The organism is bacterium (genome assembly GCA_004299235.1).
Lineage (GTDB): Bacteria > Chloroflexota > Dormibacteria > Dormibacterales > Dormibacteraceae > SCQL01.
Map to the genome: position 1 here is coordinate 1 of SCQL01000005.1, position 46091 is coordinate 46091.

Sequence of the window (46091 nt, forward strand, 5' to 3'; positions counted from 1 at the left end):
CTGCCTTAAGAGATACGTGGCCCGGGAGGTCTACAGGGCCTTGGTCGGCCCGCGCGAGGAGGCCATTCGCAGCGCCGCATGAGCCCCTCAAATCGCCCCTTGACATCTATAGGAGGATCGGAGTACACGCTCCCAGCCGAGACGCGCCCATGGCAGGACGGAGCTTGAGCATTCTGGGTAATCGGGTACTGCGCACCGAGGACGCGAAGTTCCTGACCGTCGGCGGCAACTACGTCGCCGACATCGTCCTGGAGGGCGCCGCTCACGTGACGTATGTGCGTTCCAACATGGCCCATGCCCGCCTCACGCAGCTGGACCTGGCCGAGGTGCGCTCCGCCCCCGGCGTGATCGACGTGGTCACCGCGGAGGACATCGACATGGACTGGGTGGAGCCCGCGGACCCCATGCTCAACCAGGCCATGATGCGGCCCTGGCTGGCGCAGGGAGTCGTCCGCTATGTGGGCGAGCCGCTGGCGGCCATCATCACGGAGCAGGCAGACCAGGGTGAGGACGCGGCCCAGCTCGCGTTCGTGGACTATGAAGCGCTGCCGGTGGTGATCGACCCGCTGGCGTCCAGCAGCGACGAGACGCTGCTCTTCCCCGAGGCCGGCACCAACGTCAGCTTCGCGTGCGGATCGAGCTCAGGCGACGCTCTCTTCGAGGGCTGTGACGTCGTCGTGCGTCAGCGCCTGCACAACTCCCGTGTCGCCCCCTGCCCGCTCGAGGTCCGGGCGGTGGCCGCACGCTGGGACGCGGACGGCCGCCTGACCTATTGGGCTTCCACCCAGACGCCGCACACGGTGCGCGACGACCTGATGCGCTATCTGCGACTGGACCAAGAGCACGTGCGGGTCATCGCGCCCGACGTCGGCGGCGGATTCGGCGCCAAGATCGGCGATTACCCCGACGAGCTGCTGGTGGCCTGGCTCGCCAGGCGGGCGGGCCGGCCTCTGCGCTGGGTCGAGACGCGATCCGAAAGCATGCTCTCGCTCGGTCACGGGCGGGCTCAGATCCAGGACGTGGAGATCGGCGGCTTCCGAGACGGCAGCATCCAGGCCTATCGCCTGACGGCGCTGCAGGACGGTGGCGCCTACCCACGGGTCGGGTCGGTGCTGCCGCTGTGGACCGGGGTCATGACGGCCGGCGTCTATCAGATCCCAAAGGTGGAGTTCGTGGCCCGCACCGTGATGACGAACACGACGCCGATCGGCGCCTACCGGGGCGCGGGGCGGCCGGAGGCCGCCGCCGCCATCGAGCGGGCGATCGACCTCTTCGCGGCCGAGATCCAGGCCGACCCGGCGGAGGTTCGCCGCCGCAACTTCATTCCGAAGGACGCATTCCCGTTCACCACCCCGGTGGGCGCGACCTATGACTGCGGTGACTATGTGGCCGCCCTGGACCGGGTGCTCGAGGCGGCGGGCTACGACGAGCTGAGATCGGAGCAGCGCCGGCGCCGCCAGGCCGGTGGTGAGCGCCTGCTCGGCATCGGGGTGTCCACCTACGTGGAGATAACCGGAGGCACCCTCCAGGGCGACTACGGGTCGGTGGAGGTGCAGCCGGACGGCCGCGCCGTCGTCAGCACGGGCACGTCCCCGCATGGGCAGGGCCACGTGACCTCATGGGCCATGTTGGTGAGCGACCAGCTGGGCATTCCCTTCGACGACGTGTCGGTTCAACACGGCGACACGGCGCTCGTCCCGCGCGGAGTCGGGACCTACGGATCCCGCTCTCTGCAGACCGGGGGGATCGCCGCCAGGGAAGCAGCCGCTCTGCTCGTCGAGCGGGCGCGCCAGCTCGCCGCCGACGAGTTCGAGGTCGAGCCCTCCGACGTCGTCTTCGACAAGGCCGGAGGCCGCTTCCACGTGGCGGGCATGCCCTCCGCCGGTCGCACCTGGGCTCAGCTGGCGGTGGCCGCGGGCCGGCACGGCGGCCTGCGCGCGGAGTCTGACTCCAAGCCCAGCGCCGCGACCTTTCCGTTCGGTGCCCACGTGGCGGTGGTCGAGGTCGACAGCGCCACCGGCAAGGTGACCCTGAAGCGCATGGTCGCGGTCGACGACGCCGGCCGGATCATCAATCCGCTGATCGCGGAGGGCCAGGTCCACGGCGGTCTCGCCCAGGGCGTGGCGCAGGCGCTCATGGAAGAGGTCCGGTACGACGAATCGGGCAATCTCAAGACCTCCAACCTGGCCGACTACGCGTTCATCTCGGCGGCCGAGCTGCCCAGCTTCGAGGCCATCATTCAAGAGACGCCCACCCCGGTCAACGAGCTCGGGGTCAAGGGCATCGGCGAGTCGGCGACGATCGGCTCCACCCCCGCCGTCCTCAACGCCGTGATCGACGCGATGGCCCACCTGGGGGTGCGACACATGGACATGCCGACCACCCCTGAGCGGGTCTGGCGGGCGATTCTCGAGACCAAGGGCGCCGGCCGTCATCAGCGCCCCGTCACGCCACGGGGCTTATTGGCAACCTCATGAAAATCAGAATGCGGGTCAACGGCACTCAGCACGAGCACGATGTCGAGCCACGGCTCCTGCTCGTGCACTACGTCCGTGACGTCCTGGGGCTCACGGGCGCCAACGTCGGTTGCGACACGACGTCATGTGGAGCTTGCACCGTGCTCCTGAACGGCGAGTCGGTGAAGTCATGCACGGTGCTGGCGGTCCAGGCCGACGGTGCGGAGCTGACGACCATCGAAGGCCTCGCGGCCGGCGGCAGCCTGCACCCGGTGCAGGAGGCCTTCCGGGAGCATCACGCGCTCCAATGCGGTTTCTGCACCCCGGGAATGGTGATGGCGACTTTGTCGCTGCTGACCGAGAATCCCAAGCCGACGGAGGCCGAGGTCCGTCTCGGCCTGGAAGGCAACCTCTGCCGGTGCACCGGTTACCACAACATCGTCAAGGCGGCGCTGGCGGCGGCGGCGGCCCTGGACGGGCCCGCCCAGGAGGAGAACGCCAGGTGATTCCACCGCCATTCCGCTATGCCCGGGCCGCCTCTTTGGACGAAGCCCTGCAGCTGCTCGCCGAGCACGGCGACGAGGCCAAGTGCCTGGCCGGCGGCCATTCCCTGGTGCCCCTGATGAAGCTGCGGCTCGCGGCACCGTCCGTGCTGGTCGACATCGGTCGCCTGCGGGAGCTGTCGTACGTCCGCGAGGAAGGCGACCGGGTGGCGATCGGCGCTCTGAGCAGGCATCGAGACCTGGAGGTGTCGGAGATCCTGGCCCGGCAGGTCCCCATCCTCCCGTACGTCGCCGGGCTGGTCGGAGATCCTCAGGTACGGCATCGGGGCACGATCGGCGGCTCGATCGCCCACGGCGACCCGGCCTCCGACCTGCCGGCGGCGATCCTGGCGCTCGAGGCGGAACTCGTCCTGTGCAGCCGTCGCGGCCGCCGTGTGGTCGCGGCGATCGACTTCTTTCGCGGCTTCCTCGAGACCGCCCTGGAGCCCGACGAGATCCTGGTCGAGATTCGCGTGCCCAAGATCGGGCCCAACTGGTCCTATCAGAAGTTCAACCAGCGCGCGCAGGACTGGGCGATCGTCGGGGCCGCGGTCGTGCTCCACGGCAGCCCGAGGATCGCCCTGGTCAACATGGGCGGCACGCCGTTGCGCGCGCCGGCCGCCGAATCAGCCCTGGCGGGCGGAGCTTCCATCACGGCGGCGGCGGAACTGGCGGCGGAGGGCACCCTGCCGACTTCCGACGGCGCCGCCAGCGCCGAGTTCCGCCGTCATCTCGCGAGGGTCCTGGTCCGCCGCGGCCTGGAAGAGGCGACGGCGCCCGGCCGGGTGACGACCGGCCGCCACCCGTAGCGCCGAGGTCAGGCTGGGGCGATTCGCGCCGGCGTCAGGGGCAGGCCGGGAACCCCTACCCGGGTCTTGTAGATCGCGCCGCCGTCGGCGCCAGCACCGACATGGCCGGTGACCACATAGAGGTCGGCCAGGTCTGCGCCGCCGAAGCAGACGTTGGTCACCATCGGCGCCGGCACCTCAAGGCGCCCCCTCTCCCTGCCGCCGGGTTCCAACGCGACGACCAGCCCCGGCGCCTGCGCTGTCGCGAGGGCCACCCAGATCGCCCCGTCCGCCGAGATCGCCAGGCCGTCTGGCGTCGCCGACTCCCACGAGGCCAGCAGCCGGCGCGAGCCGAGACCGTCACCCTCATCCACGGGAAAGGCCCAGAGGCACCGGCGGGCGGAATCGATCAGCAGCAGCGTCTTCCCGTCGGCCGAGAATGCGAGCCCGTTGGCAAACAGGACGTCATCGGCGAGCACCGTGACCGAGCCGTCGAGCTCGATGCGGAGAACATGGCTCGGTCTCGGACTCCCCTCGGGCGTCGGCGGGTCCAGGTTGAGAGCCCCCACGCAGATGCGTCCGCGGCCGTCGACCGTCAGGTCGTTGAAGCTGCGCACATCGCGCTCCGGGTCGGCTTCGAGCAGGACGCGCGAATCAAGCCCGTGCTTCCACGAAACGTTGCGTCCGGTGACAATCAGCCCACCTTGCTCATGGGCGGCCAAGCCTCCGATCCCGCGTCGATGCTCGATGACGGTCTCGACGCCGCCATCCGCGCCGATGCTGTAGACCCCGCCCCGGAGCACGTCGGAGAAGAGAAGGCGTCCTTCCGCGGCGTGGAAAGGGGCTTCGAGGATGCCGAAGCCGGAGGCGATCCGATGCACGATGTAAACGTTACCGAGAACCTTGACAGTCAGTCAAGGCGACCCCTAAGATGCACGGCATCATGACCGCGGTGATGACCGTTCTCGGCCCCATCGATTCCGGGGACCTGGGGTTCACGCTCACCCACGAGCACTTCTTCATCAACCTGCTTCGCGAGTACCGGGGTGAAGGCCTCCTCAACGATCCCGAGCTGGCCAAAGACGAGGTGCTGCGATTCAAGGCGGCGGGTGGCCGAACCGTCGTCGACTGCACGAGCATCGGGCTGCAGCGCGATCCAGCCGCCCTGCGCCGGCTGGCTCAGGAGACCGGCCTCAACGTGATCATGGGTTGCGGCCACTACCGGGATCCCTACATCGACCGCGGCTGGCTGGATTCACAGAGCGCCAACAAGGTCGCCGATCTCATTGTTCGCGACATCGACGTCGGCGCCGACGGCACCGGGATTCGAGCCGGCATCATCGGCGAGGTCGGTTGCGACAAGCGTTACGTCTCAGCGGCCGAGGAGCGTTCCCTGCGGGCCGCGGCCCGCGCGCACCTGCAGACCGGGCTGACCATCACGACGCACGCCGCTCGCTGGCCGGTGGGATTGCCTCAGCTGGAGATACTGCGGAGCGAGGGCGTCGATCCCGCTCGCGTGGTGATCGGCCACTGCGACACGGTGCCGTCATACGAGTACCACGAGGAGGTGGCGCGCCTCGGAGCCTGGGTGCAGTTCGACACGATCCGCGGCGAGAGCGAGTACGACATCGCCCACCGCGTGCGCATGGTGTTGAACCTGGTGAGCAAGGGCTTCATCGATCGGATCCTGCTTTCGCACGATGTGTGCCTGCGTTCGATGCTCAGGATCTGTGGTGGCGGGGGTTACGACCTGATCCCCACCGTTTTCCTCCCCCGGCTGCGGGAGGCGGGATTGTCGGCAGAGCAGCTCGCCAGGATTACCGTCGACAACCCGCGACGAGCATTGACCGGAGAGGAGGATTGATGGCCAGGCATCTTACGGAGACCAATCGACCGGCGGACGCCCGCTCGCGCGAGCCGTCTGAGGAGTACAGGCGGGCAGAGGCCGTCCTGCCGGGAGCCTGTCTGGGCGACTTTCGCCTGCCCTCCGAGCTGGCCTTCATCGCCGCCCGGGGCCAGGGCGCAACGGTCTGGGACACCGCCGGCAACCAGTACATCGACTATCTGTTGGGCTCCGGCCCGCTGGTGCTGGGCCATGCCCACCCGGCCGTCGTGGCGGCCGTCCAGGAGCAGGTGGCCAAGAGCTCGACCTTCTACACCCTCAACGAGCCGGCGATCGAGCTGGCGGAGAAGATCGTTGAGATGGTCCCCTGCGCGGAGGCGGTGAAGTACGCGAGCGACGGCACCGGGGCCACGTTCTACAGCCTGCGCCTCGCGCGTGCCTTCACCGGCAAGAACCTGGTCCTCAAGTTCGAGGGCGGCTTCCACGGTCATTCCGACTACGCGCTCCAGAGCTTCACGCCGTCGGTGCGAAGTGAATATCCGAAGCCGATCCCGGACTCCGCCGGCATCCCGCAGGCGGTCGGGGAGACCGTGCTGATCGTGCCCTTCAACGACCTCGAGATGGCGACGGAGGTGGCTGAGCTCCACCGAGACGACCTGGCGGCGATCATCGTCGAGCCTCATCAACGGGCGCTGGCGCCGCTGCCCGGCTTCCTGCAAGGGCTGCGTGCGCTCGCCGACCGCCTCGGCTGCCTGCTCGTGTTCGACGAGGTGGTGACCGGATTTCGCCTGGCTCCCGGCGGAGCCCAGGAGCTCTACGGTGTGACCCCCGACCTGGCGGCGCTGGGCAAGATAATGGGCGGCGGCCTGCCCATATCGGCGGTCGCCGGGCGTCGAGACGTGCTGGATCTCTCCATCCCCGATTCCGGCCCGAAGCGCGTCTACATCGGTGGGACGTTGAACGGCAATCCCCTGGCCGCTGCGGCCGGCCTGGCCGCGCTCCGCGCGGTGGTCGAGGAGAACGTCTGCGCCCAGCTGGTGGCCAACGGCGAGGCGCTCAGGGACGGCCTGATGGCCGCGGCCAAGCGGCTCTCGGTGCCGTTGCAGGTCATCGGTCACCCGTCGTTCACGGACGCCGTGTTCGGGACGGGACCGATCACCAACTACCGGGAATACCTGGCCACCAACCGCGCCGCGGCGAAGGCCTTCGGGCTGGAGCTACTCCGCCGCGGGATCTACCTCCGGCCGGCGAGCAAGATCTACATGTCGGCGGCGCACACGCCGGAGCAGCTCGAGTTCACCGTCGAAAAGGCCGAGGAGGCCATGCGGGTGGTTCGGGATCAGGGATTCTTCGATGCCTGAAGACCGGGGTGGGTGCCCTGGGCTAACCTTGACGCGGACCGGGCGCGGGGCCCCGCGGCGACCACCGCTGGCGCCGCAGGCGCGTCACCGCGCCGGCCGCACTGCCTTGGGGGGGTGAACTGAGGTCGCGTAGCCGCAGGGGCATAACCATCGAAGACGTGGCCCTCGCGTGCGGGGTTTCGGTGGCCACGGTCTCCCGCGTCGTGCGCGATCATCCCGATGTAAGAGCGGAGACCCGCGAGCGCGTGCGCCAGATCATCCAGGACATGGGCTATCGCCCGTCGCCGGCGGCGCGGGCCCTGGTGTCCGGCCGCCAGTGGGCCATCGGCTTGCTGGTCAGCGACATCGCCAACCCTTTCTATCCGCAGCTCGCGAAAAGCGTGGAGCGGGAGACGCGCAAGTTCGGGTGCGTGGTCGTCATGTGCAGCACCGAGGACGACGTGCGTGAAGCCAAGCGCAGCACGCAACGGCTGCTGGAGCAGGGCGTGGAGGGCATCATCCACGCCTCGGCCGGAAACGATGAGGAAGCGGTCCTCGCCCTGGTGGGCAATCCCAATCGCATCGTCTTCGCCAACCGCCGGCCACGCACTCCCGGCTGCAACTACGTCGTCTCGGACAACGTCGCCGGCGCCGCCGAGCTCACCCGGCACCTGCTCGCCGCGGGGCACCGGCGCATCGGCTTCATCAACGGTCCCAGCTACGCGTCCAACGCGGTGGAGCGGCTGCAGGGCTTCATCACGGCGCTCGAAGACGTGCCCGACGCCGAGCCGGTGGTGATCGAGGGGGGCATGACCTACGAGAGCGGGCTCCGCGCCGCTGAGACGTGGCTGCGGGTCCCGGGCCGGCCGACGGCCATCATCGGCGCCAACGACTCGATCGCGCTCGGGGCGATGGAGGCGATTCTGAAGGCCGGGCTGTCGGTCCCCGGCGATATCGCCGTCGCCGGATTCGATGACATCCAGCTCGCCTCGTCCTACGTCATCAGCCTGACCAGCGTCGCCCAGCACATCGATCAGATGGCGAGACGTTCGGTTCGAATCCTGATGGGAATGCTGGAGGACCCGACCCGCAAGAAGGTCGTCCAGGAGGTGATCCAGCCCACCCTGCTGGTGCGCCGGTCCACGAGCGCGCCGGCGCTCGCGGCACCGCCCCGGACCCTGATCCGTGCCTGAGATGAGCTCGGGGAGCGACGGCGAGGTGCCGTCGCCCTACGAATCGCGCCCCTGGCTGGCGCGGTATCCGAGCTGGGTGCCGCACGGCCTGCGTCCCTCCTCGCCCAGCGCTCTCGACATGTTCGCCGCCAGCCTGCGCCGGGCTCCCGACGCGCCCGCCATCCATTACCGGGAGCAGTCCGTTTCCTTCAAGGAGCTGGATCGGGCGTCGGCCGCCTTGGGGACGGCTCTGGCCGTCCGTGGCGTGGCCCGAGGGGACCGGGTCGCGGTCTATCTGCAGAACATCCCCGAATTCGTGCTCAGCGCCCTGGCCGTTTGGAGGCTGGGGGCCGTGCTGGTACCCCTCAGCCCGATGCTGAAGGAGCGGGAGGTCCGGCACCAGCTGACGGACTCGGGGGCCCGAGCCCTGGTGGCGCTGGACGGCATCTATGAGGAGAACGCCCGCCCCGCTCTGGCCGGGACCGACCTGCGGACGGTGATCACGGTCCGCGGTCCGGATGAGGCCTTGGGCTCGAACCCGGGAGGGGCGGCGGGCACCGGCGGCGAGCCGGCGCCGGAGGATTTCCACCGGCTGCTCGGGGAGTTCGACGGCGCCACCCTGCCGGACCCCGGCCTGCGCCCGGAGGACATCGCCGTCCTGACCTACACCTCGGGCACCACGGGCCGTCCGAAGGGGGCGATGAACACGCACGGCAACGTCGTCTTCAACGCGGAGTTCTATCGCACCTGGCTCCGGCTGGGCCCCGGCGACGTCATGCTGGGCGCCGCGCCTCTGTTCCACATCACCGGCCTCGTGGCGCACATGGCGGTGTGCCTGTCGGCCGGCATCCCGCTGGTGCTCTTCTACCGGTTCGAACCGGGCGAGGCCCTCCGGCTGATCGAGCGCTGGCGCTGCACGGCCACCGTCGCCAGCATCACCGCCTTCCTCGGCATGATGGCCCGGCCCGAGATCGGCACCCGCGACCTCAGCCGTTTCCGAAAGGTTTACAGCGGGGGAGCGCCGGTCGCGCCGGCGACGGTGCGCCGCTTCCAGGAATTGACCGGCGCCTACATCCACAACATCTACGGACTGACCGAGACGACGTCGCCCTCGCATGCGATCCCGCTCGGGACGAGCGCCCCGGTCGACCCGGACAGCGGCGCCCTGTCGGTCGGGGTGCCGATCCCCGACACGGTGGTCAAGGTGGTGGACCCGGAGACCATGGTCGAGGTGCGCCCGGGCGAGATCGGTGAGCTGTGGACCAAGGGCCCGGGCGTGGTGCCGGGTTACTGGCGGAACCCGGACGCCACCGCCCAGGGATTCACGCAGGGCTATCTCCACACGGGGGACATCGGGAAGATGGACGCGGACGGCTGGTTCTTCATCATCGACCGGGCCAAGGACATGATCAACGCCTCCGGCTACAAGGTCTGGCCCAGAGAGGTCGAGGACGGCCTGTACCAGCACCCGGCCGTGAACGAGGCGAGCGTGGTCGGCATTCCGGACCCCTACCGCGGAGAGACGGTCAAGGCCTACGTCTCGCTGAAGCCCGGCCACCAGGCGACCCCGGAAGAGCTGGTCGATTTCTGCCGCGCGCGGATGGCGGCCTACAAGTACCCGAGGACGGTGGAGATCGTGGATGAGATTCCGAAGAACGCGAGCGGGAAGTTCCTCCGCCGCGTGCTCCGCGAACGCGACCTCAACCGGAGTCCCGAGGCATGAGTCGTGGCGGCCCCGCGCCGGCGGATTCCCGGCGCTCCTCGGACCCCGACCTCGGCGGCCGCGTGGCGGTCGTCACCGGCGGCGGCCGGGGCCTCGGGAGGACCCTTGCCCGGCGGTACGCCGCGGCCGGCGCCGCCGTGGTGCTCGCCGGCCGGGGGCGGGAGGCGCTCGAAGAGACGGCCGGGGCGATCCAGTCGGCGGGCGGGCAGGCCGAATGGGTCGTCGCCGACGTGACCTCGGTCCAGGACGTGGACGCCGTGGTCGCGCGGGCGAAACGGGCCTTCGGGCACCTGGACGTGCTGGTCAACAACGCGGGCATCCCCGGCCCGACGGTGGAGCTGGAGCGGCTTTCGCTCGAGGAGTGGCAGGAGGTCATGGCGGTCAACCTGACCGGGGTCTTCCTCTGCTGCCGGGCGGCGATCCCGCTCATGCGTGAGGCGGGGGGAGGACGGATCATCAACATCGGCTCCGTCTCGGGCAAGCGGCCGCTCCCGGGGCGGACCCCCTACGCGGCGTCGAAGCTCGGCCTGATCGGGCTGACGAGGACGCTCGCCCACGAGGTCGGAAAGCACGGCATCAACGTCAACGCGATCTCGCCGTGGCTGGTGGCCGGCGACCGGCTCGACCTGGTCATCGGCCGGGCGGCCGCGGCCGCGGGCGTCGACTCGGATTCCGTCCGCGCGGAGTGGACGGCGCTGTCGCCCTTTGGGCGCGGCGTCACGGAGGACGACGTCGCCAACGTGGCTCTGTTTCTCACCTCCGCCGCGGCGGAGAACATGACGGGTCAGGACATCAACGTGACGGCCGGCGCCGTCATGTACTGAGGTCGGAGCAGAAGCCCCCGCGCGGCGCTCCCGGTCAGCTCCCGGATTACGCACGCAATACGTGTATGCGTCCGCTGAGCCTTTAGTGGTCCAGCCCTCTCCCAGACCCTCTGAGGGCGCCTTCGCGGAGGAGCCTTATTCACCCGGGCTGCCAGGCTGGCTGGGGGTCGGCTATTCCGGTGCTGGTGCGTGGTCACTGTCTTGACAACGGCTTCCGCCGCCCTTACAGTCACCCGGTGCCAATCGATCGATCGATAGGTAACTCGACCAGGTTAAGGAGTGGGGAGCGTGCGGAGATACGGACCCAGCGCCAGATCTACGGAGCTGCCGTGAAGCTGATGTACGAGCTTGGCTATCACGGCACGTCGACCAGGGCGATCGCGAAGGCCGTGGGAATCGAGAGCTCCTCGATCTACTACCACTACCCCAGCAAGCAACACGTGCTGGTCGACATCATGACCCGCAGCATGAGCGACCTGATCGCCGACGTGGAGGCGGCGGTCGCTCTACATCACGAACCCGCCGACCAGCTCCGCGCTGCAATCCGGGCACATGTCAGATTCGAATGTCGGGACAGGATGCAGTCGTTCGTCACCGACTCAGAGGTTCGTGCACTAGAGCCGGCAAACCGCGCCGAAATTCTCAGGCTCCGAGACAGGTACGAGCGAATTTTTCAGCGGATACTCAAGGAAGGCACCGCAGGGGGACAGTTCGCGGTTCACGACACCCGACTGACAGTGATGGCCTTGATGGCTCTCTGCACTGGAGTGTCCACCTGGTACCAACCCGAAGGTAGGTTGGGGCCGGACGAGATCGCCGAGCGGTATATCGCTCTCGCTCTGGACGGCATCACAAGCCGCGAGCCCAGAGCTGCGGAAGTCAAGTGACCACAGAGCACAGGGTGATCGACGCTCGGGTCCGCCTTCCGCTGGAGAGGTGGCCCGAGCAGTTCCGCAGCCTCCGCGAAGAGTACGTGACCCAGTACGACCGGGTGCTCCACCTCAGCGCCAATCGTGAGCGGTCTGTCGACCTCCTGAAGGAAGACATGAGTAACGCCGGCGTCAGCCACGCGATCGTGCACGCAGAGCACGAGATGGGCGATGCGGCCGACGCGCTCACCGAAGCGGTCGCACAACTGGTGGCGAGCGATCCGGACCGCTTCTCAGGTTTCGGCAGCATTTCGCTCGAGCACTTCCAGATCAAGCGCGCCGTGCGCCAGGTCCAGAGAATTCACGATCTTGGCCTGATTGGAGTCTGCTTCCAGCCCTCGTTCGCCGGCATGGCGATCGACGACCGGCGGCTCTACCCGGTCTACCTGCGAGCGATGGAACTGGAGCTGCCGGTGGCGGTCCACACGGGTATCAACTACTCGACCTCGCACCCGATCGTCAATGACCACCCGCTGATGGTCGATCAAGTCGCGTGCGATTTTCCGGACCTTACGGTGATCGCGTGCCACGCCGGCTGGCCGTGGGTTCCGGAGATGGTTGCCGTTGCGTGCAAGCATCCCAAGGTGCTCATGGAGTTCGGCGGGCTGGCGCCCAAGTACGTCGGAGAGACTGGCACCGGTTGGGAAGTGATGCACCGGTTCATGAACAGCGTGCTTCAGAAGCAGGTTCTGTTCGGGACGGACTGGCCCGTGTTTCCGATGGGGCGCGCAGTTTCGGAGTGGCGAGCCATGGACCTCAAGCCGCAGGTGCTGACCGCGCTGCTGGGTGGCAATGCCGAGGAACTCTTGATGCGGAGCCGATCATGACTCTTCGCAGCTCCATCCTGCCCCGGTCGGTCTGGTCACGGCTCGATCTCCAGGCATCCGCATTGCTGATCGAAGAGGGAGGACAGGCATGAAGCTCTACGCGATACATGGGGGTGGGGAGCGCGCCGACATGGCGGCGTTCAACCCCTTCGACGAGAAGGTCGGGACGAAAGTCGACATCCCTTTCTTCTTCTATGTGATCGAACATCCAAAGGGCCTGGTCCTGTTCGACACGGGCGGCCACCCTGACCTCTTCGAGAACCCGCGCGCCCGGCTCGGAGACGCCGCTGACGCGTGGGAGGTGACCGGCGTTGCCGGCGACGATGTCGTCTCGAAACTGAACCAGATGAACCTCAAACCGAAGGACATCGAGCGCGTCGTCCAGTCACATCTCCATTACGACCACGCGGGCGGCCTGGAGTTCTTCAAACACGCGACCATCTATGTCCAGAAGTCGGAGCTGGAATTCGCATACTCGCCTCCGGTCTACCAGAGGGACCTCTACATACGCGCCGACTTCGACCACGAGCTGGAGTGGATGCAGGTCGATGGCGATCACGACATCTTCGGCGATGGCCGTTTGGTGCTATTCCCGACTCCGGGACACACTCGCGGACACCAGTCGATGCTCGTCAAGCTCGACACCCAGAACATCATCTTGGTCGCCGATGCCGCGTACCTGCCCAAGAACATTGAGCAGCGGCTGCTGACGGCGGTGGTGTGGAGTCCCGACGCGATGGTGGCGAGCTGGGACAGGATCGATGAGATCCGGGCCCGGGAAAACGCCTCGCTCATCTTCACTCACGACCTCGAATGGCCGGACAAGACCAGGCTTGCGCCGAAGGAGTGGTACCAATAGCCGCTCCGATTTCGCATCAAGGCGCGGGCGCACCTTGGAGCGGTGTGGGCGACTCGCCCAACATTGTTCAGTTGGCCCGCGCGGGGTCCGCGCTGAATCCCGAAGCGCCGGCGATCATCTTCGAGGACGGCCTCGTAGTGAGTCGCTCCGAGCTAATGGAACGCGTTGCATCGTTCGCGAGCTACCTGAAGGAGCGTCTGGCTCCCGGCGACCGGGTGGCGATCATCCTCGAGAACCGGGCTGAATTCATGATCGCCTGGCTGGCGGTAGCGGCTTGCCGAGCGACCTTGGTCTCGATCAATACAGGCGCTCAGGCGCACGACGGCGGCCACATCTTGCATGACTCGGCCGCCAAGATGGTCATCACGGGTGATGCCGGGGAGTCACTTGTTGCGCAGCTGAAGCCCGACCTTCCCCAGCTCCGCGAGGTCATAAGGGTCGGTGGCAGCGAACCCGACGGGCTGTCGAGATTCGCGGGCGCGCACAGCTTTAATTGGTCCGAGTTAGGCATACAGCCGGACGACGCGACCAACGTCTACTACACCTCCGGAAGCACTGGGCTGCCGAAAGCCTGCATCCTCGACCACACCTACTGGCTGCGTTTCGTCGACGTGTTCCAAAGGCTCTATGGCATGGGCCCGGAAGACAGGCTCCTGTCGTCGCTGCAGTTCTCCTACGGCGACCCGCCCTGGATGATGCTGACGTCACTCATCTCCGGCGGCACCTTGGTGGCGATGCGCAGGTTCAGCGTCAGCCGCTACTGGCAAGTCGTACGCCGGCACGGCGTCACGATCATCTTCGGAATCGCATCGATTCCGAGCCTGCTTCTGAAGCAACCGCCATCGACTGAGGACAGAAACCACAAGGTGAAGTTCGCCCTCCAGCTCGGCATGCCGGCGCACCTGCACCGAAGCGTGGAGGAGCGCTGGGGATTTCGTTGGGTCGAAGGTTATGGACTCACAGAAACCGGGCTGGTGGTCTCGATGCCGTTGGCGCTGGCGGCGGAGATGACCGGTTCAGGTTCCATTGGAGTGCCTTGCCCGGAGGCGGAAGTCTCGGTGATAGACGACGCCGGCAAACCAGTCGCTCCTGGCGACATCGGAGAGATCTTGATCAAAGCCCCAGGGCTCATGAAGGGCTATCTCAATCGTCCCGACGCCACAGCGGCAACCATCCAAGACGGCTGGCTTTTCACCGGCGACCTCGGCCACTTCGACGATCGTGGCTTTCTCTACTTCAACGGCAGGAAGAAGGACATCGTCCGCCGCGGCGGCGAAAACGTGGCGGCGGCTGAAGTCGAGCAGGTGCTGCGTTCGCATCCCCTTGTGCTCGAGGCCGCCGTCGTGCCCGTTCCGGATGACGTTCGAGGCGAAGAGGTCAAGGCTTTCATCCTACTGGTCGAAGGGGCAACGCCCGACCAATTTCCGCCTCCAAAAGTGGTCGAGTACTGCGCCCAGCGTTTGGCTCGCTACAAGGTGCCACGGTATATCGAGTACCGCCGAACGGATTTTCCTCGGACACCCTCGATGAGAGTCAAGAAACATGCCCTCCTTGAGGAGCGGCGTGACCAGATCGCTGGCGCATGGGATCGCGAGCACGAAGCCACGACCAACGCCACGCCAGGTTAGGAGGCGATTTTGCAGGTCAAGTACGAGGTCAAAGGATCGGTTGCTCAGATCACCCTGGATCGGCCTGAGGCAATGAACGCGATGAATCCCGAGATGTATCAACTGATCGATGAGAGCCTGCTCAAACTGGACGGCGATCCAGCCGTCCGCGTGGGCATCATCACGGGCGCGGGCGACCAAGCGTTCACCGCCGGTGCCGACCTTAAGCGAATGCATACGGAAGAAGAACGAGAGCAGCCTTGGCAGCCATGGCGGCCGCACCGCTGGGAGTTCGGTCTCTCGATCTCGAAACCATTAATCGCAGCCGTCAATGGATACGCGTTGGCGGGTGGGCTGGAGCTGGCGTTGATGTGCGACATCAGGCTCGCCTCCGCCACTGCGCAGTTCGGCACGCCGGAGGTGAAGTGGAACATTCTCCACGGTTATGGAGCGCTGCGGCTACCCCAGATGATGTCACTCTCGGACGCCTTTCTCATGCTGCTCACGGGGCAATTCATCTCGGCGGACGAGGCGCTACGGATGGGACTCGTCAGCCGAGTGGTGCCACCGTTGGAGTTGATTCCAGCCGCCTACTCGATCGCTGACGCAATCAGCCAAAACGGACCACTGGCGGTTCGCATGACCAAGGAGCTGGTCTATCGAGGCTTGGACATGTCGCTCGAGGATGCCCTTCGCATCTATTCGGCCTATTACCAAATCATCGGCCAGACGGCGGACCAGCGCGAAGGTACGACTGCCTTCGCTCAAAAGCGCAAGCCGAAGTTCACGGACTCATAAGCGGAGAGCGACCACAACAACATCGATTGCCGGCCCAGGTCTATTGAAAGGAGGAAGTTCGGATGGATGATGCGGCTGCCAAGGTAACTACGCTCAAGGCTCGATCCGTCGGGCTGCCGGAGGCGGTCGCCATGTCCGCGGCCTTGATCGGGCCCGCGGTTGGAGTGACCGCGGGCAATGTGTTCATCGCTGGCTTTTCGGGCATTGCGTCGCCGCTAGCATTTGTGTTCGGCACTCTGGTCTGCATCGCGATCGCGAGCGTCATCGGCGACTACGCAAGGAAGCTGCCGAGCGCCGGCTCGTTCTACACGTACCTGACGAACACGTTCGGCCCCAAGACGGGGTTCGTAACAGGGGTGCTCCTTTTCGGCGCTTACGTGCTGCTGCTCCCATTTCAAGCGGCATTCTTTGGTTCCTTCGTCCAAGGAGCGCTTGCGAACATCAACATCAACCTGCCCTGGCAGCTATTCTCGATAGCGCTTCTGTTACTGAGCACCGCACTCGTGGTGATCGGCGTGCGTCCTTCGCTCGGGACCGTACTGGTTGGCTTGACCTTCGAAACTGTCGTCTTTCTGGTGCTCGCTCTGGTGATCGTCGCCCACGGAGGAGCAACAGGGAATTCCCTACAGCCCTTCAACCCTTCTCACGCGCCGTCGTCGTCGGGTTTGCTGATTGCGGTCGTCTACACAATCTTTGCGTTCGTGGGGTTTGAGTCGGCGACGACCCTGGGTGAGGAGGTAAAGCACCCGACGAGGCTGATTCCGATCGCAGTATTCGCAACCACCGTCATCATCGGATTCTTTTATATATTCGTCACCTATGCCGAGGTCATCGGTTTCGGCGTATCCGCCGACGGATTGCACCAGCTTCAGAGCAACCAGAGTCCATTCACCGACCTGGCCACGAAGTACGTGGGAGGCTGGTACAGCGCGCTGGTGACCCTGGCAACCATCTCCAGCTTTTCGGCGCTGAACATCGTCACCGTCATCGCGGGAAGTCGCATGGTGTACGCCATGGGCCGCGATCGAATGTTGCCCGCCGTATTCGGAAAAGTGAACGTGCGCCACTCACCGAGTAATGCCGCATATGCTGTCGGCGCCTGGGGCATTGGCGTGACCGTAGTCATGGGATCAATGTTCGGTCCCGTGAACCTCGCATCGTGGTTCTCCTATTTCGCCACGCTTTTCTTCATCGGCGCCTACATCCTTCTCTGTGTGGGTGTGATCAGGTTTTACTTTCAAAAGCACCGGAGTGAGTTCAACTGGTTTCGGCACATCCTGGTGCCGCTGGTCGCTCTTACTGGAATGGCGTGGGTTACCTATGGCAACGTGGTGCCCGTGCCAGCGGCGCCCCTCAGCTACTTCATCCCCCTGACGATTGCTGTGATCATCGCGTCGGCCATCGCCGCTGCATTTCTGGAACGACGAAACCCGCAGATTGTGCGGACGGCGGGCGAGATCTTCGCCGCTGCAACTGAAGAACCGTAAGCAGACGTCTAGACTCGGACCGAACGAGAGAGCACCTGGATGATCGGCCCATCCAACATGGGCGATCTCCAGGTGCGCTGGGTCAAGAAACCGGAGCTCGAGTCAGCCGAGCACCGGCAGCTGATCGAGGCCACCGTGAGCGAAATCATCGCTGCAGTGCAGGAGCGAGGCGATGAAGGCCTGCGCCATCACTCCAAGAGGCTCGACCACTGGAATCCGCCGTCGTTTCGTGTGACACGCGCGCAGATAGACCAGGCGTATGAATCAGTTGGGCCGGACTGCGTGGCCCTCATTCAACTCGTACGCGACCAGGTGGTGAGCTTTGCGAACGCTCAACTGCAAGGTCTTCAACCGGTCGAGATAGAACCGCATCCCGGCATAACAATGGGACATCGTCTCGTGCCGCTCACGTCAGTAGGCTGCTACGTGCCAGGCGGCGCTTACCCTCTGGTCGCTGCCGTACACATGCAGGTCGCCACGGCCAAAGTTGCTGGGGTAGGGCGGATCCTTGCATGTGCGCCCCCGCGGGACGAAAACGGTATATGGCCGGCGACGCTCGTCGCTATGGATGTGTGCGGCGCCGACGAGATCTATTGCATGGGTGGCGTGCAAGCACTCGCGGCGTATGCGTTTGGGACTTCCGAAATCAAACCGGTGGACATGATCACCGGCCCTGGCAACGCCTATGTCGCAGAAGCCAAGCGATTGCTGTTTGGGCACGTCGGCATCGATCTCCTCGCGGGAGTGACCGAGATCTTGATCATCGCCGACGAGACTGCCGACCCAGAGATCGTGGCCGCGGATCTTCTTGCACAAGCCGAACATGGTCCAACCTCCCCCGCCCACCTCGTCACCGATTCGGCGGTTCTTGCCGACGCGGTATCGGAGGTCGTTGAATCACAGTTGAAGGTCTTGCCGACGCGGGAGATCGCCGAGCAGGCATGGCGGCGCCGCGGCGCCATCGCGCTTGTTCGGGGGCCGGAAGAGATGGCGATCTATTCAGACACTGCTGCTCCGGAGCATGTGGCGGTTCTTTGTCGCGACACCGAATGGTTCCACGGGCGCCTGAAGAACTATGGATCGATCTTCCTTGGCGAAGGGGCCAATGTCGTCTACTCGGACAAGGCGATCGGAACCAACCACACGCTGCCAACCGGCCGCGCCGCGCGATACACGGGCGGCCTATGGGTGGGCAAGTTCATAAAGGTGGTTACGTACCAACGCCTCACGAGCGCAGGTAGCAATTTCATTGCACCCTACGCACGGCGTGTCGCGGAGATGGAAGGGATGCTCGCCCACGCCGCGGCGTGCGCGATGCGCGAACGAAAGTACAAAGACGTGACGCTCGATCAAAGACCTGGCGGGGTGGAGTGAGGCCACGCATCCAGGACCCCCGAGAGCCGCGACGTGACCTCTGACGCGCCGGCGATGTCGTAGATGTAGGTCACGCCGGTGGATGTGGGCATGCCGCCGAAGCACGTGGAGCACGCCCGCTCACCCTGGTACCAGACCAGGTCGTTGGTGAGGAACCACACGTCCGAGCGGCCTGGCGGCGTGGTGTTCGAGACGCTGTTGCCCTGAACGCTGTAGAAGCCGACCCCGCCGAGTCCGCCGGAGGTCCGAAACGTATAGGCGATCCAGCGGCCGTCGGGCGAGGACGCGGGACCGATCCAGTGGAGGGACAGCATCGAAGACAGCCCGCTGCTGGGGTCCCACCGGCGCACGCCGCCCGCGGCGTCACGAAAGAACAGGCGGCTGGGAACCGACGCCCAGACGGCCATGGTCATGCCGGAGGTCGAGTAGACGAGCGATCCGTCGGCGGCGCGCCGGATCTGGTCGGGCGCGGTGGCGCCGCTGCCGCCGGTGTGAAAGGTCTGGACGAGGGCGATGTACTGGCCGTCGGGTGAGAACCTGAGGAAGCTGGAATCCTCGTCCGGGTTGACTCCGCGACCAGGCACGGCGGGCAGCGTGGTCAGTACCCGGTTGCCGGATGGGGTGACCAGGTGCCAGGCGTTGCCATCCAGGTACGTGACCGAGCGGCCGTCAGGGCTGACGGAATACTGACCGGAGCCGAAGCCGGCGGCGTAGGTGGCGACCACCGCCGTCGGGCCGCCGGCGAGGTCGGCCCTGACGATCTGGTCGCTCCCCGTCTCGTACACGACCTGGGAGGCGCTCACGAACTGCGGCGAGTTGGCCCCGGAGTCGAAGTGGCAGAGGTTGCGGGCGTTGGCGGGGTCCTGGATGTCCCGAACCACGACCGTGGCATCGCCGGCCACCGTCCCGATCACCAGGTTGTCGCCCGCCGGCACCGCCGAATCGCAGTGGACCAGCGCGGCGGGGCTTGGCGCCGTCGACGGGGCGGAAGAGCTCGAAGCCGCCGGGCTGCCGGCGGCGCCCGGCGAAGTGCTGGAGCCGGCTTGAGATCCGCTTGGGTGCGGCGAGCCGCCACAGGCGGTGAGGATCATCAGCGCCGCGACCGCCGCCGGCTTCACGCGCACGCGGTAACAGTATCCGGACGCCCTCGCGGTGGCCAGGCCGGGACCTGGATGGGGAGGGCGCGGGCGTGACCGTGTGTGTCGCTCGGAGGCGCTGCGCGATGTCGGTGGGGGAGGGACTGGGAAGGGGGGTGTGAGTGTCGGGCTTGGAGGTGATCAAGCTGGGCCGGCTGCGGGCAGAGGGCAAGGGTGCGGGGCGCGAGAGAACGTTTTCGCGATTTACATGCGTCTGTTGCTTGACTCCAGAACGGATGTTTGGTAGCCTGTCCGTATGTTGGGGGAAGGGGGCACAGACCTTCAGAAGCTGGCGTTGGCCGTGCGCGAGTTCCAGGCCCGCGACGAGCGCCGCGTCGACGCCAAGGGCCTGCGCGCCCTGATCGACGCCCTGGAGGGCGAGTTCGCCGCCGAGGCGCGCTGTGTCCAGCAGTCGGGCGAGCATCTGGCCGGCGGCAGCGTCTCCGCCGTCGCCTGGCTGAGCCGGACCTGCGCCATGTCCGCCACCTCGGCCGCCGACCGCCTCTGCGCCGGCGAGCAGCTGGAGGCACTGCCTCAGGTGGCCCAGGCCCTGGGCGCGGGGGAGATCGGCTACCAGTCGGCGGCTTTGCTCTGCCACCTGCGCCAGCAGCTGGGCGACAAGCGCGAGCTCTTCGACGAGACAGAGATGCTGGAGCTGGCGCGCCGCCATTCGGTCGCCAGCCTGCGCTTTCTGTGCCGCTACGCCCGCCATGTCGCCGACCCCGACGGCTTTTTCAACCAGGCCGAGGAGGACTACAGCCGCCGCCGCCTCCACCTCAGCCAGATGGCCGACGGCATGCACGCCATCGAGGGCGTGCTCGACCCCGAAGGCGGGGCGGCGCTGCGCACCGCGCTGGACGCCCTGGCCAAGCGGCTGGGGCCGGAGGACGAGCGCAGCTACCGCCAGCGGCTGGCCGACGCCCTGGTCGAGTGCGTGCGCCACGCCATGGACGAAGGCCGGCTGCCCAAGCGCAACGGGGTCCGGCCGCACCTCACCCTGACGACCACGCTGGAGGGATTGAAGAACCAGCTCGGCGCGGCGGCCTCCGACCTCGAGCTCTCGCTGCCGATCTCCAGCCGGACGGTGGAGCGCCTGGGGTGCGACGCCGCCATCTCCCGCGTCCTGCTCGCCGGCTCGGTGGTGATCGACGTCGGCCGGGCGACGCGGGTGGTCTCGGCGCCAACGCGGCGGGCGCTGCGGATCCGGGATCGCGGCTGCCGCTGGCCGGGCTGCGACCGCCAGGTCAACTGGTCGACGCCGCATCACATCGTCGCCTGGGCCAAAGATGGTCCGACCGACCTGTCCAACCTCGTGCTTTTGTGCTTCGCCCACCACCGCCTCGTCCATGAAGGCGGGTGGTCGGTGCTCAAGGCCGGCCGGGAGTTCCGCTTCCTGCCCCCCGAGCGGGTGGTGATGCGGCGGGCGCGGGGACCGGGGGTGCGCTGGGCGGCCTAGGCTAAATCAGCGGGCGGCGTCGAGGCGGGACTGCGCGATCCGCCGGGCGGCCGTGTCGGTGTCGATGCTCTCGCGGTCGGCGGTCAGCAGGATCTGATAGATCGCCTCGCCGATGCCGGCGAGGCGCGCGTCGAGCGTCTCGCGCGACCAGCCCTGCTCTTCCAGGCCGCCGCCATGGAGCACGCCGCCCGAGTTGATGACGAAGTCGGGCGCGTACGCGATGCCTCGCCGGCGCAGGAGGTCGGCGTCGGACGGCCGCTCGAGCTGGTTGTTGGCGGCGCCGGCCACCAGGCGGCAGCGAAGGAGCGGGATGGAGCGGCGGTTGATCACCCCGCCCACGGCGCAGGGCGCGAGCACGTCGCAGGGCGTGGTCAGCGCTTCCTCGGGCGCCACGACCTGAGTGCCACCATCACGCAACCGTGCGAGGCGGTCGGGATCGACGTCCGTCGCGATCACGTTCACGCCTGCTCTGTCCAGCATTTCGATGAGCGGTCCGCCGACGCCGCCGGCACCCTGGACCAGCACCGTGCGCCCGCTCAGATCATCCGAGCCGAAGGCGTACCGGCAGCCGGCGCGGATGCCGTGAAACACTCCGACCGCCGTATCCGGCGCCGTGTCGCCCGACCCGCCGGCCGCCTCTGTCCTGCAAAAGACGTGGGGGCACACCTCCGCGATCACGTCCATGTCCTCGGCCGACGTGTTCATGTCGGGGGCGCAGCTGTAAACGCCGCCGAGCGAGCGCACGAAAGCGCCGAATTCATGCAGCAGCCGGCGCCGCGCCTCACCTCGAGGCTGCTGCGGCGCGGGCAGCGCGATGACCGCCTTGCCGCCGCCGCGCGGAAAGCCCACGCTGGCGAGCTTCAGCGTCATCGCCTCCGACAGCCTGAGGCCGTCCGCCAGCGCATCGGCCAGGCGCGGATAGTGCTTCATGCGCGTCCCGCCCGCCGCCGGACCCAGCCGGGTCGAATGGACGCACACGAGCATCCACGTGCCGGTCGGGCGGTCGCGGTGAATCGATACCGACTCGCCGTCCCAGGCTTCCAGCAACCGCTCCATCGCCGGCTCGGATTCGACCACTCACCGCGAGTCTAGTCCCGGCGATCCGACTTGAACAACGGGGGTCCAGCGATCAGAATGCGCGCTGCATGAAGGCGGCTCGAGCGGAGGACTCGGAGCGGGACCGGGCGCTGCTGCCGCTCACGTTGCAGAACACCTACCGGGCGCGGTACCGCGCGATGCGGCCGGAGTGGCGGTCGAGCGGCGACCAGCTGGAGGCGCTGGTTCGCGGCCGCCTGACGCGCGAGAGCCGGGTCCTCGACCTCGGCTGCGGGCGCGGCGGCGTGGTCGAGCTCTTCTGGCGTGACGTCAGGCTCGCCGCCGGCCTCGACCCCGATTCACCCTCGCTGGCCGAGCATCGCGCTCCCGGCATGCCGATCATCCGCGGCGTCGGGGAGAGCCTGCCGTTCGCCGATGGCGCCTTCGACCTGATCGTCTGCCTGTGGGTGCTCGAGCACCTGAAGGCGCCGCAAACCGTGCTGGCCGAGGTGCGCAGGGTGCTGCGGCCCGGCGGCCATTTCGTCTTCCTCACGCCCAACCTGAGCAATCCGCTCCTGCTGCTGAACCGCATCGGCAAGGCGCTGCCCGGGCTGCAGCGGCGGCTGGTGCCGAGGCTCTACGGTCGCGTCGAGGCGGACACGTTCCCGGTCCAGTACCGGGCCAACTCCGCGCGAGCTCTTCGAGCGCTGGCCGCCGCGAGCGGCCTGCGGGTGGCCGAGCTTCGCGCCGTTCCCGATCCGACCTATCTCGCGCTGAACCGGCTCATGTTCCGGGCCGCGGTGCTCTCGGAGCGCGTCATGCCGCGGAGCTGGGGCGTCCACCTGCTGGGCGACCTGACCAGGTAGGAGCCGCCGGCGTCGCTCAGCGGGCCTGGACCTTGGCGACGCCTCCGCCGCCCGTGAGTCGCGCGGCGATGACCACCGGGATGACGGTGACGAGGATCACGAAGGAGACCACGACGTTCACCTCGGGCAGCCGCTGCCCGAGGCGGATCGCGCCGAAGATCCACAGCGGCAGCGTGTTCTGGGCCCCGGCGGTGAAGGTGGTGACGATGACCTCGTCAAAAGAGAGCGCGAACGCGAGCATGCCGCCGGCGACGACAGCCGTCGAGATCAGGGGCAGGGTGATGTCCCGGAAGGTCTGAAAGCCGTTGGCGCCCAGGTCCATGGCGGCTTCGATCAGCGAGCCCTGCGTCCGCCGCAGCCGCGCCAGGACGTTGTTGTAGACCACCACGATGCAGAACGTGGTGTGGCCGACCACGATGGTCCAGATCGACAGGGTCACGCCGTTGAAGCTGAAGAACGCGTTGAGCGCCATGCCGGTGATGATCCCGGGCAGCGCGAGCGGCAGGATGAACAGAAGGCTCACGACGTCGCGACCGAAGAACGTCATGCGGTGGATGGCGAATGCCGCGCATGAGCCGAGCACCAGCGCCAGCACCGTCGCGGTCAGGCCGGCCTTGAGCGAAAGCAGCAGCGCCTGACGCACCTCGCGGTCGTTCCAAGTTGAGCTGAACCACTTCAGCGTGAGCCCGGGAATGGGCCAGCTCTCGATGTTCGAGGTGTTGAACGCATAGAAGAAGATCAGAAGGATGGGGAAGAACAGGAACAGCAGGAGGAGCACGGCCCACAGCCGCAGGGCGAGCTTGGTCCAGATACCTTCCATCACAGAGCCTCGAAGGCGCCCAGGCGCTTGGCCCCGAGCAGGTACACGGCCATGATCGCGACCGGGATCATCGCCAGCGCCGCGGCGAAGGGCACGTTGTTGGCGATGCCGACGCTGCTGTAGACGACGTTGCCGATGAAGCTCGAGCCCGCGCCGCCGACCAGGATCGGGGTGATGAAGTCGCCCAGCGTGAGCGAGAAGGTGAAGATCGAGCCCGCCGCGATGCCGGGAAGCGCCAGGGGCAGCACCACGTCGCGCACCGCTCGCCAGCGCCGGGCGCCGAGGTCGGCGGCGGCTTCCAGAAGCGACTCGGGAACCCTCTCCATGGCCGCGTAGACCGGGATGATCATGAACGGGAGCCAGATGTAGGAGAAGACGACCCACATCGCGACGTTCGTGTAACCGATGTTGGCCGGCGGCAGGCCGATCGACTGCAGGCTCCAGTTGAGGACGCCGTCGTGGTTGAGGATCAGGATCCAGGCGTAAACACGCGCGAGGTAGCTGGCCCACAGGGGCAGCAGCACCGCGGCGAAGAGCAGCGTCTGGGTGCGGCGTGAGGCGACGCGTGCCATGTAGTAGGCGAAGGGGAAGGCGAGCAGCGCGTCGGTGACCGTGACCAGGACCGCCATGGTCACGGTGCGGCCGATGATGCGGCGATACGCGGGCTCGGTGAAGATGGTCCTGAAGTTGTCGAGGTTCCAGACCTGGACGATCTGCGTGGTGAACGTGTCGATCGTCCAGAACGCGGTCACCAGCAGCAGGACCAGCGCCGCGAGGTAGACGAGCACGAACCAGGCGAGCGGCGGTGTCAGGAGCAGCCACGCGCGAAGCCACGGCACGCGCCAGAGCAGAGCCTGGATCCGGACGGCCCCGCGCATCTTGCGGGGCCGCCCGGCTGCGACCAGCGCCATCTCAGCGCGAGGTCATGCGGTGATCGAGGTCCACGCGGTCTGCCACTGCGCGTACGGGATGCAGTCGGTGCTGCCGTCGTCGCAGGTCGCGATTGGCGTCTTCCAGAACTTGATGCTCTGGAAGTACGAACCGGGCGCGTCGGCGTGGTACTGGGCGCACGAGCCGGCCTGGAGCGCCTCCATCTCGGCGCAGGCCTTGGTGTTGACGGGCGTCTCGCCGAACGAGATCGCCTGCTGGGCCTGAACCTTGGGCGTGCTCACCCACTTGGTCCACAGGTACGCGCAGTTGGGGTGCGGCGCGTTGGTGGCCAGCATCCAGGTGTCGCCCCATCCCGTCGCCCCCTCGCTGGGAATGGTGTCGGCGACCTGCACCTTGCCGTCCGCGACCAGGGTGTTGGTCTGGTACGGCCAGGCGGCGCCCACCATCGCGTCGCCGTTCTCGAAGAGCGAGATCTCGTCTGAAGCGAGGGCCCAGTACTTCTTGACCAGCGGTCGCTGCTGCTTGAGCAGGGCGACCGCGGCGTCGAACTGCTTCTGGGTCAGCTCGTACGGGTCCTTGATGCCGAGGCTGGGCTGGGTCTTCGAGAGATAGAGCGCCGCGTCCGCGATCTGGATCGGGTTGTCGGGCACGGTCACCAGGCCCTTGTTGGCCGGGTCGTAGATGACGTTCCAGCTGGTGGGCGCGTTGGGGAACTTCTTCTTGTTGTACAGCAGCGTGTTCGGACCCCACTGCAGGGAGATGCCGTAGTGGACGCCGCCGATGGTGTTGTAGGGCGGGTTCTGGAAGTACGGCTGGAAGTTCGCGAAGTCGGGAATGAGGGCCGGGTTCATCGGCCTCACGTCACCGCCGTAGATCAGGCGGAGGTCGGCGTCACCCGAGGCGGAGACCATGTCCCACTGGCCGCCACCACCGTTGGCCATCAAAGTCACCATCTCGTCGGACGAGCCGGCGTACTTGGCGTTGACGACGCAGCCGGTGTCCTTCTGGAACTGGTCCTTCCAGGTCGGGTCGACATAGCCCTCCCACGCGATGAGATTGAGCGCGCCCTCACCCGCACCGATCGCGCTCAGAGGCTTCATGTCCGCGGTCGGCGGCGGCTTGAGGGTGGATCCGCCCCCGCCGCTCGTCGCGCCGCACGCGCTCACCGCGAGGGCCGCGGCGGCGGCCAACGTCCCCAGCCGGACCCAACCGGCCGGGCTACCTGCTGATGAACTCATCACTTCCTACCTCCCCTTACTCTCGATTACATACGTGTTGCCGGTCGTCCATGCCAGCCTCACCGGCCGGCCCTCATGCCGCTGCGCGTCGCCCGCGGTGTCCGTGTTCTGGCGCACGGCGACGAGCTGCTCTCCGCGGTCGAGGCGCACGACATAGCGCGTCGACATCCCGACGTAGACGACCTGCTCGACCGTGCCGGGCTCGACCGTCATCCCCGGGCCGGCTGATTCGCCATCGCCCAGAATCCGGATCTTCTCGGGCCGCACGACGAACCGCACACCGTCGCGCTGCAGCACGTTCGAGATGCCGATGAAGCCGGCCACGAACTCGGTCGCCGGCCGTTCGTAGACCTCGACGGGCGGACCGATCTGCTCGATCTGACCGTTGGTCATCACGGCCATCCGGTCGCTCATGGTGAGGGCCTCCTCCTGGTCGTGAGTCACGTAGACGAAGGTGATGCCGACCTCTTTTTGGATTCGCTTGAGCTCGAGCTGCATCTCCTGCCGCAGCTTGAGGTCGAGCGCGCCCAGCGGTTCGTCGAGGAGCAGGACCTCGGGCTCGTTGACCACCGCCCGGGCCAGCGCGACGCGCTGGCGCTGGCCGCCGGAGAGCTGGTTGGGGCGGCGCTTGTCCAGCCCGACCAGGCGCACCATCTGCAGCGCCCGCTCGACGCGCCGGCGGCGCTCCGGTCCCGGAATGCCCTTGATGCGCAGCCCATAGCCGATGTTCTCGCCGACGGTCATGTGCGGGAACAGGGCGTAGTCCTGAAAGACAGTGTTCGTCTCCCTCAGGTGAGGCGGCAGAGACGTCACGTCCCGCCCGGCGAGCTCGATTCGCCCCGCATCCGCGTGTTCGAAGCCGGCGATCAATCGGAGCAGCGTGGTCTTGCCCGAGCCGGAGGGCCCGAGGAGGGTGAAGAACTCACCCTCGGCGACGGTGAGCTCCACGCCGGCGACGGCGGTGACGCTCCCGTAGCTCTTGCGCACGCCCTCGAGGCGAAGGGCGGCCGGACGCGCCGCGAGCGCGATCACGCCAACTGGTGATGGTGCCCTGTTGGTGTCGATTGCCACCATCAGTCTAGCGACGCCATCACGTGCTTGATCTGCGTGTACTCCTCGAGCGAGTAGATCGACATGTCCTTGCCGTAACCGCTCTGCTTGTAGCCGCCGTGGGGCATCTCGTTGACCAGCGGGATGTGCGTGTTGATCCACACCGTCCCGAACTGGAGCCGCCGCGCCATGCGCAGCGCCCGCCCGACGTCGCGGGTCCAGACCGAGGCGGCGAGTCCGTAGTCGACCCCGTTCGCCCACCTGAGCGCCTGCTCCTCATCGCCGAACCGCTGGACGGTGACCACCGGGCCGAAGACCTCGCGCGTGACGATCTCGGCTTCGGGGCTGGAAGGCACCACGACCGTCGGCGAATACCACGAGCCGGCGCGCTGGATCCGCGCTCCGCCCGTGAGCACCTCGGCGCCGTCCTGGCGCGCGCGGTCGACGAAGCCGGACACGCGCTGGGCCTGCTCCTCGGACACCAGCGGTCCCATCTCGGTGTCGGCGGCCTGCGGGTCCCCGACCTTGAGCGCGCTGATCGCCGGGACCAGGCCCTGCAGCAGGTGCTCGTGGATCTGGGGGCCGGCGATGACGCGGGTGGCGGCGGTGCAGTCCTGGCCGGCGTTGAAGAACCCGCCGATCTTGATGCCCTCGATCACGGCGTCGACGTCCGCGTCATCGAAGACGATGACGGGGGCCTTGCCGCCGAGCTCGAGGTGGACGCGCTTGAGCGTGGAGGCCGCGGCGCGCGCGACCTCTTTGCCGGTGGCGACGTCGCCGGTCAGCGAGACCATGGCCACGCCCGGGTGGCGGACCAGGCCGGCGCCGACGGGCTCGCCGTCGCCGGTGATGACGTTCAGCACCCCGGCGGGCAGGATGTCGGCCGCCAGCTCCGCGAGCCGGAGCGCCGTCAACGGCGTCCATTCGGAGGGCTTGAGGACGACGGTGTTGCCGGCGGCCAGCGCGGGGGCGACCTTCCAGGCCGCCATCAGCAGCGGGTAGTTCCACGGCGCGATCGAGCCGACGACGCCCAGCGACTCGCGGCGCAGGATGCTGGTGAAACCGGGCATGTACTCGGCCGCGGCCCGGCCTTCGAGCTGGCGAGCGGCGCCCGCGAAGAAACGAAAGCAGTCCGCGATCGGCGGGATCTCCTCGGAGCGGGTGGGCGCCAGCGGCTTGCCGACGTTCTCCGACTCCATGCGCGCGAGCTCGTCGCCATGGGCCTCGATGGCGTCGGCCAGCTTGAGCAGCCTTTCGCCGCGCTCGCGCGGCGTGCTGTCGAACCAGCTCTCGTCGTAAGCCTTGCGCGCGGCGGCGACCGCTCGGTCGACGTCTTCCGCCGTCCCCTTGGGCACGTGCGCCATGACCTTTCCAGTGGCGGGGTTGACGATCTCCTGCTCGGTCCCGCCGGTGCCGGCGGTCCACTTCCCCCCGATGAACATCTCGTGACGCCGCGGCGACGTGCTCATGCAGTCCTCCTTCAGCTACCGGCCATCGCTGCTGGCGCGCGCGACCTCGCCGAGAGCCGCGCCCAGCATGTCCAGGCCCTCCTCGAGGTGCTCGTCCGGGATGGTCAGCGGCATGAGCGTGCGGATCACGTTGTGATGCGTGCCCGCCCGTATGACCATCAACCCCTTCTCCCGCGCGGCGGCGAGCACCCCGGCCGTCTCCCTGTCCGCGGGCGTGCGAGCCGTGCGGTCGCGCACCAGCTCCATGCCCGCCATGGCCCCCAGGACTCTGACGTCGCCGACCAGCTCATGCTCGGCCGCCCAGGTCTGCATGCGCTCCTCCACGACCGAGCCGATCCTGGCCGCCCGCTCCGGCAGCTTTTCGTCGCGCATGACGTCCATGACCGCCAGGCCGGCCGCGCATGCGACCGGGTTGCCGCCGTACGTGCCGCCGAGGCCGCCCGGGTCGGGGGCGTCCATGACGTCGGCGCGGCCGACCACCGCCGACAGCGGGAAACCGGCGGCCAGGCTCTTGGCGACCGTGACCAGGTCTGGGGTCACCCCGGAGTGCTCGATGGCAAAGAACTTGCCGGTGCGTCCGAATCCCGTCTGGATCTCGTCGACGATGAGCAGGATGCCGTGACGCGCCGTCAGCCCGCGGAGCGCGCGGAGGAAGGCCGGCGGCGCGGGCACGAATCCGCCCTCGCCGAGCACCGGCTCGATGATCACCGCCGCGACCCGCTGGGGCGAAACGTCGGACTCGAAGATGTCCTCGAGCGAGGCCAGCGCCCGCTCCGTGCTCCAACCCCTGTACTCGTACGGGAACGGCGCCTGGTACACCTCGGCCGCGTACGGCCCGAAGTTCTGCTTGTACGGGCTGGCCGAGCCGGTGAGGCTCAGCGTCAGCAGCGTCCGTCCGTGGAATCCGCCGCGAAAGCTGATCACCGCCGTGCGGCCGGTGTAGGCGCGCGCGACCTTGATCGCGTTCTCGACCGCCTCGGCGCCGGTGCTGAGGAAGATCGCCTTCTTCGGCCCCTGGAGCGGAGCCACCTCGCACAGCCGCTCCGCCAGGCGCAGGTAGGGCTCGTACATCGCCACCTGGAAAGCGGTGTGCGTGAGGCGCTCGAGCTGCGCGCGGACGGCCTCCATGACGCGCGGGTGGCCGTGACCGACGTTCATGACGCCGATGCCGCCGACGAAATCGATGTAGCGGCGGCCGGAGGCGTCCCAGAGCTCCGACCCCTGTGCACGCGAAGCCACGATGGGATGCATGTTGGTCACGCCGCGCGGGACGTAGCGATCCCGCAGTGCCTGAAGCTCGTCAACCCCTGATGTCACGTCGGCCCCCACCTGATCAAATCTCCGCCCACCGCGTTCTGAAACTACAGAACAAGCGTAGGTTCGGCAACCCTAGCACTCGCCCTGCGGCGAGTCAAGTGCCGCCTTCAGAAGGTCGGAGGCGTGTTGACCCAGAAGATCCGGGCCGGCACCGGGCCGGGGTTGAGCCATCGATGTTCCTGGGAGCTCAGGAAGTAGAGCGTGTCGCCGACCTCCAGGCGAAAGTGCTCGGATTCGTCGAGAAAGACTTCGAGGGTGCCCTCGAGGACGAAGAGGACCTCCTCTCCCCCGTGGGAGTAGCTGCCGCCGCTGCCGCCGCCGGGGGCGACGGTGAAGATCTCGATCTCGAGCACGGCCCCCGGGAAGGCGACGAGGTGTTCCATCTCGACGCGGTCGAAGCCGCGCAGCTTGCGCCTCTCGGCGGCGCGCACGAGCTTGTGCTGTCCGTCGGAGCGTGGCGTGGGGCCGAAGAACTCGAGCAGCGTGCCGCCATAGGCCGAGGCGACGCGCTGCAGGACCGAGACCGAAGGCTGCGCCAGTCCGCGCTCGACCAGGCTGAGGTAGGAGGCCGACACCCCGGCGGCGGCGGCGGCGCCGCGGAGCGACATGCCGCGCCGCCTGCGCGCCGGCCTGAGGCGCGCGCCGGCCAGCGCTTCTTCCGGTACGTCCCGGCCGTGCATCATCGCCCGCAGCGCGCCGTGACCGTAGCCCCGACCCAGAAGTGATTGGGCGGCGCGCAGGCGTTCGATGTCGTCCTGCGTGTACCGGCGATGGCTGCCGCCCTCACGGCTGGGAGTGACGAGGCCCTCGCGCTCCCACGTGCGGATCGTCGATGGACTCACTCCGACAAGCCGTGCGACATCGCCGATGCGAAACACGGGACCGCCGTTCTCAGACTTGGCCAATCTGACCTCCGAAAGTGCCTCATTCAAGCACAGCGCGGGGTTGGAGCTTAGACTCCGCGTGCTGTGGAAGCCGCCGCGGCCGTGGAACGGCTCTGGCCGGGACGTCCCGCGCGGGTGCTCGCGCTCGATGGCGGCATCACCAACCGCAACTACAAAGTCGACTTCGAGGGCGAGTCCTATGTCCTCCGGATGGGCGGCTTGCGCACCGAGCTGCTCGGCATCGACCGCGCCGTCGAGCACGCCGCCAGCCTGCGCGCCGACGAGATCGGGGTGGGGCCTTCCGTCGTCGCCTTCGTCCAGCCGGAAGGCTGGCTCGTCACGCGCTTCATCGACGGCCGCCGGTTGGCGCCGGAGGAGATCCGCACGCCGGAGATTCTGCTGCGGGTGGCCGGCGCGCTGCGCAAGGTGCACGGCGCCGCGGCCATCCCAGGGCGCTTTGACGCGCATGCCGTCGTCGACGAGTACAGGGTGCGGGCCCAGGCCTATGAGGTGACCATCCCTGACGCGTTTGCCGCCGCGCGCGAGACGGCGGAGCGGATCCGGCGCGCGCGCGGACCTCAGCCCCTGGTGCCCTGCCACAACGACCTGCTCAACGCCAACTTCCTGGACGACGGGGAGATCCGCATCGTCGACTGGGAGTACGCCGGGATGGGAGACCGCTTCTTCGACCTCGCCAACCTGTCCGTGAATCACGACTTCGAGATCGCTGACGACCGGGCGCTCCTGTCCTGCTACTTCGGCGTCGAACGGCCGTCGGACCTCGCCGCGCTGCGGCTCATGCGGTTCATGTCGGACTTTCGCGAGGCGATGTGGGGGGTGCTGCAGAGCGGCATCTCGGAGCTCGACTTCGACTTCACCGGTTACGCGGCCAAGCACTTCGAACGTCTGGGGCGGACGGCCGCCGATCGGGCCTTCGAGCAGCACCTCGAGGCGGCTCGGCCTCGGGATCGGGTTTGAGCGCGATCTCGGCCTAGGCGCGCACCCGCTGTCCGGTGGGGTCGTACAGCGGTTCCTTCGCCACCTGGCCGCTCACCCACGTGCCGAAGATCTCGACCTCGACCGCAGTGCCGACGGCCGTGCTCGCCGGCACGAACGCGTAGGCGATCGACCGCTCGACCGAATAACCGTAGCCTCCGCTGGTCACCCGGCCGACAACGTCGCCACCGACGCGCACCGGCTCGGAGCCGAGCGCGACCGAACGCGGGTCGTCCAGCACCAGGCACACGAGCCGCGTGCTTGCCGGCGCCTCGAGCTTCCGCGTCAGAGCCGAGCGTCCGATGAAATCGCCCTTGTCGAGCTTGACGCAGAAACCGAGGCCGCTCTGGTACGGATCAACCTCCGGGCCGATGTCCGCGCCCCAAACCCGATAGCCCTTCTCCAGGCGCAGTGAATCGACGGCCTTGTAGCCGCCCGCCACCAGGCCCCTGTCCCCGCCCGCCTCCCAGATCGTGTCCCACAGCCGGAGGCCGAACTCCGCCGGGCAGTAAAGCTCCCAACCGAGCTCGCCGACGTAGGTGACGCGAAGGCCCAGGCACGGCACGGAGCCGATCGCGAGCTGCTTGGCGGTCATGAACGGGAATGCGGCAGGGCTGAGGTCGGTCGGGGTGAGCGGGCGCAGGATGTCGCGAGCGGCCGGGCCCCACAGCCCGATGCACGCGTAGGCCGAGGTCACGTCTTCGACCTGCACCGAGCCGTCGCTCGGCGCGTGGTCTTTGACCCACGACAGGTCGTGCTGACCGAAGGCGGTGCCGGTGATGATCCGGAAGCGGTCCTCGGCCAGGCGTGTGACCGTGAAGTCGCATTCGATCCCGCCGCCCTCGTTGAGCATCTGCGTGTAGGTGAGGGCGCCCACCGCCCGGTCGACGCGGTTGTCCGCCAGGCGTTCGAGGAATGACGCGGCGCCACGGCCTCGCACCTCGACCTTGGCGAACGACGTGAAGTCGAAGAGGGCGGCGGTCTGGCGGCACGCCGCGTGCTCGACGCCGATCGCCGGCGACCACAGCGTGCCCGCCCAGCCGCGAGGCCGCAGGCTCTGATCGCCGCGGGCGCCGTTGGGCTCGAACCAGTTGGCCCGCTCCCAGCCCGACTTCTCGCCGAACGCCGCGCCGAGCTCGGCCAGACGCGGGTACGCGGGTGAGAGGCGGAGCGGCCGGCCGGCGCTTCGCTCATGACCCGGGTACTTGACGTCGTAGTAGGTGGAGTAGACCTCCCGCGTCCGGGCGAGGGTGTGCTCCCGGCTCGTGTAGTGCGGGCCGAACCGGCGGGAGTCCATCTCCCACGCGTCCAGGCCGGGGCGGCCGTCCACGATCCATTCCGCGACCAGGCGGCCCATCCCGCCCGCGCCGGCCAGGCCGTGGGCGCAGAACCCCGCCGCCACCCAAAAGCCCCGCACCTCGCTCGGGCCGAGGATGAACTCGCCGTCGGGGGTGAACGCCTCGGGCCCGTTGACCAGGCGCACGACCTCCGCCTCCTTGATGGACGGGGTCCGGACGATCGCGTTGTTCATCAGCGGCTCGAACCGGTCCCAGTCCGGCTCGAGCAGCCGGCCGTTGAAATCCGGGGGGATGCCGTCCATGCCCCACGGCGCCGGGTCGCGCTCGTAGCCGCCCATGATCAGGCCGCCCGACTCCGGCCGGTAGTAGACGAGCAGGGACGGGTCGCGCATCGTCGGCATGTCGAGCGGCAGGCCGGCCGGCCTGGTGATCAGGTACTCGTGCGCCATCGCGATCAGCGGCACGTTGACGCCGGCCATGCGGCCGATCTCGGGCGCGAACATGCCGCCCGCGTTGACCACCAGCTCGGTGTCGATGTTGCCGCGCTCCGTGATGACGCGGCAGACCCGCCCGCCCGCCACCTCGATGGCGCTGACGCGCGTGTCCTCGCAGATCTCAGCGCCCCGGCGGCGGGCGCCTTCGACCAGCGCGAAGGTCAGCTGGCTCGGGTCGATGTAGCCGTCGGTCGGCAGGTAGGCCGCACCCAGGACGCCGTCCGTCGACATCGGCGGGAACATCCGCTGCGCCTCCCGCGCGGAGACGAGCTCCAGCGGCAGGCCGAAGGTCTTCGCCCAGCCGGCCTGCCGCGCCAGCTCCTCCATCCGCTCCTGGCTGGAGGCCAGCCGCAGCGAGCCGACCTCGTGCCAGCCGGTCTCCAGCCCGACCTCCTGGGCCAGCGACCGGTAGAGGTCGACCGAGTTCATCATCATCCGGGTCAGGCTGAGCGAACCGCGCAGCTGGCCGACCAGGCCGGCGGAGTGGAAGGTCGAGCCGCTGGTGACGCGCGAGCGCTCGAGCAGCACCGTCTCGGTCCAGCCGAGGCGCGCCAGCCAGTAGAGGATGGCGGCGCCGCCGACGCCGCCGCCGATCACGACCGCGCGGGCGTGGGCTCTCAAGGCGTTGCTCTCAGGGGGAGATCGGGGCCGGGTGCACCACCCGGCCCCGTGGTTCCTCAGGCCGTCGCTTCGGCCGGCTGGATCGCGGCGGTGTCGGGCATCCCGCGCTGCGCCAGCGCGTAATAGATGAGCCCGACGAGCACGATCACGCCGATGGTCGCTTCGAAGATCGGGATGCCGCCCAGGGGCCCCAGGTTGGGGACGTTGGGCAGAGAGCTCAGCGGCGGGTTGCTGCTGAGTCGCGGCCACAGGAAGTTCACGAGCATGCTGCCGCCCCAGAGCAGTCCGAGCAGGTTGACGATCGTGCCCCAGCTGCCGAGCTTGAACGGCGCGGCCTCCTTCGGCCAGCCGCGCCTTCGCGCGATGAGGATGGCGACGTTGCCGAGGAAGTAGGAGGTGTAGATCATCCCGGTCGCGGCGATCGCGATGATGCCGGCGCCGGCGTAGTAGAGCAGGGGGATCGCGGACAGGCCGCCGATCACGATGCACGTGCCGATCGGCGTGTGCAGGCTGGGGCTGACCTTGTTGTACACCTGCCCGAGCGGGAGCTTGCCGTCCCGCGCCATGCCGAACGCCAGCCGGATGGTCGAGGTCTGGATGGCGAGGCAGCAGACGTAGATGGCCGCGAAGACGATGAACAGATACAGGTTGGCCGCCCACCCGGGAAGGTTCCCGGTGATGATGTCCACGGGCGGGGCGGCCTTGCCCTGCCCGATCGCCGCCACGTAATCGCTCATGTTGCCGGGGACCGCGAGCAGGGTGGCGAACAGGAAGATGGCGCCGATCACCGCCGCCCCGATGATGGCCGCGATGACCGCGCGCGGCGCTTCCCGCCGTGGGTTCCTGGTCTCTTCGGCCAGGGTGCTCGCGGTGTCGAAGCCGTAGATCACGAACAGCGACATGAACATGGCCGCCATGAACGTGCCGAAGGGGTTGGCTCCGCCGGCGCTCAGGGTGCTGGTGTCGAAGATGACGCCGGGCGAATGATGCGAGTAGAAGATCAGCAGGATCAGCGCGAAGACGACCATGCCGAGGATCTCGAAGACCACACCGGTGTTGTTGACGATGGCCACCAGCCTGACGCCGAAGATGTTCAGGAGCGTGGTGCTGACGAGGATGATCGCGGCGATGATGATCTGGCTCTGCGTGTTGTTGGGGATGTTGATGCCAAGCCCGTTCAGGAGCGGGATGAGGACGATCGGGACCGTCACGTCGACGGCGGTGACGGTCAGCACGCCGGCGAAGAGATAGATCCAGCCGGTGAACCACGAGTACGTCCGGTTGGACAGGTACTTGGTCCATTGGTAGACCGAGCCCGCGACCGGGAAGTGGGAGCTGACCTCGGCGAAGTTGAGGCCGATGATCAGCTGCCCGACGACGACGATCGGCCAGCTCCAGATGAAGGCCGGCCCGCCGATGCCGAGGCCGAGGGCATATAGAGTGAAGATGCCGGTCGACGGCGAGATGTAGGAGAAGGCGACGGCGAAGCTGGAATAGACCCCCAGCGCCCGGCGCAACTCCTGTTTGTAGCCGAACCTCGCGAGGTCACGGACGTCGGCGTGGTGCGCATGGTCGTCCAAGTGCTACCCCTCCTTTCGGTTGAGCGCGGCCGGAGCGTGGTCGAGACGAACCTATCACCCACCTGGAGGTGCGTCAACGCCCGCGTTTGACGCGGAGGGCGGGGAGGGCGGGGCGTGCCCGCCCTCCCCGAAGGCCGGCGGTCAGTCGACCTTGCCGAACGCTTTGATCTCCTCCAGCTCCCGCGGGGACAGCTCGCGCGGCACCTGGCCTCGCTCGACCTTGCTCGTCTGGACCTGGTGGAGGATGGTCTGCACGACCTCGGGATTCGCCAGCGTCGTGATGTCGCCGGTACCCGTGAAGTTGGAGATGCCGGCGATGACACGCCGCATGATCTTGCCCGAGCGCGTCTTCGGCATGTCCGGGACGATCCAGACCGCCTTCGGCCGCGCGATCTTGCCGATCAGGTTCTCGATTGCGGCCGACACCTTGTCTTCGATCTGCTGGCTCGGCTTCAGGCCGGGCTTGAGGGCGACGTAGATCTCGACCGCCCGTCCTCGCAACTCGTCCATCACCGGCACGGCAGCGGCCTCGGCGATCTCTTCGACCGTGAGGCTCGCCGATTCGAGCTCCTTCGTGCCCAGCCGGTGTCCGGCGACGTTGATGACGTCGTCAACGCGCCCGATGATCCGGAAGTAGCCGTCCTCGGCGTGGAGCGCGCCGTCGCCGGCGAAGTAGGGCCAGTCGCGCCAATCCTTGCTCTTCTTGTCCTTGCAGTACTTCTCGTAGTAGATCTGCACGAACCGTTCAGGCTGGCCGTAGACCGTCTGGAAAATGCCAGGCCACGGGTTGCGGATGCAGATGTTGCCGGCCTTGCCACTGCCCGCGGGCACGGCGCTTCCCTTCTCGTCGAGGACCTCGGGATAGATGCCCAGGACGCCGGGGCCACAGCTTCCGGGCTTCATCTTCTGCAGCGCGGGCAGGGTGCTCCCCAGGAACCCGCCGTTCTCCGTCTGCCACCAGGTGTCGACGATGACCGCCTCGCCTTTGCCGACGACGTTGTAGTACCACCGCCAGACCTCGGGCTCGATCGGCTCGCCGACCGTGGTCATGTGCTTGAAGTGGTAGTTGTACTTCTTGGGTTCGTCCGGGCCGAGCTTGCGCAGCATCCGGACGGTCGTCGGCGCCGTATGGAAGATGTTGACTCCCAGGCGCTCGGCGATCCTCCAGGGCCGACCGGGATCGGGGTAGGTGGGCACGCCTTCATACATGACGCTGGTCGCGGCCAGGGCCAGCGGGCCGTAGACGATGTACGAGTGGCCCGTGATCCAGCCGATGTCCGCGAAGCACCAGTAGGTGTCTTCGGGGTGGATGTCCTGGTAGTACTTCGACGTGCCGGCGACGTAGGCGAGGTAGCCGCCGGTGCTGTGCTGGCAGCCCTTGGGTCGGGCCGTCGTGCCGCTGGTGTACATCAAGAACAGCGGCGCCTCGGCCGGCATGGATACGGGCTCCACGATCTTGCCGCGGAAGCCGGCGAGCAGTTCGTTGACGAAGAAGTCACGGCCCTTCACCATCGGGGTCTTGGATGAGTTGGTCCCAGGGTGGCGCTGCCACACCAGGACCTTGTCGACCTTGTGGCCGGCCTTCTCCGCCGCCGCCACAGCCTCATCGGCCTTGGCCTTGTGGTCGAGAAGATCGCCGTTCCGGTAGTAGCCGTCGATCGTGATCAGGATGTGGCTGCCGGAGTCGGCGATGCGATCGCCGCAGGCGGCGCCGCTGAACCCGCCGAACACCTCGGAGTGGATGACGCCCAGGCGGGCACAGGCGAGCATGGAGACCGGGAGCTCCGGGACCATGGGCAGGTGGAAGGTGACCCGGTCGCCGGTCTTGACCCCGCAGAAGTCTCGAAGCAGCGCGGCGAACTCGTTGACGCGCTCGTAGAGCTCTTGATACGTGATCGCCAGGGTGTTCTGGCTCTCCGGTTCGGGGACCCAGATGAAGGCGGCTTTGTTCCGGTACTTCGCCAGGTGCCGGTCGACGCAGTTGTATGACGCGTTCAGGCGGCCGCCGACGAACCATTTCCAGAACGGTGGATTGCTCGTGTCCAGCGTGGTGTGCCAGTACCTCTCCCACGTGAGCAGGTCGGCGTACTCCTTGAAGCACTCGGGAAAGTTCTTCTCGGCGAACCGATCGAAGATGGCGGGATCGTTCGCGTTCGCCTGGCCGATGAATTTCGGTGGTGGGGAGTAGTACTCCTCCTCACGCCAGTGGACCGCAATCTCCGCCTCGGAGACCTGGACTTCGCTCATCGTCTGCCCTCCATGCCTGGTATAGCGCCATCACCGGCCGTCACAGGCCGGAGCCTGGTGACGGCCGGCCTTCGCTGACTATAAATTGTGCCTAGACCCAGATCGCTGTGCCGACGGGCAGTATGGGCTTGGCGCGCATGCTGTTGGCCACCACGGCGGCGGACGTGTACCAGGCGACGATCGCCGTGAGGATGCCAACCCATCCGCCGAGGTTGACGAGGCCCGTGGAATTCGAGAAGAAGCCGATGAAGAGCAGGATCTCGGTGACCTCCAGAGTCAGGAAGACCAGGAACACCGCGATGTTGACGCGCGCACTCCAGAAGAGCATGTAGGTGTTGAAGATGGCAAACGACAGCAGGAACCACCCGAGGTCGCTGCTGACGTCCTTCGAAGGCACCTTGCCGGCGAGGAGGAGGACGACAAAGCTGGCGAGGGCCAGCCAGAAGGCGCCGTAGGTCGAGAAGGCGGTGGCGCCGAACGTGTTGCCGGTCCGGAACTCCCACATGCCGGCGCAAAACTGCGCCAGCCCGCCATAGAAGAATGCCAAGCCCACCCACGTGAGGTCTGGCGCCAGGCCCGCGTTATGGGTGCTCAGCACGAAGGTGGTGAGGGCGAAACCGCCGAGCCCTAACGCGGCTGGGTTAGCAATCGCTGCTACCGGTGGCGCCGCGGATCTGACTTCAGCCATCTCCAATGCCTCCTAAAAACAGCGCCAGGGAAGTGGCCCTGGCAACCTCTGATGCACAGCTAAAGATGCTCCCGCCGCGAGTCCGTGTCAAATTCAGGTCGCCAGCCAACCTTGCCGCGCGGCGCGCGGCTCGTTGCCCAGGGTTGATGAGGCCGGGGTGTTGACGTAACCTGGGGCGCCATGTGTTGTTGGCTGGTTTCGAACGCGAAACCGATGAGGTGGAGTATCGAGTGAACGGGCGGTTGGGCGGGGCGAGCGTGGATCGTTACTCGGTCGTCCTCGTCGCGGTCGCCGCCACGCTCTGGGCCTCCGATGCCTATTTCCGCAACCAGCTGATCAGCCACCTGAGCCCCACGCAGATCGTGGTCGCCGAGGACGCGCTGGTCAGCCTGTTCCTGCTGCCGGTGCTCGTGCGGAGCTGGCGGGAGCTGCGTCATCTCGGTCCCCGTGGCTGGTTGGCGGTGGGGCTGATCGCCGCGGGGGCGCAGTCCCTGGCGACCATCCTGTTCACCGCCTCGTTCTCGTACCGGATCTTCGCCGAGACCTTCGTCCTCCAGCAGACCCAACCGGTGATCGCCATCGTGCTCGCATGGCTCGTGCTGGGCGAGCGCCGGCGCCCATGGTTCTGGCCGGCGGTCGGGGTCGCCCTGGTCGCCGTGTACCTGGTGGTCTTCGCGCAGGATCCGGCCGCTCCCGTATCCGCGCTGCAGAAGGGCCGGCTGGAGGCGGGACTGCTCGCGCTGGGCGCGGCCGCCCTGTGGGCGAGCGGGACCGTCCTCGGCCGTTTTGCCCTCGGCTCCATCAGCTTCTGGAGCATGACGTCGCTGCGCTTCATCCTGGCTCTGCCGGTGCTGGTGGTGATCGCCCTGGTCCAGTACGGCCCCGGCGGCTTCAGCCACTACCAGGTGAGTGATTTCCTGCCCAACCTGCTCGCCATCGCGCTGATACCGGGCCTGCTCGCCCTCCTCCTCTACTACCGTGCGCTTTCGCGGACTCCGGCTTCGCTGGCGACCATCGCCGAGATGGCGTATCCGGTCGCGGCGACGCTGATCGCATCGGCGCCTCCGCCGTGGGGCTTCAGCCAGCCGCTCTACCCGGTGCAGGTGGCCGGCACCGCGCTGCTGCTGGTCGTGATCGTCCTCCTCAACTGGACGAAGGAGAGGGCCGCTCCCGTGACCGTCCCGGCGGGCGCGCTCAAACCGGCCGAGGGCTGACCCCGCTCCACAGCTGCTGCGCCCGAACGCCCAGGCCGTGCACGACCGCGGTGAAGGCGTCGCGCTGCTCGAATCGATTCTCGCCGAACGTCGCCGCGAGGTCGATCGGAGCTGGTGTCGCGTTCACAACGGGACTATAAATGTGCGTGTTCTGGGGTGATCCGCCGGTCACACGACCAAAAGGGAGGAGCCATGGCTGAGTACGGAACGTCGGTCGAGACCACCGCCTCGGCGGATCGGGTCTGGAGGATCTGGTCGGACACCACGACGTGGGGTGAATGGAACCCCAACGTCAGCACCATGGAGATGAGCGGGCCGTTTGCCAGCGGGACCAACGCGATCATGAACACGCGTGCCGGACAGCACCACAAGATGACCCTGCTCGACGTCCAGCAGGGCCGCGGCTTTGCCCTCGAGACCAGTGTCGTTCCGGGGACGAGATTCCGATTCAACTGCCGGATCGTGCCGGCCGGCGCCAAGACCAAGATCAGCCAGACGGTCGAGGTCAAGGGCCCGCTGGGGCCGATTATGCGGGGGGTGCTGGGCCCGCAGGTGTCGAAGGAGTTCGGGACCCTGCTCGCCAACCTGGCGAAGATGGCGGAGGCGAGCTAGCTTTCGTCCTCCGCAAGAAGGTTGGTGATTCGCGAAAGCGCGGCGTTCATCACGTCCGCCTCATCCGGTTCCAGCTGGCTGCCTAGATTGCGATTCAGGCTGCGCAGGAAGACGGCGTGCGCTTTCTCGTATGCCGCCGTGCCCCTTTCCGTCAGGTGCGCGTACACGCCACGCCGGTCCGTCGGACAGGAGCGGCGGTCGATCAGGCGGGCTTTGATCATCTGCTCCAGCCGGCGCGAAGCGCCGCTGTCGGTGATACCGGCGACGCGCGCCAGATCCTGGAAGCGGAGCATGGCGCCAGGCGCATGATGCAGGTGGGCGAGCACCTGGTACCAGCCGAGCGGAATGCCAGCCTTGGGCAGCATGTCCTGCTCGAGCGCTGCGGTCATGGTGCTGTGAAGGCGGGCGAGGCCCTCCCACACCTGGACCGCCTTGGTCTGGCTGACCTTGGTCACGGCGCTCATCGTATTTGCTCCTTGGACACGTATTAACACGTATTAATAGGAAGGGGCCGGGATTTCCCCGACCCCTCGGAGGAACCGCTTAAGAAGCCTCGGCGAGCTCGGACGCCTTGACCACGATCTCGGCGTTAATGTTCAGCTTGATGGTGTGGCTGACCATCGGCACGGCACCCGCCAGACCGTCCCAGTTCAGGCCGAAGTCCATCCGGTTGATGTGGCCCGTGGCGGTGACGCCGAGCCGCTCCTTGCCGCCAAACGGGTCGGGAACGCGGCCGTCGAGGCTGGCCTCGAGCGTGATCGGCCTGGTCGTCTCCTTGATCGTCAGATCGCCGAGGACGTGGTAGCTGTCGCCGTCGCGCGGTTCGACGCCGGTGACCTTGAAGGTGATGAAGGGGAACTTGTCCGCGTCGAAGAAGTCGGCGGAGCGGAGGTGGTTGTCGCGCATGTCGGCGCGGGTGTCGATGCTCGCGACCTCGATCTTCAGCTCGCCGCGCGCTTTCGTCTCGTCGTCTTCGGGCCCTTCGAAGCCGCCCTCGAACTTGCTGAAGTGGCCGTGCACCGTGGACACGGCCATATGCTTGGCTGAAAAGCCGATTGTTGAGTGTGCTGGATCGATTTCGTACCTGACCATTGGTTCCTCCCGGAATTGAGCGGATGCAGACCGCAGTTAACCTAACTACTTGCCTGCGCAAGCATCTATTCCCGGGAGAGTGGGGCGCCTAGCGGGTGGTGGCGATCCGGCGGTGGAAGGCGGCGCTCGCCTGGCGCCAGCTGATCCAGATCCCGATGAGCATGGCGATGGGAAACGCCGCCAGCGCGGCGGTGAACAGCGCGGGTCCGACCTTCCCGCCGCCGACCGCTGCCGCGAGCGGGCCCCAGTCGACGGTGGCGGCGCCGTTCAGCCAGGCGATGAGCCCGGTGACGAATGCGATCAGCGCGAGGGTCCAGCGCCTTTCATGCGTGGACATCTGCACGAGATCGAGGCGTCGCTGGCGCGCTGACACCGGGATCCTTCCCAGGCGGGTGAGGAGCACCAGCCAAACCACGAGCATCGCCAGGCCGATGGCGAGAGCGATCCCCGGGTAGGCGGTCTGGTCGATCGGTGAGAGGTCGGCGGAGCCGGCCCACGCGGCCGTCGGGATCGCCCAGACAAGGCTCGTGATGGCGGCGAATCCCGTCCTGCCGAAGCGATCGACCATGCGGTTCATGCTCGTGCGGGGTACTTGGCGGCCAGGTACTGCTCGAAGGTGATCGTGCCGTCCGCATGTTCGGGGCAGAGCAAGCGGCCTTCGGCGAACTGACGGCTGAACCTGAACGGCAGCCACAGGTTGACGAGGTGCTTGCGCAACTCTTTTGCCGCCAGCCACGACTGGGCGATGCTCTTGAAATCCCTCACCTCAGGACCGCCGAAGTCGGGGAGCAGGCCGGCAGGGCTGCCGGCGACCACCTCGACCAGGCGCGCGGCGACGTCGTGGGTGTCGACGGGTTGGAACCGCCACCCGAACGGCACCGTGGTGAGGCCGGGGAGGGTCGAGAAGCGTTCGAGGAAGAGCTCCATGAGAGTGTGAAACTGCGTCGCCCGCAGGATCGACCACGGCACGATGTTCTCCCGCATCACGGCTTCCGCCGCGAGCTTGTGTCTGTAGTACGGATAGACGACGCCCTCCATGCCGACGATCGAGACATAGACGACGTGCCGCACCCGCGCTTCGCGCGCCATGGCCAGCAGCCGGCGCGTGCCGAGGACGTCGGTGTCGTGGTATTTCCGCGGTTGAGATGCGTTGGAGCCGGCATGGACGATCGCGTCCATCCCCGTCACCGCCTGCTCGAGGCCCGCGCCGGTGGCGAGGTCGCCCTGCACCCAATCATCGCCCTCCCCGGGCCTGCGGCTGAGGATGCGCGCGCGATGTCCGGACCCGCGCAGCCGCTCCACGACGTGATGGCCGAGCGCGCCCGTGCCGCCGGTGACCAGGACATTCATGAGGGTCAACATGGTGACTGAAACGACGGCGATTCTGGCAACCACGTAGACTGAGTTTCACGGCCGGTACGCCGGCCCGCTCCGCTCGGGTCCTCTCTCGCCGTCACGATAACGGTGTCCTGATCGTCGCGAACAAATACGAAAAACGAGAGGATCAGGAGAATACGTTGTCATCATTCGCCGAAGCGGGCGTGGGCCCGCGCACATTGGCGGCCCTGGCCGCTCAGGGTATCGCCGAACCGGTTCAGGTGCAGTCGGAAGCAATCCCAGCCCTCCTGGACGGGCGCGACGTCGTCATCGAGGCGCCGACTGGGTCGGGCAAGACCCTGGCGTACCTCGTCCCGTTGGTCGAGCGCCTGACCAAGGGTGGCGCGGGGCCGCGCGCCCTGGTCGTCGCCCCGACGCGAGAGCTGGCGCTCCAAGTGGAGAAGGTCCTTCGCTCGCTGTCCGGCGGACTGCGCACAACCGTGCTGTACGGTGGCGTCGGCTACGCCACGCAGAGGTTGGCTCTGCGGCGGGGAGTCGACGTGGTCGTGGGCACGCCCGGACGCATCCTTGACCTGCTCGGCCAGGGCTTGCTCTCGCTTTCCCGAATCGAGTACCTGGTGCTCGACGAAGCGGACGAGATGCTAGACGCCGGATTCGCTCCGTCGGTCGAGCGGATTTTGGGCCTCACCTACGAGCCGCAGACGGTGCTCGCCTCGGCGACGATGCCGAGCTGGGTGACCCGCATGGTCGAAAAGCACACACACGAACCGGTGCAGGTGCGTGTGGAGTCGCACCACGCCGAGCGCCTCGAGCACGGCATGCTGCGCATCGGGCGCGAGCAGAAGCTGCAGACGTTGAGCCGGCTGCTGCGCCGTCATGGCGGAACGGCGATCGTCTTCGGCCGCACCAAGCACGGCGTCAAGAAGCTCAATCACAACCTGCGCCAGCTCGGGCACAACTCGGTGGAGTTGCAGGGAGATCTGTCGCAGTCCATCCGCGACCGTGCCATGGCTTCGTTTCGCGAGGGGCGGAGCCAGATCCTGGTCGCTACCAACGTGGCGGCCCGCGGTATCGACGTGGACAACGTCGGACTGGTGGTGAACTTCGAGCTACCCGAGTCAGCGCAGTGGCTCACTCACCGCGTCGGACGGACTGCGCGAATGGGGGAGACCGGTCGCGCGCTGACGTTCGTGACGCCGGAGGACGAGCCCGCGTGGGTGAAGCTCAGCCGCCAAGGCGCGCCCGACATCCGCGAACTCGACGCCAACCGTTTGCTCGAGGAGGGCGGCTGGCACTACCGTGAGCGCCGGCCAATGGAGGCGCATGCTCCGGCTCCGGCGCAGGCTCAGCCCCGCGGCGTGGATCGCAATCGGCGCCGGCGGTGGCCGGCGGGGAACCGATCGAGCCGACCGAGCCGACCGAGCCGTTAGTCCTTAACGGGCTTGGTGTTGTCGTTAGGGGTGCATAGCTCACCACGATCGTTTTCACCGGCCTGAAACTCGACCCGATGACTCGAGGAGACGCTAGCGGCGGCGCCGGAGTGAGACCTGAAGCGGGCGGTATCATCATCTGACTGCGCATCGTGCGCGTCGTGGGCCCGTGGCGCAGTTGGGAGCGCGTCTGAATGGCATTCAGAAGGTCAGGGGTTCGAATCCCCTCGGGTCCACCAATGTCATGTCTCAGGTAGAAGCGGACCGCTGTCTCACCTGATTCCGGACCAGTTTAGGCGGGGCAGAGCGCTGGTAATCGCGGCTGGGACCCAGTGTCACTTCGCGCAGCAGTGCGCCATCTTCGGCGATGACGCGCACGTGGTCGCCGGCGACCAGGAGCATGACTGGTTCGCCGCGGTGCTTGTAGCTGACCTGGAAGTGGCGGAGCCGACTCAGGTAGCGGAGTGTGACTCGGCCGCCGCCATCGAGCCGGTCGCGACGGATGCGGTAATTGACCTGGGGCTGAGCCAGCCAAGGGGATGCCTTGAGTCGAGCGTTGAAGGCCTGCCAAGGTGTGCGCCCATCGAGGGCTCGGTGTGGGCGCTGTTGGTTGTAGATGGTGCGGAAAGCATCGAGCTGGAGCTGCAGGTGGGCAATCGATTCGGCCGGAGCCTGCCGGGCGAGGTAGAGCTTCAAGGTCTGGTGGAAGCGTTCGACCTTGCCGCAGGTCTGGGGGTGATAGGGAGTGGAGTGCACGCACTGAATGCCGAGGCGGTCGAGCTCTGACTCCAGAGCCACGCGGCCGCGTCGCGACTTGCCGCTGAAGACGGCCGCGTTGTCGCTGAGGAAGCGGGCAGGGAGATCGAATTCCTCGACAGCCGAATACAAGGTCTGGACGGCGTCCGCGGCTCGTACGGTTTGGACGGCGACCGAAGCCAGGCAGAGACGGGAGTGGTCGTCGATGAGGTTGAGGATCTCGACCTTGCTCGAGTCGGCCAGGTGCCACTCGGTGGCGTCGATTTGCCAGAGCTCGTTGGGCAGCTCCGCTTCAAAGCGGACAAAAGAAGCCTTGGGGCGTTTGTGAGGCTCCGGGGTGATCAGGCCCTGGCGCTTGAGAATGCGCCAGACCGTGACTCGAGATGGGGTCTTTTCGAAACGGCCGCGGAGGTGGTGGAGGATGGTCTGGGGACCGGCGTCGAGCCCGGCCGCAGAGAGCTCGGCGCGGAGCTCGAGGATGGCGTCAACGACGGTCTTGTCGACCTGATGAGGACAGGCGGCAGGGCGGTGGGGTCTGGGCTCTAGGGCAGTGGGTCCGTCGCGACGGTAGCGAGCCAGCAGCTCATAGAACCAGCTGCGCGAGATCGGTGTTCACGGACCAGCTGATTCGGGCTTTGCTTGCCCAGCACGACCGCCTCGACCAGGAACCTTGCCAGTTGCATGCCGCGACCTCCAGTGGCGGTCCGGTATCACCTGAGACATGCTATGCCCGGCCGGTCCGGTAACTACTGAACTCTCACACCCTCGGGTCCACCAATGTCCTGTCTCAAGACATCGAGGACACCTGTTGCAGGACATTGTGCACAGGCCAGCGGCCTGCAAGACCGTAGTGGCTTCGGTTTGGCTCGAGGGCGAGGGCTCTGAGAAGCTGACCGTCCTCGGTGACGATGCGGACGTCGGCACCGGCGACGAACAGGCGAACCTTCCGGTTCTTGTGGGCGGCACCGACGCGGATGTGCCGGAGCTTGCTCAG

At 67.3% G+C, this 46091-nt stretch carries 41 protein-coding genes and 1 tRNA gene; 23 read left to right on the forward strand and 19 right to left on the reverse strand.

Annotated elements, in window-relative coordinates:
• Nucleotides 1-164 precede the first annotated feature (164 nt).
• The 3 genes from EPN29_02295 to EPN29_02305 are packed head-to-tail and all read left to right on the forward strand — an operon-like array spanning nt 165 to nt 3807.
• Nucleotides 165-2477: a xanthine dehydrogenase family protein molybdopterin-binding subunit gene (locus EPN29_02295; GenBank protein ID TAN34612.1), complete on the forward strand. Its 2313-nt coding sequence runs from the start codon at nt 165-167 to the stop codon at nt 2475-2477.
• Entirely contained in the window at nt 2474-2962 is a 489-nt protein-coding gene (locus EPN29_02300) for a (2Fe-2S)-binding protein (protein TAN34613.1), read from the forward strand. The genes EPN29_02295 and EPN29_02300 overlap by 4 nt, the downstream gene beginning before the upstream one ends.
• A complete protein-coding gene (locus EPN29_02305) occupies nt 2959-3807 on the forward strand; it encodes a xanthine dehydrogenase family protein subunit M (GenBank protein ID TAN34614.1) in 849 nt (282 codons plus the stop codon). The genes EPN29_02300 and EPN29_02305 overlap by 4 nt, the downstream gene beginning before the upstream one ends.
• Before the next feature lie 8 nt (nt 3808-3815).
• On the opposite strand, the gene EPN29_02310 is transcribed toward EPN29_02305, so the two are convergent.
• Nucleotides 3816-4700: a hypothetical protein gene (locus EPN29_02310; protein ID TAN34615.1), complete on the reverse strand. Its 885-nt coding sequence runs from the start codon at nt 4698-4700 to the stop codon at nt 3816-3818.
• 17 nt (nt 4701-4717) lie between these two features.
• On the opposite strand from EPN29_02310, the gene EPN29_02315 reads away from it, so the two are divergent.
• The 12 genes from EPN29_02315 (at nt 4718) to hisD (ending at nt 18569) form a co-directional block, all read left to right on the forward strand.
• Nucleotides 4718-5650, forward strand: a complete 933-nt coding sequence (locus EPN29_02315; GenBank protein ID TAN34616.1) for a phosphotriesterase-related protein — start codon at nt 4718-4720, stop codon at nt 5648-5650.
• Nucleotides 5650-6990: an aspartate aminotransferase family protein gene (locus EPN29_02320; GenBank protein TAN34617.1), complete on the forward strand. Its 1341-nt coding sequence runs from the start codon at nt 5650-5652 to the stop codon at nt 6988-6990. The genes EPN29_02315 and EPN29_02320 overlap by 1 nt, the downstream gene beginning before the upstream one ends.
• A gap of 158 nt (nt 6991-7148) precedes the next feature.
• Nucleotides 7149-8162, forward strand: a complete 1014-nt coding sequence (locus EPN29_02325; protein ID TAN34618.1) for a LacI family transcriptional regulator — start codon at nt 7149-7151, stop codon at nt 8160-8162.
• Nucleotide 8163: 1 nt separating this feature from the next.
• Nucleotides 8164-9864, forward strand: coding sequence for a long-chain fatty acid--CoA ligase (locus tag EPN29_02330; GenBank protein ID TAN34646.1), 1701 nt, complete (start codon nt 8164-8166; stop codon nt 9862-9864).
• Complete coding sequence (locus EPN29_02335) at nt 9861-10688, forward strand: SDR family oxidoreductase (protein TAN34619.1); 828 nt, start codon at nt 9861-9863, stop codon at nt 10686-10688. The genes EPN29_02330 and EPN29_02335 overlap by 4 nt, the downstream gene beginning before the upstream one ends.
• A 329-nt stretch (nt 10689-11017) precedes the next feature.
• A complete protein-coding gene (locus EPN29_02340; GenBank protein ID TAN34620.1) occupies nt 11018-11575 on the forward strand; it encodes a TetR/AcrR family transcriptional regulator in 558 nt (185 codons plus the stop codon).
• Nucleotides 11576-11589: 14 nt separating this feature from the next.
• Nucleotides 11590-12444, forward strand: a complete 855-nt coding sequence (locus EPN29_02345; GenBank protein ID TAN34647.1) for an amidohydrolase — start codon at nt 11590-11592, stop codon at nt 12442-12444.
• An 88-nt stretch (nt 12445-12532) separates the two neighbouring features.
• Nucleotides 12533-13303, forward strand: coding sequence for an N-acyl homoserine lactonase family protein (locus tag EPN29_02350; protein TAN34621.1), 771 nt, complete (start codon nt 12533-12535; stop codon nt 13301-13303).
• On the forward strand, nt 13258-14931 hold the full coding sequence (locus EPN29_02355; GenBank protein ID TAN34622.1) for a hypothetical protein: 1674 nt from the start codon (nt 13258-13260) through the stop codon (nt 14929-14931). Before EPN29_02350 ends, EPN29_02355 begins: the two co-directional genes overlap by 46 nt.
• Before the next feature lie 9 nt (nt 14932-14940).
• Nucleotides 14941-15708 carry an enoyl-CoA hydratase/isomerase family protein gene (locus tag EPN29_02360; protein TAN34623.1) on the forward strand — a complete coding sequence of 256 codons (768 nt, stop codon included), beginning with the start codon at nt 14941-14943 and terminating at the stop codon, nt 15706-15708.
• Nucleotides 15709-15770: 62 nt separating this feature from the next.
• Complete coding sequence (locus EPN29_02365; GenBank protein TAN34624.1) at nt 15771-17195, forward strand: APC family permease; 1425 nt, start codon at nt 15771-15773, stop codon at nt 17193-17195.
• A gap of 57 nt (nt 17196-17252) precedes the next feature.
• Nucleotides 17253-18569: a histidinol dehydrogenase gene (gene hisD, locus EPN29_02370; GenBank protein ID TAN34625.1), complete on the forward strand. Its 1317-nt coding sequence runs from the start codon at nt 17253-17255 to the stop codon at nt 18567-18569.
• Here the strand turns inward: hisD and EPN29_02375 are convergent.
• Nucleotides 18545-19693 carry a hypothetical protein gene (locus EPN29_02375; GenBank protein TAN34626.1) on the reverse strand — a complete coding sequence of 383 codons (1149 nt, stop codon included), beginning with the start codon at nt 19691-19693 and terminating at the stop codon, nt 18545-18547. The genes hisD and EPN29_02375 overlap by 25 nt on opposite strands.
• Before the next feature lie 268 nt (nt 19694-19961).
• Between EPN29_02375 and EPN29_02380 the strand changes: the two genes are divergently transcribed.
• The gene (locus tag EPN29_02380) at nt 19962-21161 is read left to right on the forward strand and encodes an HNH endonuclease (protein ID TAN34627.1); all 1200 of its coding nucleotides are present in this window, start codon (nt 19962-19964) and stop codon (nt 21159-21161) included.
• A gap of 6 nt (nt 21162-21167) precedes the next feature.
• Here the strand turns inward: EPN29_02380 and EPN29_02385 are convergent, their stop codons facing one another.
• Nucleotides 21168-22238, reverse strand: coding sequence for a Glu/Leu/Phe/Val dehydrogenase (locus tag EPN29_02385; protein ID TAN34628.1), 1071 nt, complete (start codon nt 22236-22238; stop codon nt 21168-21170).
• Nucleotides 22239-22306: 68 nt separating this feature from the next.
• On the opposite strand from EPN29_02385, the gene EPN29_02390 reads away from it, so the two are divergent.
• Nucleotides 22307-23062 (forward strand): class I SAM-dependent methyltransferase, encoded by a 756-nt coding sequence (locus EPN29_02390; protein ID TAN34629.1) that lies wholly within the window; start codon nt 22307-22309, stop codon nt 23060-23062.
• 16 nt (nt 23063-23078) lie between these two features.
• Here EPN29_02390 and EPN29_02395 read toward each other — a convergent pair whose 3' ends face one another.
• The 7 genes from EPN29_02395 to EPN29_02425 form a co-directional block, all read right to left on the reverse strand.
• The gene (locus tag EPN29_02395) at nt 23079-23882 is read right to left on the reverse strand and encodes an ABC transporter permease (protein ID TAN34630.1); all 804 of its coding nucleotides are present in this window, start codon (nt 23880-23882) and stop codon (nt 23079-23081) included.
• Nucleotides 23882-24760, reverse strand: a complete 879-nt coding sequence (locus EPN29_02400) for an ABC transporter permease (protein TAN34648.1) — start codon at nt 24758-24760, stop codon at nt 23882-23884. Before EPN29_02400 ends, EPN29_02395 begins: the two co-directional genes overlap by 1 nt.
• 45 nt (nt 24761-24805) lie before the next feature.
• On the reverse strand, nt 24806-26011 hold the full coding sequence (locus tag EPN29_02405) for an extracellular solute-binding protein (GenBank protein ID TAN34631.1): 1206 nt from the start codon (nt 26009-26011) through the stop codon (nt 24806-24808).
• A 6-nt stretch (nt 26012-26017) separates the two neighbouring features.
• Nucleotides 26018-27082 (reverse strand): ABC transporter ATP-binding protein, encoded by a 1065-nt coding sequence (locus tag EPN29_02410; GenBank protein TAN34650.1) that lies wholly within the window; start codon nt 27080-27082, stop codon nt 26018-26020.
• A 2-nt stretch (nt 27083-27084) separates the two neighbouring features.
• A complete protein-coding gene (locus EPN29_02415; protein ID TAN34649.1) occupies nt 27085-28503 on the reverse strand; it encodes a gamma-aminobutyraldehyde dehydrogenase in 1419 nt (472 codons plus the stop codon).
• A gap of 42 nt (nt 28504-28545) precedes the next feature.
• Entirely contained in the window at nt 28546-29781 is a 1236-nt protein-coding gene (gabT, locus tag EPN29_02420) for a 4-aminobutyrate--2-oxoglutarate transaminase (GenBank protein TAN34651.1), read from the reverse strand.
• Between the two features lie 173 nt (nt 29782-29954).
• Nucleotides 29955-30992, reverse strand: a complete 1038-nt coding sequence (locus EPN29_02425) for a MerR family transcriptional regulator (protein ID TAN34632.1) — start codon at nt 30990-30992, stop codon at nt 29955-29957.
• Between EPN29_02425 and EPN29_02430 the strand changes: the two genes are divergently transcribed.
• On the forward strand, nt 30816-31709 hold the full coding sequence (locus EPN29_02430) for a hypothetical protein (GenBank protein ID TAN34633.1): 894 nt from the start codon (nt 30816-30818) through the stop codon (nt 31707-31709). The two genes, EPN29_02425 and EPN29_02430, sit on opposite strands and share 177 nt — an antisense overlap.
• 13 nt (nt 31710-31722) lie before the next feature.
• Here the strand turns inward: EPN29_02430 and EPN29_02435 are convergent, their stop codons facing one another.
• The 4 genes from EPN29_02435 to EPN29_02450 all read right to left on the reverse strand — a co-directional run bounded on the left by EPN29_02435 (nt 31723) and on the right by EPN29_02450 (nt 38655).
• A complete protein-coding gene (locus EPN29_02435; protein TAN34634.1) occupies nt 31723-34140 on the reverse strand; it encodes an FAD-dependent oxidoreductase in 2418 nt (805 codons plus the stop codon).
• A 56-nt stretch (nt 34141-34196) separates the two neighbouring features.
• Entirely contained in the window at nt 34197-35720 is a 1524-nt protein-coding gene (locus tag EPN29_02440; protein TAN34635.1) for an amino acid permease, read from the reverse strand.
• A 141-nt stretch (nt 35721-35861) separates the two neighbouring features.
• Nucleotides 35862-37967 carry an acetate--CoA ligase gene (gene acs / locus EPN29_02445; GenBank protein ID TAN34636.1) on the reverse strand — a complete coding sequence of 702 codons (2106 nt, stop codon included), beginning with the start codon at nt 37965-37967 and terminating at the stop codon, nt 35862-35864.
• 91 nt (nt 37968-38058) lie between these two features.
• Nucleotides 38059-38655, reverse strand: a complete 597-nt coding sequence (locus tag EPN29_02450) for a hypothetical protein (protein ID TAN34637.1) — start codon at nt 38653-38655, stop codon at nt 38059-38061.
• A gap of 170 nt (nt 38656-38825) precedes the next feature.
• On the opposite strand from EPN29_02450, the gene EPN29_02455 reads away from it, so the two are divergent.
• Together EPN29_02455 and EPN29_02460 are read left to right on the forward strand one after the other, a co-directional pair.
• Nucleotides 38826-39869, forward strand: coding sequence for a DMT family transporter (locus tag EPN29_02455; GenBank protein ID TAN34638.1), 1044 nt, complete (start codon nt 38826-38828; stop codon nt 39867-39869).
• Between the two features lie 192 nt (nt 39870-40061).
• Nucleotides 40062-40481, forward strand: coding sequence for a hypothetical protein (locus tag EPN29_02460; GenBank protein TAN34639.1), 420 nt, complete (start codon nt 40062-40064; stop codon nt 40479-40481).
• Here EPN29_02460 and EPN29_02465 read toward each other — a convergent pair.
• From EPN29_02465 to EPN29_02480, 4 genes are all read right to left on the reverse strand, one after another.
• Nucleotides 40478-40945: a MarR family transcriptional regulator gene (locus EPN29_02465; protein TAN34640.1), complete on the reverse strand. Its 468-nt coding sequence runs from the start codon at nt 40943-40945 to the stop codon at nt 40478-40480. The two genes, EPN29_02460 and EPN29_02465, sit on opposite strands and share 4 nt — an antisense overlap.
• A 79-nt stretch (nt 40946-41024) precedes the next feature.
• Nucleotides 41025-41573 (reverse strand): polyisoprenoid-binding protein, encoded by a 549-nt coding sequence (locus EPN29_02470; GenBank protein TAN34641.1) that lies wholly within the window; start codon nt 41571-41573, stop codon nt 41025-41027.
• 88 nt (nt 41574-41661) lie between these two features.
• On the reverse strand, nt 41662-42150 hold the full coding sequence (locus tag EPN29_02475) for a hypothetical protein (protein TAN34642.1): 489 nt from the start codon (nt 42148-42150) through the stop codon (nt 41662-41664).
• The gene (locus tag EPN29_02480) at nt 42147-42935 is read right to left on the reverse strand and encodes an NAD-dependent epimerase/dehydratase family protein (protein ID TAN34652.1); all 789 of its coding nucleotides are present in this window, start codon (nt 42933-42935) and stop codon (nt 42147-42149) included. Before EPN29_02480 ends, EPN29_02475 begins: the two co-directional genes overlap by 4 nt.
• 155 nt (nt 42936-43090) lie before the next feature.
• Between EPN29_02480 and EPN29_02485 the strand changes: the two genes are divergently transcribed.
• Nucleotides 43091-44341, forward strand: a complete 1251-nt coding sequence (locus EPN29_02485) for a DEAD/DEAH box helicase (GenBank protein TAN34643.1) — start codon at nt 43091-43093, stop codon at nt 44339-44341.
• A gap of 163 nt (nt 44342-44504) precedes the next feature.
• A tRNA-Ala gene (locus EPN29_02490) sits at nt 44505-44580 on the forward strand.
• Nucleotides 44581-44590: 10 nt separating this feature from the next.
• Here EPN29_02490 and EPN29_02495 read toward each other — a convergent pair.
• Nucleotides 44591-45229 carry a transposase gene (locus EPN29_02495; GenBank protein TAN34644.1) on the reverse strand — a complete coding sequence of 213 codons (639 nt, stop codon included), beginning with the start codon at nt 45227-45229 and terminating at the stop codon, nt 44591-44593.
• A 63-nt stretch (nt 45230-45292) separates the two neighbouring features.
• Here EPN29_02495 and EPN29_02500 point away from each other — a divergent pair, with 63 nt between their 5' ends.
• Entirely contained in the window at nt 45293-45643 is a 351-nt protein-coding gene (locus tag EPN29_02500; GenBank protein TAN34645.1) for a hypothetical protein, read from the forward strand.
• The last annotated feature ends 448 nt before the right edge of the window (nt 45644-46091 follow it).

What these genes read in the sequence shown, in the direction of transcription:
- EPN29_02300 (TAN34613.1), top strand. Translation starts at nt 2,474, where the DNA reads ATGAAAATCAGAATGCGGGTCAACGGCACTCAGCACGAGCACGATGTC.
- EPN29_02315 (TAN34616.1), top strand. Translation starts at nt 4,718, where the DNA reads ATGCACGGCATCATGACCGCGGTGATGACCGTTCTCGGCCCCATCGAT.
- EPN29_02320 (TAN34617.1), top strand. Translation starts at nt 5,650, where the DNA reads ATGGCCAGGCATCTTACGGAGACCAATCGACCGGCGGACGCCCGCTCG.
- EPN29_02330 (TAN34646.1), top strand. Translation starts at nt 8,164, where the DNA reads ATGAGCTCGGGGAGCGACGGCGAGGTGCCGTCGCCCTACGAATCGCGC.
- EPN29_02335 (TAN34619.1), top strand. Translation starts at nt 9,861, where the DNA reads ATGAGTCGTGGCGGCCCCGCGCCGGCGGATTCCCGGCGCTCCTCGGAC.
- EPN29_02350 (TAN34621.1), top strand. Translation starts at nt 12,533, where the DNA reads ATGAAGCTCTACGCGATACATGGGGGTGGGGAGCGCGCCGACATGGCG.
- EPN29_02355 (TAN34622.1), top strand. Translation starts at nt 13,258, where the DNA reads ATGGCCGGACAAGACCAGGCTTGCGCCGAAGGAGTGGTACCAATAGCC.
- EPN29_02365 (TAN34624.1), top strand. Translation starts at nt 15,771, where the DNA reads ATGGATGATGCGGCTGCCAAGGTAACTACGCTCAAGGCTCGATCCGTC.
- hisD (TAN34625.1), top strand. Translation starts at nt 17,253, where the DNA reads ATGGGCGATCTCCAGGTGCGCTGGGTCAAGAAACCGGAGCTCGAGTCA.
- EPN29_02380 (TAN34627.1), top strand. Translation starts at nt 19,962, where the DNA reads ATGTTGGGGGAAGGGGGCACAGACCTTCAGAAGCTGGCGTTGGCCGTG.
- EPN29_02390 (TAN34629.1), top strand. Translation starts at nt 22,307, where the DNA reads ATGAAGGCGGCTCGAGCGGAGGACTCGGAGCGGGACCGGGCGCTGCTG.
- EPN29_02395 (TAN34630.1), bottom strand. Translation starts at nt 23,882, where the DNA reads ATGGAAGGTATCTGGACCAAGCTCGCCCTGCGGCTGTGGGCCGTGCTC.
- EPN29_02400 (TAN34648.1), bottom strand. Translation starts at nt 24,760, where the DNA reads ATGCGCGGGGCCGTCCGGATCCAGGCTCTGCTCTGGCGCGTGCCGTGG.
- EPN29_02405 (TAN34631.1), bottom strand. Translation starts at nt 26,011, where the DNA reads ATGAGTTCATCAGCAGGTAGCCCGGCCGGTTGGGTCCGGCTGGGGACG.
- EPN29_02415 (TAN34649.1), bottom strand. Translation starts at nt 28,503, where the DNA reads ATGTTCATCGGGGGGAAGTGGACCGCCGGCACCGGCGGGACCGAGCAG.
- gabT (TAN34651.1), bottom strand. Translation starts at nt 29,781, where the DNA reads ATGCATCCCATCGTGGCTTCGCGTGCACAGGGGTCGGAGCTCTGGGAC.
- acs (TAN34636.1), bottom strand. Translation starts at nt 37,967, where the DNA reads ATGAGCGAAGTCCAGGTCTCCGAGGCGGAGATTGCGGTCCACTGGCGT.
- EPN29_02450 (TAN34637.1), bottom strand. Translation starts at nt 38,655, where the DNA reads ATGGCTGAAGTCAGATCCGCGGCGCCACCGGTAGCAGCGATTGCTAAC.
- EPN29_02460 (TAN34639.1), top strand. Translation starts at nt 40,062, where the DNA reads ATGGCTGAGTACGGAACGTCGGTCGAGACCACCGCCTCGGCGGATCGG.
- EPN29_02465 (TAN34640.1), bottom strand. Translation starts at nt 40,945, where the DNA reads ATGAGCGCCGTGACCAAGGTCAGCCAGACCAAGGCGGTCCAGGTGTGG.
- EPN29_02470 (TAN34641.1), bottom strand. Translation starts at nt 41,573, where the DNA reads ATGGTCAGGTACGAAATCGATCCAGCACACTCAACAATCGGCTTTTCA.
- EPN29_02475 (TAN34642.1), bottom strand. Translation starts at nt 42,150, where the DNA reads ATGAACCGCATGGTCGATCGCTTCGGCAGGACGGGATTCGCCGCCATC.
- EPN29_02480 (TAN34652.1), bottom strand. Translation starts at nt 42,935, where the DNA reads ATGTTGACCCTCATGAATGTCCTGGTCACCGGCGGCACGGGCGCGCTC.